This window comes from Kitasatospora xanthocidica (assembly GCF_014656195.1).
Taxonomy (GTDB): domain Bacteria; phylum Actinomycetota; class Actinomycetes; order Streptomycetales; family Streptomycetaceae; genus Kitasatospora; species Kitasatospora xanthocidica.
Map to the genome: position 1 here is coordinate 145,862 of NZ_BNBY01000006.1, position 45,402 is coordinate 191,263.

Sequence of the window (45,402 nt, forward strand, 5' to 3'; positions counted from 1 at the left end):
GGTCGGGGGTCGGATCGACGCTGAGCGCGTCCACCCCGACCGTCCGCACCCCGGCGGCCACGATCGCCTCGGCGGCCTCCGGGGTCAGGCTGGGGTGGGCGAGGTAGGCGTCGGTGCCCCAGTGCCTGGCCCAGCCGGTGGCCAGCAGCAGGACGGTGCCCTCGCCGGTGTCCGCGACCCGCTCCAGCGCGGGCGCCAGCAGGTCGGGGGTGACGGCCGCCCTGGGCTCCAGCCCGCGCAGGTCGGCGAGCACGGCCGGCCCGGTGAACCGCTCCAGCGGCAGCCCGTCCAGGGTCGGCCAGGTGACGTCCACGTGGTACGGCGCGTCCACGTGCGTCCCGGACTGCGAGCCGAGGTGCAGGGCCAGCACGTTCACCCCGGCGGTGGCGGTGGTGAGCGCGGGCTCCAGCAGGACGGCCGGATCGCCGGGGTAGACCGGCATCGCGGTGGTCACCTGATGGGTGAGGTCGACGAGGGTCGCTGCCATGCCCCCATCCTTCCAGGGGTGACCGCGGATGCGGCTCCGCCGGGGGAAGCCGGATAGAAATGCCCCATGGGAACAGCGAAGCGTCAGCCGTGGGTGGTCGGGGTCTCGGGCGCGTCGGGGACGCCGTACGCGGCCTCGGTGATCCGGGGGCTGCTGGCCGCCGGTGAGGCGGTGGACCTGATCGTCAGCCGGGCCGCCCGGCTCACCATCCTGGACGAGACCGGGATCTCCTTCCGGGACGCCCACTGGCGCGCGGACCTGGCCGCCTGGCTGGGCTTCGAGGCCGCCGGGGCCTCCGGGGACACCGAGGACACCGAGGCCTCCGGGGGCGCCCTGGGCGACGTCCGCTACTGGCCCGCCGGGGACTTCGCGGCCGGCCCGTCCAGCGGCTCCTACCCGGCCAAGGGCATGCTGGTGGTGCCCGCGACCACCGGCGCGGTGGCCGGGATCGCGCTCGGCCTGAGCAAGGACCTGCTGCAGCGGGTCGCCAGTGTCACCCTGAAAGAGCGCCGCCCCCTGGTCGTGTGCGTGCGCGAGACGCCACTCAACGGGGTGACGTTGAAGCACCTGGTGGAACTCGACGCGCAGGGCGCGGTGGTCCTGCCCGCTTCGCCCGGCTTCTACGCCGGCGGCTCCACCGTGCGCGAACTCGTGGATTTCGTCGCGGGACGGGTGCTGGACGCCGTCGACGTGCCGCATTCCCTGTACCTGCGCTGGGAGGGGGAGTTGGGGGCCGCCGCCCGCCGGACCGACGCGAATGCGGCCGTACCACCTGAGGGGGAGTAAGGAGGCCGAGGGCGGGAGAGTATCTTCTCTGCGATATCCGGGTCGGTCGGCGCACGGCGCCTTTGAATCCGGATAATGATCTGTGGGTCTGGAGAGGTTCGGAAGGACGCGGACGGTATATGGACACGGTGGACAGACAGCTCATCCAGGCGCTCCGGGAGAACGGCCGTGCGTCCTACGCCGAGCTGGGCCGGTTGGTCGGACTCTCCGGCCCGAGCGTCACGGACCGCATCAACCGCCTGGAGCAGGCCGGGGTCATCACGGGCTACCGCGCGACGGTCAACCCGGCCTCGCTCGGCTTCGGCGTCACGGCCCTGATCGGCCTCCAGCTGACGGACGCGGCCGACCACGAGGACGTCGCGTTCCGGCTGAAGGACCTCAACGAGGTCGAGGACTGCTGGTTCATCGCCGGCGACGACTCGTACATGCTCAAGGTCCGGGTGGCCGACGTGGCCGGCCTGGAGTCGGTGGTGAAGAGGATCTCGGGCACCAAGGGCGTAGCCCGGACCCGCACCACCGTCGTACTCTCCACGAAGTGGGAGAACCGGGTGAGCGAACTGCCTCCTGAAGGGGAATGACGCATGGCACTGGTCGGCCTGGAGGAACTGAACGCCGCTCGGCAGCGGATCGCGGGGGTCGCCGTGCGCACCCCGCTGGTCCCCGCGCCCTGGGCGGCCGACGGGGACCGGCGGCTCTGGCTGAAGCCCGAGAACCTCCAGCCGACCGGGGCCTTCAAGACCCGCGGCGCCTACAACCGGCTGGCCGCGCTCACCGCGGACGAACGGGCCCGCGGCGTGGTCGCCCAGTCCAGCGGCAACCACGCCCAGGCGGTGGCGTACGCGGCGGAGCTGCTCGGCATCAAGGCCGTCATCGTGATGCCGGACACCTCGCCGCGGGTCAAGGTCGAGAACACCCGGGCGTTCGGCGCCGAGGTGATCCTGGTCGGCCCGGACGAGCGGGACACCGTGCCCGGCGAGCTCGCCGAGAAGCACGGCTACGTCTGGGTGCCGCCGTACGACGACCCGTTCATCATCGCGGGCCAGGGCACGGTGGGCCTGGAGATCGCCGAGGACGCCCCGGCCGGGCTGGACACCGTCCTGGTGCCGGTCAGCGGCGGCGGGCTGATCGGCGGCACGGCCGCCGCGCTCAAGCTCACCCGCCCCGGCATCCGGGTGATCGGCGTCGAGCCCGAGCTGGCCGCCGACGCCCGGGACAGCCTGCGGGCCGGCCGCCGGCTCGCCTGGCCGGTCGCCGACACCTACCGCACCATCGCGGACGGCCTGCGCACCCCGTCCGTCGGCGTGCTGCCGTACGAGCACATCACCGCCTACGTGGACGACATCGTCACCGTCACCGAGGACGAGATCCGCGCCACCGTCGCCCTGCTGGCCCGCCGCGGCCGGCTGGTCGCCGAGCCCTCCGGGGCGGTCGCCCCGGCCGCCTACTTCCACCGCGCCGCCGAAACCGGGGGCCAGGAGGTGGCGGCCGTGGTCAGCGGCGGGAACATCGAACCCACACTGCTCGCGGAGCTGCTGACCACATAGGCGTACGCTCGTTCCGGCAAGGAATCGAATGTCGGAGGAGGCGGGGCACCGCATGGACGCAGGACTCAAGCGCGAGCTGGAGGCGAAGGTCTACGCGGGTGAGCGGCTGACCCGCGAGGACGGGATCGCGCTCTACGAGAGCGACGACCTGGCCTGGCTGGGCGGACTGGCCCACCACGTGCGGACCAGGAAGAACGGCGACGTCGTCCACTTCAACGTCAACCGTCACCTCAACATGACCAACGTGTGCAACGCGTCCTGCGCGTACTGCTCGTTCCAGCGCAAGCCGGGCGAGAAGGACGCCTACACGATGCGCATCGAGGAGGCCGTCCGCCTCGCCAAGGCGATGGAGGTCGACTCCCTCACCGAGCTGCACATCGTCAACGGTCTGCACCCGACCCTGCCGTGGCGCTACTACCCGCGCTCGCTGCGGGAGCTCAAGGCGGCGCTGCCGAACGTCTCGCTGAAGGCCTTCACCGCCACCGAGATCCACTGGTTCGAGAAGATCAGCGGGCTGCCCGCCGACGAGATCCTGGACGAGCTGATCGACGCCGGCCTGGAGTCGCTGACCGGCGGTGGCGCGGAGATCTTCGACTGGGAGGTCCGCCAGCACATCGTCGACCACGACACCCACTGGGAGGACTGGTCGCGGATCCACCGCCTCGCGCACGCCAAGGGCCTCAAGACGCCCGCCACCATGCTGTACGGCCACATCGAGGAGCCCCGCCACCGGGTGGACCACGTGCTGCGGCTGCGCGAGCTGCAGGACGAGACCGGCGGCTTCCAGGTCTTCATCCCGCTGCGCTACCAGCACGACTTCCACGACTCCAAGGACGGCGTCGTGCGCAACAAGCTGATGGCCCGCACGGAGATGGCCACCGGCGCCGAGGCGCTGAAGACCTTCGCGGTCTCCCGGCTGCTCTTCGACAACGTCCCGCACGTCAAGGTCTTCTGGGTGATGCACGGCGTCACCACCGCGCAGCTGGCGCTCAGCCACGGCGCGGACGACATGGACGGCTCGGTGGTCGAGTACAAGATCACCCACGACGCGGACAACTTCGGCACCCCGAACAAGCTCGGCCGCGACGACCTGCTCGGCCTGATCCGCGACGCCGGCTTCCGCCCGGTCGAGCGCAACACCCGCTACGAGATCATCCGCGAGTACGAGGGCCCGGACCCGATGCGCCGCGAGTCCCCGCAGGCCATGCGCCTCTGACCGAGGCTACGGCCAGCGCACTTCCCCGCCGCCCGGCCGCTCGCCGGCCCGGGCGGCGGTTGCCTTCACGGCCTCCGCACGTGACCCGGGTTTACCAACGGGTACGGCGTTTGGCAGGATCGACGGCATGTCCGGTTCTCATCGCGCCACCGAGTACCCGCCGTACGAGCCGACGCGGGAGCCGGTGTACGGGGTGCCGCAGCAGTCGCCCGGGGCGCCGTACGGCACGTACGAGCCGTACCCGCAGCCGGCCGGGCAGGCGTACGCGCAGCCGGGCGGGCAGGAGTACGACCAGGGCGTGTACCAGTCGTACGAGCCGTACGGGCAGGGCTACGAACAGGGCTACGGGCAGCCCCACGAGCAGGCGTACGAGCAGTCGTACGGTCAGCCGCACGGGTCGTCGTACGAGCAGGCCCCGGCCGGGCCGGCGTACCAGCAGCCGGCCGGGCAGTCGTACGAGCAGGCCCCTGACGGGTACTTCGAGGTGTACGACCAGCCGTTCGGGGCGTACGAGGCCGTGCCGGAGCCCGTCGGCCAGGAGCCGGCGCCCGAGCCGCTCGACCCCGAGGTGTTCGCCCCCGAGCCGCTCGCCCCCGTGGTGCCCCTCGCCGCCCCCGTCGAGGGCGGCCGGGCCGCCGCCCGGGGCCGGCGGCGCAAGGTGAAGCAGAAACGTCACGGCAAGGCCGTGATGGCCGGAACCGCCCTGCTGGTCGCGGCCACCGCCGGCTGGTACGCCGTCGGCCAGGACGGCGCCAAGCCCGGACTCACCGCCGCTGACGGCCCCGGCCCGGAAGGCGTCAGCAAGCCCGACCAGCCCACCCCGGTCCCCGCCGCCGTCCAGGCCGCCGCCGACCGGCAGGCCGCGCCCCAGACCGCCGCCCGCGGCGAGGCCCGCCCGGACGCCTCGGTGGCCGCGATACCCGGCCTCGGCGCCGCCTTCACCGCCAAGATCCCCACCGAGACCACCCAGGTTGTGGTCGCCTCCGGCGCGGACAAGAACACCGACAAGAACACCGTCGTGCTCTGGACCCGCACCCCCGAGGGCCGCTGGCTGGCCGGCGAGACCTGGCAGGGCCACAACGGCAAGAACGGCTGGACCGCCGACCACAACGAGGGCGACCTGCGCAGCCCGATCGGCGTCTTCAGCCTCACCGACGCGGGCGGCCGCAAGGCCGACCCCGGCAGCAAGCTCCCGTACGACAAGGACCCGAGCTTCGTGGTCTCCGGCACCGGCTTCTTCGGCGACCAGCTGGCCGGCTCCTTCGACTACGTGGTCGCGATCAACTACAACCGGGTCGCCGGGAACTCCCCGCTCGACGCGCGCCGCCCGATGGGCTCCAAGAAGGGCGGCGGCATCTGGCTCCACGTGGACCACGACGGCCCCACCCACGGCTGCGTGTCGATCCCCGAGGACAAGATGGCCCAGCTGATCCGTACCCTGGACCCGGCGGCCCACCCCGTCATCGTGATGGGCGACACGGCCACCCTCGCCGCCTGACCCGGGAACGACCCGGGCCCCCCAAGGCCCCTTGTCGACCCCCTACAGATCATGAGCACGGATCCTGTCGCCGGTCGTGCCCGGCTGACCAGCGGGTAACCCGGTTCCATGGCAACATGAGCGGTTCGCGCATTGTGGCACTCGGGCACTACCAGCCCCCCAAGGTCCTCAGCAACGACGACCTGGCGGCGCTCGTCGACACCGACGACGAGTGGATCCGTACCCGGGTGGGCATCCGGACCCGGCACATCGCCGAGGGCGAGACCCTCGTCGACCTCGCGGCCGAGGCCGCGCAGAAGGCGCTCGCCAACAGCGGCCGGACGGCGGAGGAGATCGACCTCGTCGTGGTCGCCACCTGCACCGCGATCGAGCGCAGCCCCAACACGGCCGCCGCCGTGGCCGCCCGGCTCGGCGTGCGCTCGCCCGCCGCGTACGACATCAACACGGTCTGCTCCGGCTTCTCGTACGCCCTGGCCACCGCCGACCACGCGATCCGGGCCGGCGCGGCCCGCCGCGCGCTGGTGATCGGCGCCGAGCGGATGTCCGACACGCTCGACTGGACCGACCGCTCCACCTGCGTGATCTTCGGCGACGGCGCGGGCGCCGCAGTGGTCGAGGCCCAGGAGGACGATGCCGAGCCCGGCATCGGGCCGGTGGTCTGGGGCTCCGAGCCGGAGAAGGGCGACGCCGTGGTGATCACCGGCTGGGACCCGGTGATCAGCCAGAAGGGCCAGTCGGTGTTCCGCTGGGCCACCACCCAGCTCGCCCCGCTGGCCCGTGAGGCCTGCGAGCGGGCCGGGATCGACCCGGCCGAGCTGAAGGGCTTCGTCCCGCACCAGGCCAATCTGCGGATCATCGACGCGATCGCCAAGAAGCTGGGCCTCGCCGACGCGGTGGTGGCCCGGGACGTGGTCGACTCCGGCAACACCTCGGCCGCCTCGATCCCGCTGGCCTTCTCCAAGCTCGTCGAACGCGGCGAGCTCTCGCCCGGCGACCCGGTCCTCCTCTTCGGCTTCGGCGGCGGCCTGGCCTACGCCGGCCAGGTCGTGCGCTGTCCCTGATTCGCCCACTCGCCTCCGGGCCGCTCAGACCCGGCGCCGACGGTCGGCGCTCCAAGGCCCTCGTCCCTCGGACCTCCTCGCTTCTCCCTTTCGGCACCGGCGCGGCCCTTCGGCTCGGGGCGGGTCGCCCACTCGCCCCGAGCCGAAGAGCCGGGGCGGGGCGCCCGCTCGCCTGACAAACGAACGCCGGTGGGCGGGCACCCTCGTGGGGTGCCCGCCCACCGGCATGTCTGGCGCGCGTGCGGTACGTCGGCGGACCTCCCCCGAGGACACGGCCGCCGTCCGTCGTTCCCCCGGACAGGAGGCCGGGGTCGCGCGCGGAGCGGATGGTGGGTCGTGGCGGGTCCGGTCTACTTGGGCGGCTTCTTGCCGGTGACGCCCAGGTACACCAGGGGAGCGAGGTTGGGCTTGAGGTCCTTGACCTTGACGCCCCAGGAGGTGAAGGCCTTCTGGTGCTCGGCCGCCGAGGCGAGCAGCGAGACCAGGGCCCCGGAGACGGCGTTCGGGTCGAGCGACTTGTCGGCCTGACCCTTCGCCTGGAGTTCCTTGACGGCTTCCGCGAGTGGCTTGGCGACCGCGTTGAGGACCGTCATGCGGATCTTGAAGAACCGCTTGTCCCCTTCGGCGGCACCGAGCGTGACCACTCGGAGAATGGCGTCGTTCTTGCGCCAGAAGGCGAGGAATCCGTCGACCAGTTCTTCCGAAGTGGTCGGTCCGGACTTCCCTGCCCAGGACTTTCCCGCCACCAGCTCTTTGAGGGTGTCGGCGTCCTTGGCCATTTCCTCGGCGATTTCGAGGACTGCGCCCTCGACATCCGGGAAGTACTGGTAGAAGGTCGCGGGGGAGGTACCCGCCATACGGGCGACGTCGATGACCTTGACGTCCCGATAGGGCGACGTGCTGAGCATCTCGCGGAGGCAGTCGAGCAGCTTCTGCCGCGTCTCCTGTCCGCGTCGCCCGGCGACGCGACCGTCGACGGTGCGAACTTGTCCTGTCATGCCGTCAGCTTACCGTGGCACGATCTTGGCGCGATTCGGTGATGCGACTATTACTCCGCACGGGGGTTGGTATAGCGGCATGAACCGCTTCGGACGGATATTCACCGGGCCCCGAAGCCCCTGTTGAAGCCCCCCCGTGTGCCTTTGATCTCACAGCGTGACGGCGAGTCCGCTGAGGGGTGGTCCGGTGACAGATCGTGACCATGGAGGGTGGTCGGCGAACCGTCCGGAAGTGGACGGTCCGGAGCCCCGGGCGCAAGCCGCGGCCGGAGCGGGCGTCAGAATCCGGCCGTTCCGTCCCGGCCTGCCGGGGGGCGCTCCGCGGTGCTCTCCGGGCGGGGGATGTTGGAGATGCGCCGGGCGGCATTGGAGAATCGGGTCCGGCACCACGCGGCGGGTGCGGACAACGGGGAGGTGGCAGCGGAGTGGACCAGCTGACGGCGCACGATCCGAGGCGGATCGGGCCCTTCGAGGTGCTGGGGCGGCTCGGCGCGGGTGGGATGGGGCTGGTCTACCTGGCGCGGTCCGCGTCCGGGCGACGAGTGGCCATCAAGACCGTCCGGGGGGAGCTGGCCGAGGACGAGCTGTTCCGCGTCCGCTTCGCACGGGAGATCGCGGCCGCCAAGACGGTCGGCGGCTTCTACACGGCGGCCGTGGTGGACGCCGACGCGGACGCCCGGGTGCCCTGGCTGGCCACCGCGTACATCCCGGCGCCCTCCCTGGAGGACCTGGTCGAGGACTGCGGCCCGCTGCCGGTGGAGGCCACCCGCTGGCTGGTCGCGGGCATCGCCGAGGCCCTGCAGTCGATCCACGCGGCCGGGCTGATCCACCGGGACCTCAAGCCCTCCAACGTCCTGGTGGTCGAGGACGGCCCGAAGGTGATCGACTTCGGCATCGCGTCCGGGGTCTCCAGCACCCGGCTCACCATGACCAATGTCGCGGTCGGCACCCCGGCCTACATGTCCCCCGAGCAGGCCCGGGACAGCCGGACCGTCCGGGGCGCCAGCGACGTCTTCTCGCTCGGCTCGCTGATGGTCTTCTGCGCCACCGGGCACCCGCCGTACCGCGGGTCCAACCCGGTCGAGACGGTGTTCCAGCTGCTGCGCGAGGAGCCGGACCTGACCGGCATGCCGCCGGAGCTGATGGACCTGGTCCGGGCCTGCATGCAGCAGGCGCCCGAGCGGCGGCCCACCCCGGCGCAGATCCAGGCCGAGCTGGCCCCGCACCTGTTCTCCCGGGACGACGCGGGCGGAGAGGTCGGGGACTGGCTGCCGCCGAACGCGCTCGAACTGATCGAGCGCAAGCGCGGCCGCCGTCCGGCCGCGGCGCCGCCCCGCCCGCCCCAGGGCCCGGTCGAGCCGCCGCAGCCGCCCCCGCACGCGCCGCCGCACCCGCAGGTCCCGCCGCAGCCCCACGGGCCGGCCGACCCGCGCACCGATCCGGGCGGCCGGCACGCCCAGCCCCCGGCCGGGCCGGTGCACACCGCGCCGCGGCCCGCCCAGGGCTCCGACGCCGAGATCCCGACCGCGAAGATCGCCTCGCCGAACCGGCACCGGGCGCCGACCGGCGGCGGCGCCGTCGAGGTGCAGCTGTCCGGTGCCTCGGTGCGGATAGGCCCGGGGCCGCGGGCCGAGCACGAGCAGCCCGGTCCGAACACCGCCCCGGCCGCGACCGGCTGGGTCCGCCGGGCGGCCCCCACCCCGCCGCCCCCGACGGTCCCGGCCGCCCGCTGGCGCCCCTGGCGGTTCCGGATGTCCAACGACGTCTGGGGCACCCCGGTGGTCGCCGACGGCACGCTCTTCGTCTCCAGCTTCGAGGTGCACGCGCTGGACATCGGCTCCGGAGAGCGCCGCTACAAGACCCGGGACGTCGCCTGGGCGCTCGCGGTGGACGCCGGCCGGGTGCACGCCGCGGACGGCCCGCACCTGTACACCGTGGACGCCGCCGACGGTGCCGAGCGCTGGCGCACCTCGCTGGACGGCTGGGTCTACTCGCTCTCCGCCGCCGACGGCGTGCTCTGCTGCGGCATCAGGGGCGGCGGCGTCCAGCTCCGCTCGGCGGCCAACGGCGCCGAGCTGTGGCGCGCCGACGACGCCCAGCAGGACTACGAGAACCCGCAGTCCGGCCCGGTCCTGGTGGCCGGTGCCGCGTACTACTACGGCGCCGGACGGCTGCGCTGCGTGGACCCGCGCGGCGCGGGCCTGCGCTGGTCCTTCCCGGTCGGCGAGGACGTGCCCTCGCACCCGGTCGAGCGCGGCGGCGTGCTGTACGTCACGGCCGGCACCCGGGTGTACGCGCTGGACGCGGCCAGCGGGGCGGAGCGCTGGCGCTTCGAGGCCCCGGTGGTGCTGTTCACCCCGCCCGCCCTGGACGCCGACGCGGTCTACGTGGCCGACTACCTGGGCACGGTCTACGCGCTGGACGCGGCCACCGGGCTGGACCGCTGGCGCGGGGTCACCGGCAGCCGCCAGGGCGCCGAGCCGGTGGTGGTCGGGGACGGCATGGTGCTGGTCGGCAGCGGCGAGGTGCTGTACGCCTTCGAGGCGGCGACCGGGCGGGAGCGCTGGCGCTACACCGCGCGCGGCGAGATCGTCGGCTCCCCGGCGCTGGCCGACGGGCTGGTGCACCTGGGCAGCCGGGACCACTCGCTGCACACCCTGGACCTGGCGAGCGGTCAGCTGCGCTGGGAGCTCGGCACCAAGGGCGAGCTCACCGGTTCGCCGGTGGCGGTGGGCGGGCGGGTCTTCGTGGGCTCCAAGGACCGCTGCGTGTACGCGCTGGACGCCTTCTACGGCACGGCGGTGCCGGCCCGCTGAGCCGCCGCCGAGCCGACGTCGAGCAGCCGAGGGCGGCGGGGCACCGGCCCCGCCGCCCTCGGCGCGTCGGTCCCGGGGGGCCGTCAGCCCTTGCGGGCCTCCGGGTGGCGGACGCACCAGCCGTCCCACGCGGAGGCGACCATCTCCTTCACGCCGTGGCGGGCCGTCCAGCCCAGCTCGCGGTGGATCAGGTCGGCGGAGGCCACCACCCGGGCCGGGTCGCCGGCGCGGCGCGGCGTCACCTCGGCGGTGGTGTCGTGGCCGGTGACCTCGCCGATCACCGCCAGCATCTCCCGGACGCTGACGCCCTCGCCGCGGCCGATGTTGAGCACCAGCGTGGTCTCCCCGGCCGGGTCGGCGGCCAGCCGCTTCGCGGCCGCCACGTGCGCCGAGGCGATGTCGGAGACGTGGATGAAGTCGCGGACGCAGGTGCCGTCCGGCGTCGGGTAGTCGTCGCCGAAGACCCGCGGCGCCTGACCGGCGGTGAGCCGCTCGAAGACCATCGGGATCAGGTTGAACACCCCGGCGTCGGAGAGCTCGGGGGAGGCGGCGCCGGCCACGTTGAAGTAGCGCAGGGCCACGGTGGACATGCCGTGGGCCTTCCCGGCCGCGGCGACCAGCCACTCGCCGGCCAGCTTGGTCTCGCCGTACGGGCTCATCGGGTCGCACGGGGTGGTCTCGGTGACCAGGTCGACGTCCGGCATGCCGTAGACGGCGGCGGAGGAGGAGAACAGGAAGCGCTTGACCCCGCCCTCGGCGGCGGCCTCCAGCACGGTCTGCAGGCCGATCATGTTCTCGCGGTAGTACAGGAAGGGCTGCTCGACCGACTCGCCGACCTGCTTCTTGGCGGCGAAGTGCAGGACGCCCTCGACGCCGTGCTCGCGGATCGCCGCGTCCAGGACGGCGCGGTCCAGGGTGGAGCCCTCGACCAGCGGGACCCCGGCCGGGAGCCGGGACGCGTCCCCGGTGCTCAGGTCGTCCAGGACGACGACGCGCTCACCGGCGTCGAGCAGCCGGCGGACGACGTGTCCGCCGATGTACCCAGCACCGCCGGTGATCAACCAAGTCATGCCGCGAATCCTAGGGCTCGTCCTCGGACCCCCGCCTGCGGGCCGACACCGGGACCCGGGGTGTTCCGCTTCCGTGGGCCTTTCGGGCGAGTCAGGCCAGCGAACCGGACAAAACGGTGAAATGCTGACAAAGATTTCCGTGCTCTCATGCCCGCGCCCTCGGCGTGGTGACGAATCGGAGGCAGCCAGGTGAGCCGTAAGAAGGAACACACCCGCCCGGTGCCGGCCGGGCCCCGGCCGACCGGGCCGAAGGCGGCCCAGGTGCGGCTGCCCGCGGCGGGTGCGGTCGCCGTGGCCGCCGCGCTGGCCCTGACCGGGTGCAGCAGCGGCGGCTCGTCCTCCTCGGCGTCCTCCCCGGCCCCGACCGCGTCCTCCTCCGGCTCGCCCTCCGGCTCCGGCATCAAGCCGGCCTCCTCGGCCCCCGCGCAGAGCGGGAACCAGCTGCAGGACGCCTACCAGAAGGTGATCGCCGACGTGCTGCCCTCGGTGGTGCAGATCACCACCGGCGACAGCCTGGGCTCCGGGATCGTCTACGACGACAAGGGCGACATCGTCACCAACGCCCACGTCGTCGGCACCGCGACCACCTTCACCGTGACCCTCGCCAACAGCACCACCTCGCTGGCCGCGAGCCTGGTCGCCAGCTACCCCGACTCCGACCTCGCGGTGATCCGGCTGAGCAGCCCGCCGAGCGGCCTCAAGCCCGCGGTCTTCGGCGACTCCGGCAAGGTCGAGCTCGGCCAGATCACCCTCGCCATGGGCAGCCCGCTCGGGCTCTCCAGCAGCGTCACCCAGGGCATCGTCTCGGCCACCGGGCGGACGGTCTCCGAGCCCCGGGGCGGCGGCTCTCCGGGCGCCACCATCGGCAACATGGTGCAGACCTCGGCCGCGATCAACCCGGGCAACAGCGGCGGCGCGCTGGTCAACCTGAACAGCCAGGTGATCGGCATCAACACGCTCGCCGCCACCGAGCCCGAGGCCAACGGCGCGGCCGCCCCCGGCATCGGCTTCGCCATCCCGGCGTCCACCATCACCAGCATCGCCGACCAGCTGATCAAACAGGGCAAGGTCACCAACTCGGGCCGGGCCGCGCTCGGCATCACCGCCCGGACCGGCTTCAACCAGCAGTTCCAGCCGGCCGGCGCGGTGATCGTGGCGGTCAGCCCGGGCGGCGCGGCCGCCTCGGCGGGGCTGCAGGCCGGGGACGTCATCACCAGGATCGGCGACACCCAGGTCGACTCGCTGAACGCGCTCACCACCACGCTCGCCGCGCTCACCCCGGGCAGCAAGGTCACCGTGACCTACACCCGGGACGGCGCCTCCAAGACCGCCGACGTCACGCTCGGCACGCTGGAAACCCCGTAACCCCGGTACGGCGCCGCCGGGCCGCACGCCGCGCAAGGGTTCCGCGGACCGGCCGCCGTACCGGACCGGAGCCGGGCCCCCGTCACTGCCTCGACGGGGGCCCGGCTCCGTTGCGACGCCCCGCGGGTCAGCGGCGGGCCGTGCGGGTGCGCCAGGGCAGCTCGATCGTGACGGTGGTCGGGCCGCCCTCCGGGCTCTCCACCAGGAAGACCCCGTCCACCGCGCGGATCCGCTCGGCCAGCCCGGCCAGGCCGCTGCCCGGGTAGGGGGCCGCGCCGCCCTTGCCGTCGTCCTGGACCAGCACCATCAGCTGGTCGTCGGAGCGCCAGACGTCGACGGACGCGGTCCGGGCGCCGGCGTGCTTGGAGACGTTGGTCAGCAGCTCGCTGACGGTGAAGTAGGCGATGCCCTCGACCGCCGAGTCCGGACGCTCGGGCTCGCCGTCCCGGCCGGCCAGGTCCACGTTCACCTTGACCCCGCCGGGGACGGTGCAGCGGGCCGCGACCGAGGACAGCGCGGCGTCCAGGCCGCGGTCGGTGAGCACCGCCGGGTGGATGCCCCGGGCCAGGTCGCGCAGCTCCTGCAGGGCCAGCTTCACCTCGCCGTGCGCGTTGTCGACCATCTTCGCGGCGACCGCCACGTCGTCCTCGCTCTCGACCTCGCGCAGCCGCTCCTTGGCCATGCCGAGGTCCATCGCCAGCGCCACCAGCCGGGCCTGGGCGCCGTCGTGCAGGTCGCGCTCGATCCGGCGCAGGTCGGCGGCGGCGGTGTCGACGACCGTGCCGCGGTCCTCCTCCAGCTCGCGCACCCGCTCGGCCAGGGCCCCGGGGAAGAGCAGCGACTCGATCAGGATCCGGTCGACCGCGGCCAGACCGCGGATCACCCAGGGCAGCACCGGCCACAGCACCACGATCGAGACCAGGGTCAGGGTGAAGCTGATGATGCCCCAGGGCAGCATCAGCACGTTGTAGAGCGCCGTGCGCCAGTTCAGCAGGTCGGTCAGGTGGGCGATGGTGAAGCCGACCGCCCCCGGGCGGCGCGGGCGCACCGGCTCCGGCTCGTCGATCGCGGAGCCGTACGCCGACCGGGCCCGGCGGCGGCCCAGCGCACCCAGGACCCGCTGGGTGGACAGCCCGGCGGCCAGCATCGGCAGGCCGACCACGGTGACGGCCAGGCCCAGGCCGACCGAGAGCGTGACCACCGCCAGGACGAAGCCGGCGATGCCCAGTGGCAGGTTCAGCAGCAGCTGCCCGGCCTGGCGCCACATCCGGGCGCCGTACAGCGGCGGGCGCTCCATCCGGGCGTCCTGCTCCTTGATGGCGTCCACGGCGCGGCGGTGCAGCGGCTTCATCCGGATCTACCGTCCCTCTTGATCGTGTGACTGGACCAAGCTTCCCGAACCGGGGGCGGTGGATGCCATGGGGGTGATACATCTTCCCGGCCGGGGGTTATCCCCACCCCGGTCCGGGCCGCCGGGTGCTCACCGGGGTGTCCACGGGTCGTCTTGTGGAGTGGGCAGGGTTCGGGTGGCGCCGAGCCGTCCCCTTAGACTCACGCATTGGCCATGGTTGTGATCGTGATCGTGATCGCGATTGTGACCGTGGTTGTGACCGTGCGAGGAAACGTCGTAGAACTGCCTTGAGGGGCGGATCCACGGCCGAGGTGGAGGCGGAAGGCATGGAGGGGCAGCACACGGCTGCCGTCGCGGCCGACCCGGCGGCCGGCGGCGGCTACTTCGACGCGTACGCCGCGATGGGCCTGCTGGCCGTCGTCGGGGTGCTCTTCGTGACCGTGGCGTTCACCGCCAACCGGCTGCTGCGGCCGGTGGTCCACTCGCCCGAGAAGCTCCTCGCCTACGAGTGCGGCGTGGACCCGGTGGGCGAGGACTGGGCGCACACCCAGATCCGCTACTACGTGTACGCGTTCCTGTACGTGATCTTCGCGGTCGACGCGATCTACCTGTTCCCGTGGGCGACCGTCTTCGCCACCGCCGGGTACGGCGCCGGAACGCTGATCGAGATGTTCCTCTTCATCGGCTTCCTCGCGGTCGGGCTGCTCTACGCCTGGAAGAAGGGCGTTCTGGAATGGACGTGACGCACTCCCACTCGCACGGCGCGCAGGGCGGCCCGGTCCCGCTCGGCCTGCCGGACCCCGCGCGCCCCGGCGCCGTCGAGCGCCGCGGCCTCGGCCCGCTGGCCCGGCTCGCGCCGGACCCGGTCAAGGTGGTGCTCAACTGGGGGCGTCGCTACAGCCTCTGGTGCTTCAACTTCGGCCTGGCCTGCTGCGCGATCGAGTTCATCGCCGCGTCCATGGCCAAGCACGACTTCATCCGGATGGGCGTCATCCCGTTCGCGCCCGGCCCCCGTCAGGCGGACCTGATGATCGTTTCGGGGACCGTCACCGACAAGATGGCGCCCGCCGTCAAGCGCCTCTACGAGCAGATGCCCGAGCCGAAGTACGTCATCTCCTTCGGCGCCTGCTCCAACTCCGGCGGCCCCTACTGGGACTCGTACTCGGTCACCAAGGGCGTGGACCAGATCATCCCGGTCGACGTCTACGTGCCCGGCTGCCCGCCCCGGCCCGAGGCACTGCTCCAGGGCATCCTCAAGCTGCAGGAGAAGATCGCCGAGGAGTCCCTGCCCGCGCGCTACGCCGCGCCCGCGGCGGCGCTGCGCCGTCCGCTGGTGGCGGGGCCCCAGGGGGGACCCGCGGCCGGTTCTTCGCACGAGGGAGGGGTCTCATGAGCGAGCGCAGCGAGCGAACTGCCGAGAGGCTCACGGCCGAGCAGTGCGCGGCGTCGGTCGGGGAGTGGGCGACCGGCGCCGAGGCGTACGGGCTGATCACCGTCGACGTCCCGGCCGAGAACTGGACCGAGGCGCTCACCAACGCCCGGGACGTCCTGGGCCTGGGCTTCTTCGACTGGCTGAGCGCCGTCGACGAGCTCGCCGACGGCTTCTCCGTGGTCGCGCACCTGGCCGCCGTCGAGGCGCCGGGCGTGCGGCACCTCGCGCTGCGCACCCGGGTGCCGCGCGACGGGGCGGCACTGCCGACCGCCGTCGCCGTCTACGCCGGTGCCGGCTGGCACGAGCGCGAGACCCACGAGATGTTCGGCATCGACTTCCCCGGGCACCCCCACCTGGTCACCCTGCTGCTGCCGGACGGCTTCGAGGGGTACCCGCTGCGCAAGGAGTTCGTGCTCGCGGCCCGGGTCGCCAAGGACTGGCCGGGCGCCAAGGAGCCGGGCGAGTCGGACCACGGTGGCGGGCCGGCCCGGCGCAAGATGCAGCCGGCCGGCGTGCCGGACCCGAACGAGTGGGGGCCGCTCAAGGGCACCCTGCCGCCGGTCGCCGAGCGGCCCGCGCGCGGTGCGCGGGCGGCGGGCGCGGCGGCGCGCACGCCCCGGGCGGCGGCTGCCGCCGGTGCGGCTGCTGGTGCCGCTGGTGCCGGCGCTGCTGGTGCCGGTGCCGCCGAGGGCGCGCCGGTGCGGGCGGACCGGCCGCGGCGGACCCGCACGGTGGCGGAGGGGTCGGCCAGCCAGGCTGCTCCTGATACCGCTGCTGCGCCGGCTTCCGCTGCTGGGGACGCTGCTGCCGCCGCCCCCGCCGAGGAGACGCCCGCGGTGCGGGCGGACCGGCCTCGGCGGACCCGGTCGGTCTCCGCCGGCTCGGTCAGCCAGACCGGCGACGAGCCGGCGCCGGTGCGTCCGGCTCCCGCGCGGCCCTCGTCCGCCGACGCGCCCTGGCACAACCCGGTGCCGGCCCACGACGAGGAGCCGTCGGGCCGCGCGCCCGCGGCGCCCAAGGGCGACGAGCCCGCGGCGGGGCCGGGCGGGCCGGAGCAGAAGGACGAGACGGCGGCCGATCCGGCCGACCGGGACGGAGACGGCACGTGAACCTGCTCGACACGGTGCTGCGCTGCCTCGCCACCCTCGTCGTCTTCCTCACCTTCCCGCTGGTCATCGGCCAGACCGAGCACAAGGTCATGGCGCACATGCAGGGCCGGCTCGGCCCGATGTACGCGGGCGGCTTCCACGGCTGGGCGCAGCTCGTCGCGGACGGCGTGAAGTTCGCGCAGAAGGAGGACATCGTCCCGGCCGGGGCGGACCGCCGGATCTTCCAGCTGGCGCCCGCCGTCTCGCTGCTGCCGTACCTCTTCGTACTGCTGGCGATCCCGGTCGGCCCGAACGGCTTCGTCGGCCAGGCGGTCGACGCCGGGCTGTTCTTCGTGCTGGCCGTGATGGGCGTCGGCGTGATCGGCAAGCTGATGGCCGGCTGGGCCTCGGCGAACAAGTTCTCGCTGCTCGGCGGTCTGCGGACGGCCGCGCAGCTGATGTCGTACGAGCTGCCGATGGTGCTGGCGGCGGCCTCGGTGGCGATGGCCGCCGGCACGCTCTCGCTGCCCGGGATCGTGGACTCCTGGCAGTGGTACTGGCTGCCCTGGCAGATCATCGGCGCGTTCGTGTTCTTCACGGCGGGCCTGGCCGAGCTGCAGCGGCCGCCGTTCGACATGCCGGTGGCCGACTCGGAGATCATCTTCGGCGCGTACACCGAGTACACCGGTCTGCGGTTCGCGCTGTTCCTGCTGTCCGAGTACGTGGGCATCCTCGTGGTGTCCGCGCTGACCGCGGTGCTCTTCCTGGGCGGCTGGCACGGGCCGATGTCCGACCAGCTCGGCTGGCTCTGGATGATCCTCAAGACCTTCGCGCTGGCCTTCGTGGTCATCTGGTTGCGGGTCACCTACCCGCGGCTGCGCGAGGACCAGCTGATGCGCTTCGCGTGGGCGGTGCTGATCCCGCTCGCCCTCGTCCAGCTGGCCCTCACCGGCATCATCAAGGTGGCGATCTCATGAGCGAGCGAAGCGAGCGAATCATCGTTAGGTGCGTACGGGCGAATGCCCCTGTTGAGCGAAGCGAGGCGGGCGCATGAGTTTCCCCGGTGCCGGGCTCGCCAAGGGCCTGGCCGTGACGCTGCGGACGATGACGAAGAAGACCGTCACCGCGCAGTACCCCGACGTGCAGCCGGTGCTGCCGCCGCGTTCGCGCGGCGTCATCGCGCTGCTGGAGGAGAACTGCACGGTGTGCATGCTCTGCGCACGCGAGTGCCCGGACTGGTGCATCTACATCGACTCCCACAAGGAGACGCTGCCGGCCGCCGAGCCGAACGCCCGGGCCCGCACCCGCAACGTGCTGGACCGGTTCGCCATCGACTTCTCGCTCTGCATGTACTGCGGGATCTGCATCGAGGTCTGCCCCTTCGACGCGCTGTTCTGGTCGCCGGAGTTCGAGTACGCGGAGACCGACATCCTTGAGCTGACCCACGAGCGGGAGAAGCTCCGCGAGTGGATGTGGACCGTCCCGGCGCCGCCGGCGCTGGACCCGGCGGCCGAGGAGCCCAAGGAGATCGCCACCGCGCGCAAGGCCGCGGACAAGCTGGCCGCGGCCGCCGCCGCGGCACTCGAGGAGAAGGGTGACGACGCATGAGTCCCGCCGCCACGCTCCTCGCGGCGACCGGCTCGCTGGAGCCGGCCGCCCGCTCGTTCCTGTCCCCGACCGGCCAGGAGATCGTCTTCCTGCTGGTCGGCATCGCCGTGCTCGGCTCGGCCGTGGTCGCCGTCACCACCAAGCAGCTGGTGCACGCCGCGCTCTGGCTGATCGTCGCGCTCGGCGGGCTGGCGGTGGAGTTCCTGCTGCTCACGGCCGAGTTCATCGCCTGGGTGCAGGTGCTGATCTACCTCGGCTCGGTCGTCGTCCTGGTGCTGTTCGGGCTGATGCTCACCAAGGCGCCGATCGGCCGCTCGCCGGACGCCGACTCCAAGAACCGCTGGGTGGCCCTGGCCGTGGCGCTGGCCTCGGCCGGGACGCTGGTCACGCTGGTCGTCGACGCCTTCCGGACCTCCTGGATCGACCTCGGCGCGGGCGGTGGCTCCGCCGCCGTCACCGGGGCGAGCCTGTTCCGGAACTGGGTGCTGCCCTTCGAGGCGCTGTCCGTCCTGCTGCTGGCGGCGCTGGTCGGCGCGATCGTGCTGTCGCGCGGGGACAAGCGCCGGGTGCCGGCGCCCCGGGCGGGCAAGCTGCGCGCCGGGCGGCCGGTCGGGTCGAACGGGACCGTCGCCGCGACCGCGCCGCGCACCGCCCCGGAGGCCGCCGGTTCGGCCGCCGGTTCGTCCGACGCCCCGTCCGCCGGTTCGTCCGACGCACCGTCCGCGCCCGCCGCGTCGGAGGAGAGCTGATGCACCTCGCCTACCCGGCCGTCCTCGCCGCGCTGCTGTTCAGCGTCGGCGTGTACGGCGTACTCGCCCGGCGCAACGCCGTCCTGGTCCTGATGTCCGTCGAGCTGATGCTCAACGCCGTCAACCTCAACCTGGTCGCCTTCGACGTCTGGCTGCGCGACTCGCTGCACGCCGGGCAGGCGCTCACCCTGTTCACCATCACCGTCGCCGCCGCCGAGATCGGGCTGGGACTCGCCATCGTCCTGCTGCTGTTCCGGGCCCGGGGCACCGCGGACATCGACCGGGCCACCGCGCTCGGCGACCCGGCCGAGGCGCTCGCCACCGAGGAGGCGCCGGCCGGAGCCGAGGCGCTGAAGGGCCAGGCCACCGCATGAACCTCGCCCTGCCCGTACTCGTCCCCGCGCTGCCCGTGCTCGGCGCGGCCGCGACCCTGGCCGTCGGGAGGAAGGCGCCCGGGCTGGCCCGGCCGCTGGCGATCGTCCCGGTCGCCGTCTCGGCCGTGCTCGCCCTGGTGGTCGCCCTCCAGCTCGGCACCGGCCGGACCCTCGACGCGGCCACCCGGCTCACCCCGACCGGCGGCCCGGACATCGCGCTCGCCCTCCACCTGGACGGCTTCGCCTCGCTGATCTCGGTGCTGGTCGGCCTGGTCGCCACCTGCGTCCAGGTCTACTCGACCGCGTACCTGAAGAAGGACCCGCGCTACCCCTCGTACGCGGCGCTGGTCTCGCTGTTCACCGCGGCGATGTTCCTGGTGGTCTACTCGGGCGACCTGATCGTGCTGCTGGTCGGCTGGGAGGTCATGGGCCTCTGTTCGTACTTCCTGATCGGCCACCACTGGGAGACCGCCGACGCCCGCTCGGCCTCGCTCAAGGCCTTCCTGGTCACCAAGCTCGGCGACGTGCCGTTCCTGTTCGGGATCTTCCTGCTGGCCGCGGACGCCGGCAGCTTCCGGATCCCGGACGTGCTGGCCGCCGCGGGCGAGGGCCGGCTCGGCCACCCGACGCTGATCGCGCTGCTGCTGCTCGCCGGGGTCGCCGGCAAGAGCGCGCAGTTCCCGCTGCACACCTGGCTCCCGGACGCGATGGCCGGCCCGACGCCGGTCTCCGCGCTGATCCACGCCGCCACCATGGTCGCGGCCGGCATCTACCTGGTCGCCCGGCTGCTGCCGGTGTTCCTGCTCTCGGGCGCGGCACTGGTCGTGCTCGCGGTGATGGCCGCCGTGACGATGATCGGCTCGGCGCTGTGCGCGCTCGCCCAGGACGACCTCAAGCGGGTGCTCGCCTACTCCACCGTCGGCCAGCTCGGCTACATGGCCGGCGCCCTGGCCAGCGGCGACCGCGAGGCCTCCGTCTTCCACCTGGTCAGCCACGGCGCGTTCAAGGCGCTGCTGTTCCTGGCCGCCGGCGTGGTCATCCACGCCGCGCACACCAACTCGATCTCCGTGATGTCCCGGATCCCCGGGCTGCGCAAGCGCGTCCCGGACGCCTACTGGACGATGGGCATCGCCCTGGTCGCCCTCGCCGGGCTGCCGCCGTTCTCCGGCTTCTTCAGCAAGGAGGCGGTGCTGACCGCCGCCGAGCACGCCGCCAACGGCGAGGCGCTCACCAACGGGCTCGGCCCCGCCTCGGCGGTGCCGCAGGCCGCCGGGTGGATCGTGCTGATCTCCGCCGCGCTCACCGCGCTGCTCACCGGCGCCTACGCGACCCGGCTCTTCCTGGTGGCCTTCCACAGCCCGACCGGTGCCGCCGCCGCGCCGCGGGTGCTGCCAGCCGCCGACCCGGCCACCGCCGCGGCCGACCACGAAGCGGGCGCGCCGTACTCGCCCGAGCCGGACGAGGCCGACCCGGCCACCGCCGAGCCGCCCGCGATGCGCTGGCCGCTCTGGGTGCTGGCCGTCCCGACCATGGGCTTCGGCATCGCCGGCCTGCGCTCGGACTGGCTGCCCGCCCTGCTGGACGGCGGCCCGCTGCGGCCCTCCGGGGTCACCGCCGTCACCGGCACCGGGCTCGCCCTGGTCGGCGTGCTCGCCGCGTACGGCGCCTGGCGCTCGGCCACCGCCCGACTGGGCACCGGCGGCCCGGCCCCGGCCGCCGAGGTGGTCGTCGCCGACCCCGGGCGCACCCTGCTCGGCCCGCTGTTCGGCCCGGCCCGGCACGGCTTCGGCGTCGACCGGCTCTACGACGCGCTGTTCGTCCGCCCGGTGGCGGCCGCCGCCCGGCTGGTCCGCTTCCTCGACCGCGAGGTCGTCGAGACCTACGTGCGCGGCAGCGGCGCGGGCGCCGACCTGCTCGGCCGGGCCGTCCGGCTCGCGCAGACCGGCAACGCGCAGACCTACCTCAGCGCCCTGCTGGCCGCCGTGGTCCTGCTGGCCGTCCTGGTGGCGGTGTAGCCGGTGCAGTCCTCCACCTCCGCCCCCTCGACCACCGCACCAAGGAGCCCCCGATGAACGCGGTCCTCATCGCCCTCCTGGTGCTGCCGCTGCTCGGCGCCGCGCTCACCCTGGCGCCGGTGTTCGGGCCGGACCGGGCCACCGCCGACCGGCGGGCGCTGCGGCTGAACACCGTCGTCACCGGCGCGGTGCTGCTGCTCGCCGTCGCCCTCGCGGCCGGCTTCGACCACGACGAACCCGCCCGGATGCAGGCCACCACCGACGTGTCCTGGATCCCGGCCCTGCACGTGCGCCTCCACCTCGGCGTGGACGGCATCTCGCTGCCGCTGGTCGTGCTGACCGCACTGCTCACCTTCCTCTGCGCGCTGTACTCGGAGAAGCGGCTGCCGAACGGGGACACCGTCCCGTCCGCACAGGCCTTCGTCGGGCTGTTCCTCCTCCTCGAAGTCGGCATGCTCGCCACCTTCGCTGTGCTGGACCTCCTGCTCTTCTTCCTGGCCTTCGAGATCGTGCTGATTCCGATGTACTTCCTGATCGCCCGCTGGGGGAGCGGCGCCAAGGTCCCGGCCGCCAACCGGTTCATCCTCTACACGCTGCTCGGCTCGGCCGTGATGCTGCTCGGCTTCCTGCTGATCGGCAGCAAGGCCGGCACCTTCGACATGCAGGCCCTGGCCACCGCGCACGGCAGCGGCCTGAGCCACACCACCCAGGTGATCGCCGCGCTGGCGATCCTGGTCGGGCTCGCGGTCAAGGCCCCCGCCTGGCCGCTGCACAGCTGGCTCCCCGACGCCCACACCGCCGCCCCGACGGTGGGCTCGGTGCTGCTCGCCGGCGTGCTGCTGAAGATGGGCACGTACGGTCTGGTCCGCGTCCTCCTCCCGGTCGTGCCGGACGGCACCACCACGCTCGCCCCCTACCTGGGCGCCTTCGCGGCCGTCGGCATCGTCTACGGATCGCTGGCCTGCCTGGCGCTCGCCCGCCCCGGATCCAAGGGCGACCTCAAGCGCCTGATCGCGTACTCCTCCGTCGGCCACATGGGCTTCGTGCTGCTCGGCATCGCCTCCCTCACCCCGGTGGGCGTCAACGGCGCGCTGTTCGCCAACATCGCCCACGGTCTGATCACCGGTCTGCTGTTCTTCGTCGTCGGCGCGCTCAAGGACCGCTACGGCACGGCGGACCTCGACACCCTCGCCGGCGCCACCGGCGCCGCCCTGTACGGCCGGGCACCACGACTCGGCGCACTGCTCGCCTTCGCCGCCGTCGCCAGCCTCGGCCTGCCCGGTCTGGCCGGCTTCTGGGGCGAGCTGCTCGCCATGTTCGGCGCGTTCGACCCCGCCCAGGGCCTGTCACGCCCCGCCTTCGTCACCTACATGGTCCTGGCCGGCCTCGGCACCCTCCTCACCGCCGCGTACCTGCTGATCGTGGTCAAGCGCGTCTGCATGGGCGACCCCGAGCAGCCCGCGCCGGTGGCCGAGGTGGCCGACCTGCGCCGCTACGAGGCGGTCAGCTGGACGCCACTGGCCGCGCTCACCCTGCTCGCCGGCCTCTGGCCCGCGCTGCTGCTCTCCCTCTCGAACCCCGCCGTCAAGCACCTCCTCGGGGGTGGCTGACCGTGCTCGCCGCCCAGACCGCCGCACTCGGACCTCACTCCACGGGGCAGCACACTGTGACCTCCCTCGCCGTAGCCAACCCGGGCAGCCTGATCCAGTCCGTGGACTGGGTGGCGATCGCGCCGCCGCTGATCGCCGCCGTGGCCGCCCTTGCCGTGCTGATCACGGACCTGTTCCTGCCCGAGCGGCACAAGAAGTGGCTCGGCCGCCTCACCGTGGCCGGACTCGCCCTCGCCCTCATCGCACTCCTCCCCCTCGCCGGACGCTCACCCCGAGCGACCTTCTGTGTGCAGAACGTAGCAGGGGGCACTGACAACGGCGGCTGCTCCTACGTCGCCGACCACTTCGCCCTGGTGTTCCAGCTGCTCGCCCTCGGCGGCGCGCTGATCGCGGCACTGCTGTCGGCCCACACGGTCGAGGACGAGAAGCTGCCCCGCGGCGAGTACTGGTTCCTGCTGCTCTCCAGCGCCACCGGCGCCGCCCTGCTGCCCGCCTCCCGCGACCTCGCCACCCTGGTGATCGCCCTGGAGGTCGCCTCGCTGCCGGCCTTCGCCCTCGTCGCGCTGCGCCGGGACGGCCGGGGCGCCGAGGCCGCGCTCAAGTTCTTCGTCTCCTCGGTGACCGCGACCGCCGTCATGCTGCTCGGCATCGGCTTCGTCTACGCCGCGAGCGGCAGCCTGCACCTCGCCGCCGTCGCCCAGGGCCTGGAGCACGCCCCCGGACAGCTCAAGCCGCTGGCCGAGGCCGGCGCGGTGCTGACCCTGGTCGGCTTCGCCTTCAAGGTCGCCGCCGTCCCGTTCCACTTCTGGGTGCCCGACACCTACACCGGCGCGCCGCTGCCGGTGGCCGGCTACCTCTCGGTGGTGGGAAAGGCGGCCGGCCTCTCCGGGCTCGCGCTCGCCACCACCATCGCCTTCCGCCCGTACGCGCACACCTGGGGCCTGGCGCTCGCGGTACTGGCCGCCGTCACCATGACCGTCGGCAACGTCGGCGCGCTGCGGCAGCGCTTCGACACCCGGTACAGCGCGGTGCGGCTGCTCGCCTGGTCCTCGGTCGGCCAGGCCGGGTACCTGCTGGTGCCGCTCGCCGCCGCCGGCTACGCGCCCACCGGGGCCGACCCCCTCGGCGCCACCGCCGCGTACGCGCTGATCTACGGCGTGGTCAACCTCGGCGCCTTCGGCGTCGTCGCGGCGGTCGGCCGCCGCGCCGGAACCAGCGTGGACGACTTCCGCGGACTGTTCGCCCGCCGCCGCTGGACGGCGCTGGCACTGGCCTTCTTCCTGCTCTGCCTGGCCGGGCTGCCGCCGGGCGTGATCGGCCTGTTCGGCAAGGTCGTGGTGTTCCGCGCGGCCGTCGACGCCGGACTGGGCTGGCTGGCCGTCGTGATGGCCGCCAACGTGGTCGTCGCCCTGTACTACTACCTGCTCTGGACGGCGCGGCTGTTCGCCCCGGCGGCCGACGGGGCGGCGACCGGGGAACCGGTGGGCACCGGGGCCGGGGCCGAGCGCAGGCTGCCGGCCAGCCTGACCGCGACCCTCGGGCTCACCGCCTGCGTCGCGGTGGTCCTCTCGGTGGCGCCGCAGCTGGTCCTGCAGGTCGCGGGCGGCTCCCTGTTCTGAGCCGGGGCCGCCCGGCGGGGCGGCCTTCCCGGGTGCGGGGCGGTGCGGCGGCGTCACGCCCCGGGGTGTCGCGTCGGTCACAAGGGAACAAGGGTCCCGGCCCCACCCGTTGACCGGGCAAGAGGGACGAGGCAGAAAGGGCTTCCCCACCGCACCATTGGAGGGCCTGACGTGCACCGCCGGCACAACGGACTGAGGACCGCCGTCCTGCTCGGCGGCCTCTCGGCGCTGATCCTGGTCATCGGAAGCTTCTTCGGCCGCGGCGGGCTCGTGATCGCCCTGCTGATCGCCCTCGGGACCAACGCCTACGCCTACTGGAACAGCGACAGGATCGCGCTGCGGGCCATGCGGGCCCGGCCCGTCAGCGAGTTCGAGGCGCCGCAGCTGTACCGGATCGTCCGCGAGCTCTCCACGGCCGCCCGCCAGCCGATGCCCCGCCTCTACATCTCCCCGACCCCGGCCCCGAACGCCTTCGCCACCGGCCGCAACCCGCGCAACGCGGCGGTCTGCTGCACGGAGGGCATCCTGCGGATCCTCGACGAGCGCGAGCTGCGGGGCGTGCTCGGACACGAGCTGAGCCACGTCTACAACCGGGACATCCTGATCTCCTCGGTCGCCGGGGCACTCGCCTCGGTGGTGATGTTCCTGGTCAACTTCGCCTGGCTGGTCCCCTTCGGCCGCTCCGACGACGACGACGGCCCGGGGCTGTTCGGGGTGCTCGCCATCATGATCCTCGGGCCGCTGGCGGCCGGACTGATCCAGATGGCGGTCAGCCGCTCCCGCGAGTACCAGGCCGACGCCGACGGCGCCCGGATCACCGGCGACCCGCTCGCCCTCGCCGGCGCCCTCCGGAAGCTCGACGCCGGCACCCGTCAGCTGCCCCTCCCGCCCGAGCCGCAGCTCCAGACGGCCAGCCACATGATGATCGCCAGCCCGTTCCGCCCGGGCGAGGCCGGCGCCAGGCTGTTCTCCACCCACCCGCCGATGGCGGAGCGGATCGCCCGCCTGGAGCGGATGGCGGGGTACGGGCGGTAGGTCGTCGGACGGGAGCTGGGCGCGGGCACTGGGTGGGGCTGTTCAGGCGGTGGCTTCCTCGTACGCCAGGCGGAGGCGGTGGATGCCGTCGACCACCTGGGCGGGGCTTTCGGCGGCGGCGTAGCTGAGCCGGAGGTGCGGGGCCGGGGGTTCGGCGGCGTGGTAGGGGCGGCCGGGGGTGACCTGGACGCCGTTGCGCAGGGCGGCGGCGGTGACGGCGCCGTCGTCGGTGCCGTCGGGCAGGCGCAGCCAGAGGTGGTAGCCGCCGGGGCGGTGGATGGTGAGGAAGCCGGGCAGTTCGCGGTGGAGGGCGGCGACGGCGGCGGTGCGGCGGTCGCGCAGTTCGGCGCCGAGGGTGCGCAGGTGACGGGCCCAGGCGGGGTCGGAGACCAGTTCCAGCGTCGCCTCCTGGAGCGGCCGGGGCACGAAGAAGCTGTCCACCACCTGGGTGGACCGCAGCCGGGCGAGGGCCGGGCCGCGGGCGGTGAGGGCGCCGACCCGCAGGTTGGGGGAGGCGGCCTTGGTGAGCGAGCGCAGGTGCACGACGACGCCGTCCCGGTCGTCGGCGGCGAGCGGGCGGGGGAGCGCCGGGGCGTCCGCGTGGAGCAGCAGCCGGGCGAAGTCGTCCTCGACCACGAAGGCCCCGGCCGCGCGGGCGATCCGCAGGACCTCCTCCCGCCGGGCGGGGGAGAGCACCGCGCCGGTGGGGTTCTGGAACAGCGGCTGGCAGACGAAGACCCGCGCCCGGGTGGCCGCGAAGGCGTCGGCGAGCAGGTCGGTGCGGACGCCGTCGGCGTCGACCGGGACGGGGACGGGCCGCAGCCCGGCGGCCCGGACGACGGCCAGGATGCCGGAGTACGTCGGCGACTCGACCAGGACCGGCGAGCCGGGGGAGGCCAGCGAGCGCATGGCGACGGTGAGACCGCCCTGCCCGCCGGAGGTGATCAGGACGTCCCCGACCCCGATCGGCCCGCCGTGGCCGCCGATGTCGCGGGCGAACCAGCCGCGCAGTTCGGTGAGGCCGTCGACGGGCGGGCGGTCCCAGGCGCCGGGGCGTCGGCCGGCCCGGGCGAGGGAGGTGGCGAGCAGGCGTTCGGGCAGCAGTGAGGCGTGCGGGTAGCCGCTGTTGAGGTCGATGACGTCGGGCGGCGGCACCCGGAGGGTGGCGAGGACCGGGGCGGCGAACAGGTCGCGGGGGCCGGTGTCGGCGCTGAGCGCGACCTCCTGCCAGGAGAGGTCGCCGCTGCGGCCGGACGGTGCGGCGGGGGCGGCCGGGGCCGCGGCGAAGGCGGCCGCCCGGAAGACCCCGGCGCCGGGCCGGGAGACCACCAGTCCTTCGGCGACGAGCACCGCGATGGCCCGGGAGACCGTGACCGGGCTGACCTGGTGGCGTTCCATCAGGACCCGGCTGGCGGGCAGCTTTCGTCCTTCGGGGTAGCGCTCGACCTCCCGCCGCAGGGTATCGGCGAGTTCGGTCACACTGCTACGCTCGTTCATGACGACACAAGATAGCGCTACCCTCCCCTCGGCGATAGCACCGCAGCGCGGTACGGCCTCCGGGCGCGGTACGGCCTCCGGTACCGTCCTCGCGGCCCTCGGGGTGGCGTCCTTCTCGCTCAGCTTCCCGGCCACCGCGTGGTCCCTGGAAGGCTTCGGCCCGTGGTCCTCGACCGGGCTGCGCGGTGTCCTGGCCGGGGTGCTGGCCGCGCTCTACCTGCTGGCCTCCGGCGCCACGCCGCCGACGCGGCGGCACTGGCCCGCCCTGCTGATGGTCTCCGGCGGCTGCGTGCTCGGCTTCCCGCTGCTGACCACGCTCGCCCTGCGGACCTCCTCGACCGCGCACTCGGCGGTGGTGATCGGCGTGCTGCCGCTGGCCACCGCGGTGTTCTCGGCGGTGCGTACGGGCCGTCGGCCGTCCCGGGCGTTCTGGACGGCGGCGCTGGCGGGGGCGGCGGCCGTCCTCGCCTTCACCCTGCTGCAGAGCCACGGCCGGCCGAGCGCCGCCGACCTCTTCCTGTTCGTCGGGGTGGTGGTCTGCGCGGCCGGGTACGCGGAGGGCGGCCGGCTCTCCCGGGACCTCCCGGGCGCCCAGGTGATCGCCTGGGCGGTGGTGGTCGCGCTGCCCGTGATGCTGGTGACCGCCGGGTGCGGGCTGGCGGCCGAGCCGGTGCGGATCGGGCCGAAGGCGCTGGCCGGACTGGCGTACATCGCGGCGGTCTCGCAGTTCGGCGGCTTCGTGCTCTGGTACCGGGGGATGGCCGCGATCGGCGTGCCGAGGGCGAGTCAGCTGCAGCTCGGGCAGCCGCTGCTGACGCTGGTGTGGTCGGTGCTGCTGCTCGGTGAGGAGCTGCCGGCCGCCGCGCCGGTCACCGCGGTGGTGGTGCTGGTCTGCATCGCGGTGACCCAGCGGGCCCGGACCTGAATCCCGGCGCGGGCGGGTCAGGACGGGGCGGGCCGGGTAACGCTGGGGCGGGTCAGGGCGGTCTGGGTAAGGCCGGGTCAGGCCGGGTCAGGCCGGCTCGGGCCGGTAGACGCAGAGCGCCCAGATGACGAAGACGTCCAGCGCGATCACGACGATGCCCCACAGCGGGTAGTACGGGAGCGCCAGGAAGCTCTCCACCGCGCTCAGCACGGCGAGGCCGACGCCCACGCCCCGGGCCCAGGCCGCGCCCGAGGCCACGAACCAGCCGGTCACGGCGAGCAGCAGACCGATGATCAGGTGGATCCAGCCCCAGCCGGTCAGGCTGAACCGGAAGACGTACTGCGGGGTGCTGACGAAGACGTCGTCCTTGGCGATGGCCATGATGCCCCGGAAGACGTCGAGGACGCCGTTGAGCATCATCACCACGCCGGCGAACATCACGCCGCCGGTCACCCACCCGGAGTTGGCGGGGCTGGTAGGCCTGCTCATGGGCTCCTCCGGAGGTCGGCCGCACTCGAACGGGTCGTACGTCTCCGACCGTCCGTCGGGCGGTGCGGCCGGGCAACCGGTCCGCGCCCGTCCGGGTGACGGGCGCGGGCACCGCCGGAGGCGGCCGGGCGGCGGTTCCGGGTGCGCCCCGAACCCTTGCGCCGGGCGGGTCCGGCGCGGAGCCCCGCTCGTTAGGATGAAGGCGCGCCCGGCGGTCCGGGCGCGGCATCCGGAGGGAGTGGGCCGCCATGGCAGACGAGGGGCACGCCCCTACGACCGGGGACGCGCCGGCCCGCCGACGCGGCCAGGGCGAACTGGAGGCGCAGGTGCTGGCGGTGCTCCAGCGGGCGCCCGGCCCGGCCACCGCGGGGTGGGTCCAGGAACGCCTGGAGGGCGACCTGGCGTACACCACGGTGATGACCATCCTGAGCCGGCTGCACGCCAAGAACGCCGTCTCCCGGAGCCGCTCAGGCCGCTCCTACCTGTGGCAGGCCTCCTCCGACGCCGCCGGGCTGGCGGCGCTGCGGATGCGCCGGATGCTCGACGGCGAGGCGGACCGGGACGCCGTCCTGGCCAGCTTCGTCACCGCGCTGCTGCCGCACGACGAGGAACTGCTGCGGACACTGCTCGACGCCGCGTCCGCCGATCCGGCAGCGACCGACCGTGAGAGCTGACCCGTGGGCCTCTTCGTCTTCCTCCCGCTCGTCCTGCCGCTCACCGCGGTCCCGATCGCGCGCCTGACCGAGCAGCACCTGCACCCGCGCGGCGCCGCCCGGCTGATGACGGTGATCAGCGCGGTGCTGGCCGTCTGCAGCGTGCTCTGCCTCGGGCTGATCGGCGTGGTCGGCACCGCGCAGATCCCCGGCAACCCGCTGCCGGACAGCTGGTCCGACCCGGAGGTGCGGGCCGCGCTGCCGTACCACGAGACGGTCGGCACGGCCGCGATGTGGCTGCTGGCCCTGGTCGGCACCGCCTGCGCCCGGACCGTCGTCCGGCACCTGCGGGTGCGGGCCCGGGCCCGGCGGGCGCTGTCCGGACTGCCCGCGGGGCAGGGGTCGGCCGGCGACCTCGCGGTGCTGCCGGACAGCAGCCCGTACGCCTACGCGCTGCCCGGCTCGCCCGGGCGGGTGGTGGTCTCCACCGGGATGCTGGACGGCCTGGCGGCGGACGAACGGGAGGCGCTGCTCGCGCACGAGCGGGCGCACCTGCGCCACCGCCACCACCGGTACCTGCTGACCACCCAGCTCGCCGCCTGCGTCAACCCCTTCCTGCGGCCGCTGCAGAACGCGGTGGCCTACAGCGCGGAGCGGTGGGCGGACGAGGACTCGGCGCAGGCCGTCGGGGACCGCCGGATCACCGCGCGGGCGGTGGCCCGGGCAGCCCTGGTCTCGCACGCCGCCCCGGCGCCGGGCTTCGCGGCCTTCGCCGCCCCGACCGCCGCCGCCGGGCCGGTGCCGCGCCGGGTCGCCGCGCTGCTCGGGCCGGTGCCGACCTCCCGCAACTGGCCGCCGGCCACGACACCGGCGGGCCTGGCGGCGATGGTCGCCGCGATCGGCACGGCGGCGTCGGCGCTGTGCGCGCTCAACGCCGCCGTGGCGCTGCTGGTGGTGCTGAAGGCCGTCACCCCGTTGTAGGGCCGCAGGGTCTCTCCGTCGGGTGTCACACGGCCTGTCGTCCGTTCCGCCGTCGGGTGTCACACCGCCGCGGCCAAGGCGTCCAACCGGGCCTCGGCCGCCGCCAGGGACTCGGCGGCGAGCGGTTCCAGGCCGTTCAGCGCCGGGACGTCCGCGGCCCGGGTGAGCTCGGCGGTGACCACGTGCAGGTGCTCCGCCGTGACCCCGAGGGTGCCGAAGTACGCCCGCAGGTAGGGAAGTTGGAAGTCGAAGTGCTCGCGCGGGGTGCCCGGCCCGTAGCCGCCGCCGCGGACGGCGACGACCACGACGCGGGTGTCGCGCAGCAGCCGGTCGCCGGTGTCCGGGTCGAGGTAGGCGCCGGGGAAGGAGACCCGGTCGATCCACGCCTTGAGGCCGGTCGAGACGGTGAAGTTGTACATCGGGCTGCCGAGCAGCACGGTGTCGGCGGCCCGCAGCTCCTCGATCAGCGGGCGGCTGAGCGCCCACTCGCGGGCCTCGTCCGGGTTCTCGGCCAGGGCGGCGACGTCTGCCGGCGGCAGCGGGCCCTTGCGTTCGCTCCGCCGGCCGAGGGCGTCGTAGCCGGCGCGGATCGCGGGCACCGGGTCGGCGGCGAGGTCGCGGTACCGGTGTTCGGCGGCGGCGCCGTGCCGGGCGCGCCAGGCGGCGGCGAAGCGGCCGGTCAGCGCGCGGCTGACCGAGCCGGCCGGGCTGATGCTGGAGTCCAGGTGGAGCAGCGTGGCTGAGGTCATTTCGGTCTCCTGGTCACCTCGGGGGAGGACGGATCGTCATAGCGGTGACGAGCCGGGCCGAGGAAAGGTGACCGATGGACCGGGACGGGATTTCGGGAACGACCACTGGTGATGCGATCACCGGTGGCGCGACGTTCGGTCGAGCGGCGTCCGGGCCGGGTTCGGCGGAGGCGTCGGCGGTGCGCTTCGAGGCCGAGCGCGGGCGGCTGCGCGCCGTCGCCCGGCGGATGCTCGGGTCGACGGGCGAGGCCGAGGACGCGGTGCAGGAGGCCTGGCTGCGGCTGGTCCGGACCGACCCGGCGGAGATCGACAACCTGCCCGGCTGGCTGACCACGGTGGTCTCCCGGATCTGCCTGGACCTGCTGCGGGCCCGTGCCGCGCGTCGGGAGGAGCCGACCGACGAGCCGCTCCCGGACGCGGCGGGCGGCGGTGCGGACCCGGAGCGGGAGGCGCTGCTGGTCGAGTCGGTGGGCCGGGCGCTGCTCGTGGTGCTGGACCGGCTGGGCCCGGCCGAGCGGGTCGCCTTCGTGCTGCACGACGGCTTCGCGGTGCCCTTCGAGCAGATCGCGCCGATCGTCGGGCGGACCCCGGTGGCCGCCAAGAAGCTGGCCAGCCGCGCCCGGCGGCGGGTGCGGGGCACGGCCGCGCTGCCCCCGGAGCCGCTGACCGGGCACCGGCGGGTGGTGGAGGCCTTCCTGGCCGCCGCCCGGGACGGTGACCTGGCCGGGCTGCTGGCGGTCCTCGCCCCGGACGTGGTGCGCCGGGCCGACCCGGCCGCACTGCCGCCCGGCCGTTCCCCGGTGGCCCGGGGCGCGGCGACGGTCGCCCGGGAGACCACGGTCTTCGGCCGCCGGGCCCGGTTCGGCGCGGTGGCGCTGGTGGACGGGGTGCCCGGCATCCTGATCGCCCCGGGCGGGCGGCTGCGGCTGGTGCTGCGGGTGGCGGTCGCGGACGGCCGGGTGGCCGGCTACGAGGTGGTCGCCGACCCGGCCCGGCTCGCCGCCCTCGACCTGGCCGTGCTGCCGGGGTGATCCTTCAGCACGGCCAGGTCCCGCCGTCGGACGGCTCAGTCGGCGATCTTGACCAGCATCTTGCCGGTGTTGGCGCCGCGCAGCATGCCCAGGAACGCGTCCACCACGTGGTCGAAGCCGTCCACGACGGTCTCGTCCGGGACGACGGCGCCCGAGCGCAGATGCGGGACGAGGAAGTCGTACAACTCGGGCCGGGCGTCGATGTGGTTGCGGACCAGGAAGCCCTCCAGTCGCACGCTCTTGCCGACCACGTCGAAGAGGTTGCGCGGCGCGGGCGGCGGGTCCTGCGGGCGGTTGTACTGGGCGACGGCGCCGCACCAGGCGATCCGGCCGTGGTCGCGCAGGACGTCGATGGCCGCCTCCAGGTGGTCACCGCCGACGTTGTCGAGGTAGACGTGCAGCCCGTCGGGGGCGGCCTCGCGCAGGCGGTCCGCGATCGGGCCGTCGTGGTAGTCGAAGGCGGCGTCGAAGCCGAGGTGCTCGGTCAGGCGGGCGGCCTTGGCGGCGGTGCCGGTGCTGCCGATGATCCGTCCGGCGCCGAGCAGCCGGGCGAGCTGTCCGGCGGCGGTGCCGACGCCGCCGGCGGCCGCCGAGACGAACAGCGTCTCGCCGGGCTGGAGCCGGGCGATCCTGGTCAGGCCGACCCAGGCGGACAGGCCGGTGCCGCCGAGCACCGACAGGTGGGCGCTGAGCGGGACCCCGGCGAACTCGGGCAGCAGGAAGGCGCCCTCGGCGGTGACCACCGAGTGGGTGCGCCAGGCCTGGCGGTGGAGGATGACCGCTCCGACCGGCAGGGCGTCGGCCCGGGACTCCACCACCCGGCCGAGGGTGCGGCCCTCCAGCGGGGCGTGCAGCTCCCAGCCGCCCTCGTCCATCTCCTCGCGCATGTACGGGTCGACGGACTGGTAGAGGTTCTCGACCAGGACCTCGCCCGCCGCGAGCGCCGGGAGGGACTCCTCGACGAAGGCGAAGTTCTCGGCGGTCGGCGCGCCGGCGGGGCGGGAGACCAGGTGGACGGCGCGGGCGGTGGGGCGGGACATCGGGCGCTCCGGACGGTTGAGGACGGGCGGGACGTGATCACCGTAGGAAGCGGGGGAGCGTCCGGGCAGGGGCCGCGGTCGATGGAACGGCGGCTTCCATGAGCAGGATCGATGGATCGACGTGCCAGGGGCTAGATTCGGCGCATGACCGATCTCGCCCCGCACGAGCTGCGGATCCTGGTCGCCGTCGACGAGGAGCAGAGCTTCACGGCGGCCGCCACGCGCCTGGGCACCAGCCAGTCCGCCGTCTCGCACGCCGTGCGCGCCTGCGAGGGGAAGCTCGGAGCGGTGCTCTTCGCCCGCGGGCGCCACGGCGCACGCCCCACCGAGGCCGGCGCCCGCGCGGTGGCGTACGCCCGCCGGATCCTACGGCTGCTGGACGCCATGGGCCCCGAGGTGCGCGGCGCCGGGACGAACGGGCCGCTCACCGGCACCCTGCGGATCGCCGCCTTCCGCAGCGCCGCTGCCCACCTGCTGCCGCCCGTCCTGGCCGGGCTCGCCGAGCGCCACCCCGGGCTCGCCACCCGCGTCCGGATCGTCCGGGAGATCGGCCGCGGCACCGCCGGGGAGGTCGCCGACGGCCGCGCCGACCTCGGGCTGGCCACCCTGGACGCCGACGGCCCGCCGCCCGTCCCCGGCCTGGTCGCGGTGCGGCTGTACGAGGAGTCGTACGCGCTCGCGCACCCGCAGGGCCACCCGGCGCCGCGCGAGCTCCCGCTGGTCGACTGGGACGAGAACTGCGGCTCGTACACCCGGGACTGGTGGCAGCGGCAGGACTGGATCCCGCCCGCGACCGTGGACGTGGAGGACGACACGGTGGCCCTCTCGCTGGTCGCCCAGGGCCTCGGCATGGCGATCATGCCCCGGACGGCCCTGCTCGGCGCCCCGACCGGGCTCGCCGTCACCGACCTCGGGCCGCGCCCGCCCAGCCGCCTCGTCGGGTACGTCACCACGCCCGAGCTGGCAGGGACGGCCGCGGTGCGGGCGCTGATCCGCGAGCTGCGCGAGGTCCGGCTGCCGGCGGGGCTGGCACCCGCCGCGCGGCCGGCGGCGCGGCCGGTGGCGGGTCAGCTCTCGTCCGCGTCCTCGCCGTCGCCCGCGCCCGCGCCCTCGCCGTCCGCCACGGCTTCCCGGAGCGTGCGGAACTCCCCGGCGAGCGCGTCCAGGGTGTAGTGCGCGTTGAGGCCGCTGGGGTTGGGCAGCACCCACACCTCGGTGTCGCCGATGCCCTCCGGCTGGCGCCCGACCACGGCCCGCCGCTGCCCGAAGGCCGTCCGGTAGGCGCCGATGCCGAGCACGGCCAGGACCCGCGGACGCAGCCGCAGCACCCGGTCGCGGAGCGCGGCGCCGCCCTCGCGCAGCTCCTCGGCGGTCAGCTCGTCCGCCTTGGCGGTGGTGCGCGGGGCGACGTTGGTGATGCCGAGACCGAGCGCGGGCAGCAGGTCCTGCTCGTCCGGGCGGTACTGGCGCTCGGTGAAGCCGGAGCGGTGCAGCGCGGGCCAGAAGCGGTTGCCGGGGCGGGCGAAGTGGTGCCCGGTGGCGCCGGACCACAGGCCCGGGTTGATGCCGCAGAACAGCACCCGCAGCCCGGGCCCGGTGACGTCCGGGATGGTGGTGTCCTTGGCGGCCAGCAGCTGTTCGGCGGTGGGCTTCAGAGGCGTCGGCGACTTCACCGGGCCAAGTCTGCCGTGCCCCTCGCCGGCGCCGTACGGCGGCCGCGCAGCCACCGCAGGCCGAACACCACGACGGCCGCGTACGCCCAGCCGACGAAGACGTCGATGATGAAGTGCTCCGCGCCGTAGACCAGGGTGAACGTCATCGCGAGCGGATAGGCGACCAGCACCGCGCGCAGCCAGGGCCGGGCGGTGGGCCAGAAGAAGAACAGCAGCATCGCCGGGTAGGCGGAGTGCAGCGAGGGCATCGCGGCGACGTCGTTGGCGAACTGGCTGCCGTTCTCCAGCAGCGAGTCGGCCTGCGGCAGTCCGCTCGCCGAGATCACCTCCCAGACCACCCGGGACAGGTGCGGCAGGTTGCCCTCCTGGGCGACCAGCCAGGGCGGGTCGGCCGGGTAGAGCAGGTAGGTGGCGAAGCCCGCGAAGGTGAGCGTCAGGTAGCAGGCGAGCAGCTGCCGGAACCGGTGGTGCGCGCGCCGCCAGAGCACGGCGAGCAGCAGGAAGACCACGAAGAAGTGCGACAGGTAGACCCCCACCGCCGTGTAGTCGTACCAGTGCGGCGAGCCGGGGGTGTAGAGGGCGTGCTGGAGCCGGACGGTCCACGTCTCGCCGAAGCCGAGCGCCTCGTCGAAGCGCAGCTGCGGCAGCCAGTGCGGGGCCCACGGGGTGTGCGCGCCGTAGCCGCGCAGCAGCGAGTACGACCACACCACGGCCATCACCGGCACCCAGTCGCGCAGCACCAGGAGGAAGCCGCGGGGGCCGTGCCCGCTGTGCACGGCGGCGGTGAGCAGCGCGCCGATCAGCCAGAGGAACAGCACGTCGTTGGCCGAGGGGAGGCCCTCGGTGCGCAGGAACCAGAGGAGGCCGGACACGTAGCACGGCCAGGCCAGGTACCGGAGTCTCGACCAGCCCGTCACGCGGGGGCGGGGCGGGGGCACCGGGCGCGGTTGTCCGGCTCGCACGGGGGGCGCGGCCGGAGGGAGGGTCTTGGTCATGTGCACCGAAAATAGCAAGTCAAACTTGGAGGACTCTGGGTGAAGTATGACCGGATGGTAAGAACGTCGGAATCGGCCGGCGAGGCCGTCGTACCGCCCGTCCGGCCGTGACCCGGCCGGGTCGTACCGGGGCCTTCCGGGTTGTACCGGGGTCTTCTGGGTCGTACCGGGCCAGTCCACCCGGATGCCGGGGCCTCCGCACTCGGCCCGCGCCCGAGCGGGTGACCGGCCCCGCGGCCGGACCTTCGCGGCCGCGATTGGCGGGCATTCCCGGCCGCGGTGCGGCATTTGACGGTGGTCAGCCTGCTCTACGGTCTCCGGCCGGGCACGGAATCATAAATTTCGGGCCGTGTGTCGGTGCGGTGGGACACCATGTCCGGCATGTCCTACGAACTCCAGGCGCTGATAGGAACATTGGAGCTGCTGCGGGTGGCGGCGGCGGAGGTTCCGGCGGCCCGGGTGGTGCCGTTGGCACAGGGGCTGGCGCTGATCCCGGTCACCTCCGGGGTCCTCGCCGCGCTCCAGGGCGACGGCAGCGTGCGAAAACCGGCGGGCGGGGCCGGGTTCGGCTGGCACTCGGACGGCTTCGAACTCCGGCTGGCCGCCTGGTCGAAGGCGGGGCCGATCGCCTGTGTGGAGGCCGAGTACTTCGGCGGCAGCGGCACCCAGCGGGCCGCGGTCTGGGAGGACGGCCGGGTCGTCCTCGGGCCGCTCACCATCGGCGAGTTCGAGCCCGCGCCCGCCGAGGGCGCCCCGATCTCCCGCGCCCTGCGCCGGATCGGCGCGCACACCGCGGAGGGCCGGGCCGACGAGTTCGACTCGGTCGGCCTGGGCGCCCGCCGCGGCACCGGGGACTGGGTCGCCGACGACTGAGCCCGCGCACGTTCGGCGTACGTGCGGTGGCTGCGTCCGGGCGCCTGGCCGACGGTGTGAGTCAGGCGATCTCGCCTGATCCACAGTGAGAGGAAGCAGTACCCATGCGTGCCACCCGGATGGTCGTCGTGCTGACCGCAGCCTTCGCGCTGACCACGGTCGCCACGGCGTCCGCCACTGCCGCCGGCCATGGAGCCGCGGCCGCCCGTACCACCGTGTCCGTCCCCGGTCTCCCGGGCCTCCCCGCAGCCCTGTCCGCCCTGCCAGCCCTCCCTGCCCTGCCCGCCCGGCCCGCGGACCCCACCGCCGCGGCGCCGTCGACCCTCCCGGCCGTCACCGACCCGGCTGTCACCGATCCGACCGTCGCCGACCCGGCGGTGCCCGCCCTGCCGGCCACGCCCTCCGTACCGGATCCGGGCGCCGCGCTCGGGGCGGTCGGCGACATCGTCAAGCTGGTCACCGGCCTGCTGTCGACGGTGACCTCCGCCGTCCCCGACCTCGGCGTGGTCCAGCAACTGGTCGCCACCCTGCAGGCCGTCCTGCAAGGACTGATCGGCCAGCTCCCGGCCCCGCCGGCGGTGGCGCCGACCCCGCCCAAGCTGCCCGGTCCGGCCGCGAGCCTGCAGGAGCGGCTCGACGCCCTCCGCGCCCAGGCCCAAGTCCTCACCGCGGCGGCCCGGGCCCACCCCGCCGCCGGCTGACCCCGTCGACACGGACAGCCCGTCGACACGGACGGTCCGTGGACACGAACTGTCCGTCGACACGGACGGTCCGTCGACACGAACTGTCCGTCGACACGAACGGTCCGTGGACGCGAACGGCCCCGCTCCCGAAACCGGGAGCGGGGCCGTGCCGTTCGTCCCGCCGACCGAGGGAGCCGGCGGCGGGTCACGGTCCGGGGCGGTCCGTGATCAGCGGTAGTTCACGAACTGGAGCGCGAAGTCCAGGTCCTTGCCCTTGAGCAGGGCCTGCACGGCCTGGAGGTCGTCGCGGCTCTTCGAGCTGACGCGCAGCTCGTCGCCCTGGACCTGGGCCTTGACGCCCTTGGGGCCCTCGTCACGGATGATCTTCGCGACCTTCTTCGCGTCCTCCGTGGTGATGCCCTCCTTGACGTCGGCGAAGATCTTGTACTCCTTGCCGGAGAGCTGCGGCTCGGCGGCGTCCAGAGCCTTCAGCGACAGGCCGCGCTTGACGAACTTCGTCTGCAGCACGTCGAGGATGGCGCGCACGCGCTCCTCGCCGTTGGCCTTCATCTCGATCTTCTCGCCGGAGCGGCTGATCTCGCCGCCGACGCCCTTGAAGTCGAAGCGCGTGGCGATCTCGCGGGAGGTCTGGTTGATCGCGTTGTCGACCTCCTGCCACTCGACCTTCGAGACGATGTCGAAACTGGAGTCGGCCATGGGTGTTGGTCTCCTTGATGCTCTGGCTTCACTGGCACGGTCCGCCCCACCGGGGCGCCCGCCGCCCAAGCCTATCCAGCGCCACCCCGCCCCCGCCCGCGGCGACCACGCCGTTCTCCTTGATCATCGCGTGATCTACCGAGTGGCGAAGCACCCCCCGGCATCGGGTATGGTTTACCACGTCGAACGGGGCGAACACCCCGGTCGGCGAAGATCCTGGCTGGTTGTCGCGCAAGCTACGCAGGTTCGAACCCTGCACCAGCCACAGGGATACGAAAGAGCCCCTGATCTGCGGAAACGCAGATCAGGGGCTGTTTTGTTTTTCCCCGTCCCGGGCCGGTCGGGGGCGCGGCCGGGCACAGTTATTGCACATTGCTTGCAATTACCTTCTAGGGGCAGCAGAGTGGGTGGCCGGGGGTGGGAGTCCTTCGACTGAGCTGATCGTCTTCCCAACCGGCGACCGCCGGGACAACCGGCTCGCCCACCCCCGCCAACAGCCCCTCCCCGCGGGGCGGCGACGTGCGTCAAGGGCCCGTCAAAGCCGCTCGTGGCCGCGTCAGGAACGCGTAGGGGCCGGGGGAGCGACAGGAGCGCGGACCGCAGGATCGGAGCAACTACCGACCGCGGAGGTTCCGTCCGATGTCCAGCGCCATCACCACCCCGGCCGTCACGGCCGAACCCGAGCCGCCGGATACCGGTACGGGCGACGAGCGGCACCGGCTCAGCGCGCTCGGCGGACTGGCGGCGCTCTCGCTGGACGCCATGGCCTCGGTCGCGTACGGGCCGGAGTCGATCGTCCTGGTGCTGGCCGCCGCCGGGGCGTACGGGCTGGGCTTCACGCTGCCGGTCACCGCGGCGATCGCGGTGCTGCTGGCGGTGCTGGTCGCCTCCTACCGGCAGGTGATCGCGGCCTTCCCGGACGGCGGCGGCGCCTACGCGGTCGCCAAGGCGCACCTGGGCCGCCGGACGGCGCTGACCGCGGCCGCCTCCCTGGTGATCGACTACATCCTGAACGTCGCGGTCTCGGTCACCGCCGGCGTGGCCGCGCTGACCTCGGCCGCACCGGGTCTGTACGGCCAGAGGGTCTGGCTCTGCCTGGGCGTGCTGGCCCTGGTCACCGCGGTGAACCTGCGGGGGATAGCCGAGTCGGCGCGCTGGTTCATGGTGCCGACGGCCGTGTTCGTCCTCGCCGTCATGGCGATCATCGTGGTCGGCCTGTTCCGGTCCGCCCCGGCCAGCACCGCGGCCGCCGCCGGGCACGCCTCGGTGCTCGCCGAGAACGCCACCGCCGTCGGGGCGCTGCTGCTGCTCAAGGCCTTCGCGGCCGGCTGCTCCGCGCTGACCGGCGTGGAGGCGGTGGCCAACGCCGTCCCCTCCTTCCGCACCCCGCGGGTCAGGCGGGCGCAGCACACCGAGGTCGCGCTGGGCGCCCTGCTCGGCGTGATGCTGATCGGGCTGGCCGTGCTGATCGGGCGCTTCCACCTCCAGCCGGTGGAGGGCGTCACCGTGCTCGCCCAGCTCGCCGACGCCTCGCTCGGCCACGGCGCCGGCTTCTACGTCGTCCAGTTCGCCACCGTGGTGCTGCTCGGCCTGGCCGCCAACACCTCCTTCGGCGGGCTGCCGGTGCTGCTCGACCTGCTCGCCCGGGACAACCACCTCCCGCACGTCTTCGCGCTGCGCGCCGACCGCCAGGTGTACCGGTACGGCGTGCTGTTCCTGGCCGCGGTGTCGGCGGTGCTGCTGGCCGGCTCCGGCGGCGACGTCAACAGCCTGGTGCCGCTGTTCTCGATCGGCGTGTTCGTCGGCTTCACGATCTGCCAGGTCGGCATGGTCCGGCACTGGCGGCTGCACCGCCCGGACGGCTGGCGGTGGAAGGCCGCGCTGAACGGCTTCGGCGCGCTGCTCACCGGTGTCGCCGCGCTGGTCGTCACCGGTACCAAGTTCACCGAGGGCGCCTGGGGCATCGTGGTGGCCCTGCCGCTGCTGGTGGTGCTGTTCGAGGCGGTCCACCGCAGCTACCGGCGGATCGGCGAGCGGCTGGAGCTGGGCCGGGTGCCCGGCCCGGTGACCAGGCAGCGCAGCCTGGTCGTCGTCCCGGTGACGGCGATCACCCGGCTCACCCGGGACGGCCTGTCGGCGGCGCTCTCGCTCGGCGACGAGGTCATGGCGGTGACGGTGGTGCACGAGCCGACCGCGGCCGAGGCGCTGCGCAGGGACTGGGAACTCTGGCAGCCGGGCGTGCCGCTGGTGGAGATCCCGGACGACCACCGGCGGCTGGGGCGGCCGATCGCCGCCTTCGTCAACGAGCTCGGGGCGGAGCACGCCTACGACCGGCTGACCGTGCTGATCCCCGAGGTGGAGCCCGCGCGCTGGTGGCAGCGGGCGCTGCAGAACCGGCGCGGCGCCGTGATCGACCGCGCCCTGCGCCGGCACACCGACGCGGTGGTCTGCCGGCTCCGGATGCGGATGTGACCAGCGGATGTGACCAGCGGGGGAGCCCCGTGAACGGCCCCGGACGGCAGCTGCCGTCCGGGGCCGTTCGCCGTCCCACCACCCGTTCGCGTCAAGGTCCCGTCAACGCGGCGCCGTCACCCGTATGGAGGGCGTCAGGGCCCGATAACGCGCCTCTGACGGCTGGTTTGCTGCATCTGCCGGTCGTCCGCCGGCGCCGCGCGAGCCCTTCGGCCCGCCCGCGGCATCTTCCGAACCACGCTGGTGGAGCCCATGTCCGATCTCATCTACGTCGGTGTCACGGTCGCCGTGTTCGCCGTCATCGCCCTGATCGCGCGGGGGGTGGAGAAGCTGTGAGTGCGGAGAACATCGCAGGCCTGATCGTGGCCGTCGCCCTCGTCGGCTATCTCGTCGTCGCGCTGATCTACCCGGAGAAGTTCTGACATGAGCTCCACTCTCGCGGGCTGGATGCAGGCCCTCGCCCTCGTCGGCGCGCTGGCCCTCTGCTACCGCCCCCTCGGCGACTACATCGCCAGGATCCTCACCACCCCGAGGCACCTCAGAGCCGAGCGCGGCATCTACAAGGTGATCGGCGTCGACGGTGACGCCGATCAGCGCTGGCCGGTGTACCTGCGCTCGGTGCTGGCCTTCTCGGCGGTCTCCGTCCTCTTCCTGTACGGCCTGATCCGGCTCCAGGGCTACCTGCTGCTGAACCTGGGTGTCCCGCAGATGGCGGGTCACCAGGCCTGGAACACCGCGATCTCCTTCGTCGCCAACACCAACTGGCAGTCCTACGGCGGCGAGTCCGCGATGGGCCACCTGGTGCAGATGGCGGGCCTGGCGGTGCAGAACTTCGTCTCCGCGGCCGTCGGCATCGCCGTCGTGGCGGCGCTGATCCGAGGCTTCACCCGGAACCGGACGGACCGGCTGGGCAACTTCTGGGTGGACCTGGTCCGGATCAACCTGCGGCTGCTGCTGCCGATCTCGATCGTCTTCGCCCTGGTCCTGGCCGCCTCCGGTGTGATCCAGAACTTCCACGGCTTCCACGAGGTGACCAATCTCGCGGGTGACGTGCAGAAGATCCCGGGCGGGCCGGTGGCCTCGCAGGAGGTCATCAAGCTGCTGGGCACCAACGGCGGCGGCTTCTTCAACGCCAACTCGGCCCACCCCTTCGAGAACCCGAACGGCTTCTCGAACCTGGTCGAGGTCTTCCTGCTGCTGGTGATCCCGTTCGCGCTGCCCCGGACCTTCGGCCGGATGGTCGGCGACAACCGCCAGGGCTACGCGATCGTCGCCGTGATGGGCCTGTTCTGGGTCGCCTCGACCGCCCTGCTCACCTTCGCCGAGTCGCAGCACTCGGGCAGTGCCTTGCAGGCCGCGGGTGCGGCGATGGAGGGCAAGGAGCAGCGGTTCGGCATCGCCGCCTCCGGTCTGTTCGCGGCGTCGACGACGCTGACCTCGACGGGCGCGGTGAATTCCTTCCACGACTCGTTCACGCCGTTCGGCGGCGGCATCACGGTCTTCAACATGATGCTGGGCGAGATCGCGCCGGGCGGTACCGGTTCCGGTCTGTACGGGATGCTGGTGCTGGCGATCGTCGCGGTGTTCGTCGCGGGCCTGATGGTCGGCCGCACCCCCGAGTACCTGGGCAAGAAGCTCGGCGGCCGGGAGATGAAGTTCGCCTCGCTGTACATCCTCACCACCCCGACGATCGTGCTGGTCGGCACGGGTGTGGCGATGGCGCTGCCGGGTGAGCGGGCCGGGATGCTCAACTCGGGTGCCCACGGCTTCTCCGAGGTGCTGTACGCGTTCACCTCCGCCGCGAACAACAACGGCTCGGCGTTCGGCGGCATCACCGTCAACACCGACTGGTACGACACGGCGCTGGGCCTGGCGATGATCTTCGGTCGCCTGCTGCCGATCGTGTTCGTGCTGGCGCTGGCCGGCTCGCTCGCCCAGCAGCAGCCGGTCCCGGCCACCCCGGGCACCCTGCCCACCCACAAGCCGCTGTTCGTGGGCCTGCTGTCGGGCGTGATCCTGATCGTCGTCGGCCTCACCTACTTCCCGGCCCTGGCTCTCGGGCCGATCGCGGAAGGTCTCACCTCCTGATGTCCACCTCCACGCTCAACCCCGCGCCGGCCGACACCGAGGCCGAGCCCACCGCGCCGCACAGAGTGGCCAGCGGCCTCCTCGACCCGAAGCTGATCGTCGCGTCCCTGCCGGACGCGGTGAAGAAGCTCGATCCCCGGGTGATGGTCAAGAACCCGGTGATGTTCGTGGTCGAGGTGGGCTCGGTGGTCACCACGATCGCCGCGATAGCCGACCCGTCCGTGTTCGCCTGGTGCATCACGGTGTGGCTCTGGCTGACCACGGTCTTCGCCAACCTGGCCGAGGCCGTCGCCGAGGGGCGCGGCAAGGCCCAGGCCGACACCCTGCGCAAGACCAAGACCGAGAGCGTCGCCCGCCGGCTCACCGACTGGCCCGCCACGCAGCACGAGGAGGAGGTGCCGGGCACGGCCCTGCGGCTCGGCGACCACGTCGTCGTGGAGGCCGGCCAGGTCATCCCCGGTGACGGCGACGTCGTCGAGGGTGTCGCCTCGGTGGACGAGTCGGCGATCACCGGCGAGTCCGCGCCGGTGATCCGCGAGTCCGGCGGCGACCGGTCCGCGGTGACCGGCGGCACCAAGGTGCTGTCCGACCGGATCGTGGTGAAGATCGCCTCGGAGCCCGGCAAGTCCTTCATCGACCGGATGATCGCCCTGGTCGAGGGCGCCGCCCGGCAGAAGACGCCGAACGAGATCGCGCTCAACATCCTGCTGGCCTCGCTGACCATCGTCTTCCTGGTCGCGGTCGTCACGCTCCAGCCGATGGCCACCTACGCGGGCGCCCCGCAGTCGATGATCGTGCTGGTCGCCCTGATCGTGGCGCTCATCCCGACCACCATCGGCGCGCTGCTCTCCGCGATCGGCATCGCCGGCATGGACCGGCTGGTGCAGCGCAACGTGCTGGCGATGTCCGGGCGGGCCGTCGAGGCCGCCGGTGACGTCAACACCCTGCTGCTCGACAAGACCGGCACCATCACCCTGGGCAACCGCCAGGCCGCCGAGTTCCTGCCCGCCCCGGGCGTGGCCACCGACGAACTGGCCGGTGCCGCGCAGCTCTCCTCCCTCGCCGACGAGACGCCGGAGGGCCGCTCGATCGTGGTCCTCGCCAAGACCGAGTACGGTCTGCGGGCCCGAGCCCAGGGCGAGTTGACCCACGCCACCTGGGTGCCGTTCACCGCCCAGACCCGGATGTCGGGCGTCGACCTCGACGAGGCCGGGGGAGTGCACCAGGTTCGCAAGGGCGCGGCCGGCGCGGTCACCAACTGGGTGACCGAGAACGGCGGTTCGGTCGGCGACGAGGTCTCCGCCCTGGTCGACGGCATCTCCGCGGCCGGCGGCACCCCGCTGGTCGTCGCCACCAAGACCGGCTCCGCCCCCGCCAAGGTCCTGGGTGTCATCCACCTCAAGGACGTGGTCAAGGAGGGCATGCGGGAGCGGTTCGACGAGCTGCGCCGGATGGGCATCAAGACCATCATGATCACGGGCGACAACCCGCTGACCGCCAAGGCGATCGCGGAGGAGGCCGGTGTCGACGACTTCCTCGCCGAGGCCACGCCCGAGGACAAGATGGCCCTGATCAAGAAGGAGCAGGAGGGCGGCAAGCTGGTCGCGATGACCGGCGACGGCACCAACGACGCCCCCGCCCTCGCCCAGGCCGACGTCGGCGTCGCGATGAACACCGGGACCATGGCGGCCAAGGAGGCCGGCAACATGGTCGACCTGGACTCCAACCCCACCAAGCTGATCGAGATCGTCGAGATCGGCAAGCAGCTGCTCATCACCCGCGGCGCGCTGACCACCTTCTCCATCGCCAACGACGTGGCCAAGTACTTCGCGATCATCCCCGCGATGTTCGCCGGCGTGTACCCGGGCCTGAGCCACCTCAACATCATGGGCCTGCACAGCCCCCAGTCCGCGATCACCTCGGCGATCGTCTTCAACGCCCTGGTCATCGTCGGCCTCATCCCGCTCGCCCTGCGCGGCGTCAAGTACCGTCCCTCCGACGCCAGTTCCCTGCTGCGCCGCAACATCGGGATCTACGGCTTCGGCGGTCTGGTGGTGCCGTTCGTCGGCATCAAACTGATCGACCTGATCGTCCAGTTCATCCCCGGCCTCAGCTGAGAGAGGAGTCCACCACCATGTCCAAGCCCCTGCCCGCCGCCGTGCGGACCCACTTCACCGCGCTGCGTGCGCTGCTGGTCCTGACCGTGATCCTCGGGGTCGCCTATCCGCTGCTGGTCACCGGGATATCCCAGGTCGCGTTCAGCGAGAAGGCCAACGGCTCGATCGTGAAGGCCGACGGCAAGGAGGTCGGGTCGAGCCTGATCGGCCAGAACTTCAACCTCCCGAAGAAGAACCCGGACGACCCGAAGGAGGAGGCCCAGCCGGACCCGAAGTGGTTCCAGCCCCGCCCCTCCGCGGCCGGGACCGGCTACGACGCCTCCTCGTCCGGCGCCTCCAACCAGGGGCCGAACAGCGAGGACCTGCTGAAGGCCGTCAACGACCGCCGTGCCGCCGTCGCCGCGTTCGACGGCGTCGACCCGGCGAGCGTGCCGGCCGACGCGCTGACCGCCTCCGGCTCCGGCCTCGACCCGGACATCTCGCCGGCCTACGCCAAGGAGCAGGTCAACCGGGTCGCCAAGGAGCGCGGGCTGCCGGCCGACATGCTGAACCAGCTGGTCGACCGGTACACCGAGAGCCGCCCGCTCGGCTTCCTCGGCAACGAGGCCGTCAACGTCGTGCTGCTCAACAAGGCGCTCAGCGAGCAGAAGTGACGCCGCATCAGAAGCGAGAGTGACCGGGCCGGCCCGGGCGCGGG

General features: G+C 73.4%; 42 protein-coding genes (1 of these 42 running past the window's edge). 31 read left to right on the forward strand and 11 right to left on the reverse strand.

Translation table 11 applies throughout. From position 1 onward, the window contains the following. A protein-coding gene (locus IE332_RS13030; RefSeq protein ID WP_189915984.1) for a cyclase family protein crosses the window boundary here: on the reverse strand, positions 1-487 show its 5' portion. Its footprint begins 266 nt before the window's first position; the window shows 487 of its 753 coding nt (coding positions 1-487); its start codon is at positions 485-487; the stop codon falls past the left edge of the window. Positions 488-553: 66 nt separating this feature from the next. Between IE332_RS13030 and IE332_RS13035 the strand changes: the two genes are divergently transcribed. From IE332_RS13035 to IE332_RS13060, 6 genes are all read left to right on the forward strand, one after another. Next, the gene (locus IE332_RS13035) at positions 554-1,273 is read left to right on the forward strand and encodes a UbiX family flavin prenyltransferase (RefSeq protein WP_189915985.1); all 720 of its coding nucleotides are present in this window, start codon (positions 554-556) and stop codon (positions 1,271-1,273) included. A gap of 119 nt (positions 1,274-1,392) precedes the next feature. Continuing rightward, positions 1,393-1,851 carry an Lrp/AsnC family transcriptional regulator gene (locus tag IE332_RS13040; RefSeq protein ID WP_030232219.1) on the forward strand — a complete coding sequence of 153 codons (459 nt, stop codon included), beginning with the start codon at positions 1,393-1,395 and terminating at the stop codon, positions 1,849-1,851. A 3-nt stretch (positions 1,852-1,854) separates the two neighbouring features. After that, on the forward strand, positions 1,855-2,817 hold the full coding sequence (locus IE332_RS13045; protein ID WP_189915986.1) for a threonine ammonia-lyase: 963 nt from the start codon (positions 1,855-1,857) through the stop codon (positions 2,815-2,817). 52 nt (positions 2,818-2,869) lie between these two features. Beyond that, complete coding sequence (gene mqnE, locus IE332_RS13050) at positions 2,870-4,033, forward strand: aminofutalosine synthase MqnE (protein WP_189915987.1); 1,164 nt, start codon at positions 2,870-2,872, stop codon at positions 4,031-4,033. Positions 4,034-4,160: 127 nt separating this feature from the next. Further along, complete coding sequence (locus IE332_RS42215; RefSeq protein ID WP_308437561.1) at positions 4,161-5,531, forward strand: L,D-transpeptidase family protein; 1,371 nt, start codon at positions 4,161-4,163, stop codon at positions 5,529-5,531. 116 nt (positions 5,532-5,647) lie between these two features. Then, positions 5,648-6,592, forward strand: a complete 945-nt coding sequence (locus IE332_RS13060; RefSeq protein ID WP_189915988.1) for a beta-ketoacyl-ACP synthase III — start codon at positions 5,648-5,650, stop codon at positions 6,590-6,592. Between the two features lie 350 nt (positions 6,593-6,942). Here IE332_RS13060 and IE332_RS13065 read toward each other — a convergent pair whose 3' ends face one another. Then, the gene (locus IE332_RS13065; RefSeq protein ID WP_189915989.1) at positions 6,943-7,590 is read right to left on the reverse strand and encodes a TetR family transcriptional regulator; all 648 of its coding nucleotides are present in this window, start codon (positions 7,588-7,590) and stop codon (positions 6,943-6,945) included. Positions 7,591-8,015: 425 nt separating this feature from the next. On the opposite strand from IE332_RS13065, the gene IE332_RS13070 reads away from it, so the two are divergent. Continuing rightward, the gene (locus IE332_RS13070) at positions 8,016-10,406 is read left to right on the forward strand and encodes an outer membrane protein assembly factor BamB family protein (RefSeq protein ID WP_189915990.1); all 2,391 of its coding nucleotides are present in this window, start codon (positions 8,016-8,018) and stop codon (positions 10,404-10,406) included. Positions 10,407-10,489: 83 nt separating this feature from the next. On the opposite strand, the gene galE is transcribed toward IE332_RS13070, so the two are convergent. Then, positions 10,490-11,476: a UDP-glucose 4-epimerase GalE gene (galE, locus tag IE332_RS13075; protein WP_189915991.1), complete on the reverse strand. Its 987-nt coding sequence runs from the start codon at positions 11,474-11,476 to the stop codon at positions 10,490-10,492. 189 nt (positions 11,477-11,665) lie between these two features. Here galE and IE332_RS13080 point away from each other — a divergent pair, with 189 nt between their 5' ends. Further along, complete coding sequence (locus tag IE332_RS13080) at positions 11,666-12,841, forward strand: S1C family serine protease (RefSeq protein WP_229928564.1); 1,176 nt, start codon at positions 11,666-11,668, stop codon at positions 12,839-12,841. 127 nt (positions 12,842-12,968) lie between these two features. On the opposite strand, the gene IE332_RS13085 is transcribed toward IE332_RS13080, so the two are convergent. Continuing rightward, on the reverse strand, positions 12,969-14,192 hold the full coding sequence (locus IE332_RS13085; protein WP_189915992.1) for a sensor histidine kinase: 1,224 nt from the start codon (positions 14,190-14,192) through the stop codon (positions 12,969-12,971). A 326-nt stretch (positions 14,193-14,518) separates the two neighbouring features. Here IE332_RS13085 and IE332_RS13090 point away from each other — a divergent pair, with 326 nt between their 5' ends. The 11 genes from IE332_RS13090 (at position 14,519) to htpX (ending at position 25,722) form a co-directional block, all read left to right on the forward strand. Next, a complete protein-coding gene (locus IE332_RS13090; RefSeq protein ID WP_229928565.1) occupies positions 14,519-14,935 on the forward strand; it encodes an NADH-quinone oxidoreductase subunit A in 417 nt (138 codons plus the stop codon). Beyond that, positions 14,926-15,585, forward strand: coding sequence for an NADH-quinone oxidoreductase subunit B (locus tag IE332_RS13095; protein ID WP_229928566.1), 660 nt, complete (start codon positions 14,926-14,928; stop codon positions 15,583-15,585). Before IE332_RS13090 ends, IE332_RS13095 begins: the two co-directional genes overlap by 10 nt. Further along, positions 15,582-16,733 (forward strand): NADH-quinone oxidoreductase subunit C, encoded by a 1,152-nt coding sequence (locus tag IE332_RS13100; RefSeq protein ID WP_189915994.1) that lies wholly within the window; start codon positions 15,582-15,584, stop codon positions 16,731-16,733. Before IE332_RS13095 ends, IE332_RS13100 begins: the two co-directional genes overlap by 4 nt. Then, entirely contained in the window at positions 16,730-17,689 is a 960-nt protein-coding gene (gene nuoH, locus IE332_RS13105; RefSeq protein WP_373313718.1) for an NADH-quinone oxidoreductase subunit NuoH, read from the forward strand. The genes IE332_RS13100 and nuoH overlap by 4 nt, the downstream gene beginning before the upstream one ends. Before the next feature lie 73 nt (positions 17,690-17,762). Continuing rightward, positions 17,763-18,320, forward strand: coding sequence for a NuoI/complex I 23 kDa subunit family protein (locus IE332_RS13110; RefSeq protein ID WP_189915995.1), 558 nt, complete (start codon positions 17,763-17,765; stop codon positions 18,318-18,320). Continuing rightward, positions 18,317-19,069, forward strand: coding sequence for an NADH-quinone oxidoreductase subunit J family protein (locus IE332_RS13115; RefSeq protein ID WP_189915996.1), 753 nt, complete (start codon positions 18,317-18,319; stop codon positions 19,067-19,069). Before IE332_RS13110 ends, IE332_RS13115 begins: the two co-directional genes overlap by 4 nt. Beyond that, entirely contained in the window at positions 19,069-19,443 is a 375-nt protein-coding gene (gene nuoK, locus IE332_RS42355) for an NADH-quinone oxidoreductase subunit NuoK (protein ID WP_189915997.1), read from the forward strand. Before IE332_RS13115 ends, nuoK begins: the two co-directional genes overlap by 1 nt. Further along, on the forward strand, positions 19,440-21,458 hold the full coding sequence (locus IE332_RS13125) for an NADH-quinone oxidoreductase subunit 5 family protein (RefSeq protein WP_189915998.1): 2,019 nt from the start codon (positions 19,440-19,442) through the stop codon (positions 21,456-21,458). Before nuoK ends, IE332_RS13125 begins: the two co-directional genes overlap by 4 nt. 53 nt (positions 21,459-21,511) lie before the next feature. Beyond that, positions 21,512-23,068: a complex I subunit 4 family protein gene (locus IE332_RS13130; RefSeq protein ID WP_189915999.1), complete on the forward strand. Its 1,557-nt coding sequence runs from the start codon at positions 21,512-21,514 to the stop codon at positions 23,066-23,068. A 56-nt stretch (positions 23,069-23,124) separates the two neighbouring features. Continuing rightward, positions 23,125-24,687 carry an NADH-quinone oxidoreductase subunit N gene (locus tag IE332_RS13135; RefSeq protein WP_189916000.1) on the forward strand — a complete coding sequence of 521 codons (1,563 nt, stop codon included), beginning with the start codon at positions 23,125-23,127 and terminating at the stop codon, positions 24,685-24,687. A 171-nt stretch (positions 24,688-24,858) separates the two neighbouring features. Beyond that, complete coding sequence (gene htpX / locus IE332_RS13140; RefSeq protein ID WP_189916001.1) at positions 24,859-25,722, forward strand: zinc metalloprotease HtpX; 864 nt, start codon at positions 24,859-24,861, stop codon at positions 25,720-25,722. 42 nt (positions 25,723-25,764) lie between these two features. Here htpX and IE332_RS13145 read toward each other — a convergent pair whose 3' ends face one another. Continuing rightward, a complete protein-coding gene (locus IE332_RS13145) occupies positions 25,765-27,219 on the reverse strand; it encodes an aminotransferase-like domain-containing protein (RefSeq protein WP_189916002.1) in 1,455 nt (484 codons plus the stop codon). On the opposite strand from IE332_RS13145, the gene IE332_RS13150 reads away from it, so the two are divergent. Next, on the forward strand, positions 27,218-28,144 hold the full coding sequence (locus IE332_RS13150) for a DMT family transporter (protein ID WP_189916003.1): 927 nt from the start codon (positions 27,218-27,220) through the stop codon (positions 28,142-28,144). The genes IE332_RS13145 and IE332_RS13150 overlap by 2 nt on opposite strands. Before the next feature lie 87 nt (positions 28,145-28,231). On the opposite strand, the gene IE332_RS13155 is transcribed toward IE332_RS13150, so the two are convergent. Continuing rightward, complete coding sequence (locus tag IE332_RS13155; RefSeq protein ID WP_189916004.1) at positions 28,232-28,633, reverse strand: DUF7144 family membrane protein; 402 nt, start codon at positions 28,631-28,633, stop codon at positions 28,232-28,234. A 248-nt stretch (positions 28,634-28,881) separates the two neighbouring features. Here IE332_RS13155 and IE332_RS13160 point away from each other — a divergent pair, with 248 nt between their 5' ends. Continuing rightward, the gene (locus tag IE332_RS13160; protein WP_189916005.1) at positions 28,882-29,307 is read left to right on the forward strand and encodes a BlaI/MecI/CopY family transcriptional regulator; all 426 of its coding nucleotides are present in this window, start codon (positions 28,882-28,884) and stop codon (positions 29,305-29,307) included. Positions 29,308-29,310: 3 nt separating this feature from the next. Then, on the forward strand, positions 29,311-30,267 hold the full coding sequence (locus IE332_RS13165) for a M48 family metalloprotease (RefSeq protein WP_189916006.1): 957 nt from the start codon (positions 29,311-29,313) through the stop codon (positions 30,265-30,267). Positions 30,268-30,326: 59 nt separating this feature from the next. On the opposite strand, the gene IE332_RS13170 is transcribed toward IE332_RS13165, so the two are convergent. After that, a complete protein-coding gene (locus IE332_RS13170) occupies positions 30,327-31,016 on the reverse strand; it encodes an FMN-dependent NADH-azoreductase (protein WP_189916007.1) in 690 nt (229 codons plus the stop codon). Positions 31,017-31,195: 179 nt separating this feature from the next. Here IE332_RS13170 and IE332_RS13175 point away from each other — a divergent pair, with 179 nt between their 5' ends. After that, positions 31,196-32,047, forward strand: a complete 852-nt coding sequence (locus IE332_RS13175) for a sigma-70 family RNA polymerase sigma factor (RefSeq protein ID WP_268256561.1) — start codon at positions 31,196-31,198, stop codon at positions 32,045-32,047. A 35-nt stretch (positions 32,048-32,082) separates the two neighbouring features. Here the strand turns inward: IE332_RS13175 and IE332_RS13180 are convergent, their stop codons facing one another. Further along, on the reverse strand, positions 32,083-33,087 hold the full coding sequence (locus IE332_RS13180; RefSeq protein WP_189916009.1) for an NADP-dependent oxidoreductase: 1,005 nt from the start codon (positions 33,085-33,087) through the stop codon (positions 32,083-32,085). 144 nt (positions 33,088-33,231) lie between these two features. Between IE332_RS13180 and IE332_RS13185 the strand changes: the two genes are divergently transcribed. Further along, positions 33,232-34,260: a LysR family transcriptional regulator gene (locus tag IE332_RS13185; RefSeq protein WP_189916010.1), complete on the forward strand. Its 1,029-nt coding sequence runs from the start codon at positions 33,232-33,234 to the stop codon at positions 34,258-34,260. On the opposite strand, the gene mug is transcribed toward IE332_RS13185, so the two are convergent. Both mug and IE332_RS13195 read right to left on the reverse strand, forming a co-directional pair. Then, a complete protein-coding gene (gene mug, locus IE332_RS13190; RefSeq protein WP_189916011.1) occupies positions 34,155-34,760 on the reverse strand; it encodes a G/U mismatch-specific DNA glycosylase in 606 nt (201 codons plus the stop codon). The genes IE332_RS13185 and mug overlap by 106 nt on opposite strands. Then, positions 34,757-35,632, reverse strand: a complete 876-nt coding sequence (locus IE332_RS13195) for a phosphatase PAP2 family protein (RefSeq protein ID WP_189916012.1) — start codon at positions 35,630-35,632, stop codon at positions 34,757-34,759. The genes mug and IE332_RS13195 overlap by 4 nt, the downstream gene beginning before the upstream one ends. A 504-nt stretch (positions 35,633-36,136) precedes the next feature. Here IE332_RS13195 and IE332_RS13200 point away from each other — a divergent pair. Beyond that, positions 36,137-36,628 carry a hypothetical protein gene (locus tag IE332_RS13200; RefSeq protein ID WP_189916013.1) on the forward strand — a complete coding sequence of 164 codons (492 nt, stop codon included), beginning with the start codon at positions 36,137-36,139 and terminating at the stop codon, positions 36,626-36,628. Between the two features lie 104 nt (positions 36,629-36,732). Next, positions 36,733-37,329, forward strand: a complete 597-nt coding sequence (locus IE332_RS13205; RefSeq protein ID WP_189916014.1) for a hypothetical protein — start codon at positions 36,733-36,735, stop codon at positions 37,327-37,329. A gap of 210 nt (positions 37,330-37,539) precedes the next feature. On the opposite strand, the gene IE332_RS13210 is transcribed toward IE332_RS13205, so the two are convergent. Next, a complete protein-coding gene (locus tag IE332_RS13210; protein WP_189916015.1) occupies positions 37,540-38,028 on the reverse strand; it encodes a YajQ family cyclic di-GMP-binding protein in 489 nt (162 codons plus the stop codon). A gap of 639 nt (positions 38,029-38,667) precedes the next feature. Here IE332_RS13210 and IE332_RS13215 point away from each other — a divergent pair. The 5 genes from IE332_RS13215 (at position 38,668) to kdpC (ending at position 45,358) form a co-directional block, all read left to right on the forward strand. Next, positions 38,668-40,500, forward strand: a complete 1,833-nt coding sequence (locus tag IE332_RS13215) for an APC family permease (protein ID WP_189916016.1) — start codon at positions 38,668-38,670, stop codon at positions 40,498-40,500. A 332-nt stretch (positions 40,501-40,832) separates the two neighbouring features. Further along, complete coding sequence (gene kdpF, locus IE332_RS13220) at positions 40,833-40,922, forward strand: K(+)-transporting ATPase subunit F (RefSeq protein WP_097237446.1); 90 nt, start codon at positions 40,833-40,835, stop codon at positions 40,920-40,922. 1 nt (position 40,923) lies between these two features. After that, positions 40,924-42,588, forward strand: a complete 1,665-nt coding sequence (gene kdpA, locus IE332_RS13225; protein WP_189916017.1) for a potassium-transporting ATPase subunit KdpA — start codon at positions 40,924-40,926, stop codon at positions 42,586-42,588. Next, complete coding sequence (gene kdpB / locus IE332_RS13230; protein WP_189916018.1) at positions 42,588-44,705, forward strand: potassium-transporting ATPase subunit KdpB; 2,118 nt, start codon at positions 42,588-42,590, stop codon at positions 44,703-44,705. Before kdpA ends, kdpB begins: the two co-directional genes overlap by 1 nt. 17 nt (positions 44,706-44,722) lie before the next feature. After that, on the forward strand, positions 44,723-45,358 hold the full coding sequence (gene kdpC, locus IE332_RS13235; RefSeq protein WP_189916019.1) for a potassium-transporting ATPase subunit KdpC: 636 nt from the start codon (positions 44,723-44,725) through the stop codon (positions 45,356-45,358). Positions 45,359-45,402 lie beyond the last annotated feature (44 nt).

Bases quoted from the DNA above. Each gene is read 5' to 3' on its own strand.
- IE332_RS13035 (WP_189915985.1), top strand. From the start codon at position 554: ATGGGAACAGCGAAGCGTCAGCCGTGGGTGGTCGGGGTCTCGGGCGCG.
- IE332_RS13040 (WP_030232219.1), top strand. From the start codon at position 1,393: ATGGACACGGTGGACAGACAGCTCATCCAGGCGCTCCGGGAGAACGGC.
- IE332_RS13045 (WP_189915986.1), top strand. From the start codon at position 1,855: ATGGCACTGGTCGGCCTGGAGGAACTGAACGCCGCTCGGCAGCGGATC.
- mqnE (WP_189915987.1), top strand. From the start codon at position 2,870: ATGGACGCAGGACTCAAGCGCGAGCTGGAGGCGAAGGTCTACGCGGGT.
- IE332_RS42215 (WP_308437561.1), top strand. From the start codon at position 4,161: ATGTCCGGTTCTCATCGCGCCACCGAGTACCCGCCGTACGAGCCGACG.
- IE332_RS13060 (WP_189915988.1), top strand. From the start codon at position 5,648: ATGAGCGGTTCGCGCATTGTGGCACTCGGGCACTACCAGCCCCCCAAG.
- IE332_RS13065 (WP_189915989.1), bottom strand. From the start codon at position 7,590: ATGACAGGACAAGTTCGCACCGTCGACGGTCGCGTCGCCGGGCGACGC.
- galE (WP_189915991.1), bottom strand. From the start codon at position 11,476: ATGACTTGGTTGATCACCGGCGGTGCTGGGTACATCGGCGGACACGTC.
- IE332_RS13085 (WP_189915992.1), bottom strand. From the start codon at position 14,192: ATGAAGCCGCTGCACCGCCGCGCCGTGGACGCCATCAAGGAGCAGGAC.
- IE332_RS13090 (WP_229928565.1), top strand. From the start codon at position 14,519: ATGGAGGGGCAGCACACGGCTGCCGTCGCGGCCGACCCGGCGGCCGGC.
- IE332_RS13095 (WP_229928566.1), top strand. From the start codon at position 14,926: ATGGACGTGACGCACTCCCACTCGCACGGCGCGCAGGGCGGCCCGGTC.
- IE332_RS13100 (WP_189915994.1), top strand. From the start codon at position 15,582: ATGAGCGAGCGCAGCGAGCGAACTGCCGAGAGGCTCACGGCCGAGCAG.
- IE332_RS13110 (WP_189915995.1), top strand. From the start codon at position 17,763: ATGAGTTTCCCCGGTGCCGGGCTCGCCAAGGGCCTGGCCGTGACGCTG.
- IE332_RS13115 (WP_189915996.1), top strand. From the start codon at position 18,317: ATGAGTCCCGCCGCCACGCTCCTCGCGGCGACCGGCTCGCTGGAGCCG.
- nuoK (WP_189915997.1), top strand. From the start codon at position 19,069: ATGCACCTCGCCTACCCGGCCGTCCTCGCCGCGCTGCTGTTCAGCGTC.
- IE332_RS13125 (WP_189915998.1), top strand. From the start codon at position 19,440: ATGAACCTCGCCCTGCCCGTACTCGTCCCCGCGCTGCCCGTGCTCGGC.
- IE332_RS13130 (WP_189915999.1), top strand. From the start codon at position 21,512: ATGAACGCGGTCCTCATCGCCCTCCTGGTGCTGCCGCTGCTCGGCGCC.
- IE332_RS13150 (WP_189916003.1), top strand. From the start codon at position 27,218: ATGACGACACAAGATAGCGCTACCCTCCCCTCGGCGATAGCACCGCAG.
- IE332_RS13145 (WP_189916002.1), bottom strand. From the start codon at position 27,219: ATGAACGAGCGTAGCAGTGTGACCGAACTCGCCGATACCCTGCGGCGG.
- IE332_RS13155 (WP_189916004.1), bottom strand. From the start codon at position 28,633: ATGAGCAGGCCTACCAGCCCCGCCAACTCCGGGTGGGTGACCGGCGGC.
- IE332_RS13160 (WP_189916005.1), top strand. From the start codon at position 28,882: ATGGCAGACGAGGGGCACGCCCCTACGACCGGGGACGCGCCGGCCCGC.
- IE332_RS13170 (WP_189916007.1), bottom strand. From the start codon at position 31,016: ATGACCTCAGCCACGCTGCTCCACCTGGACTCCAGCATCAGCCCGGCC.
- IE332_RS13180 (WP_189916009.1), bottom strand. From the start codon at position 33,087: ATGTCCCGCCCCACCGCCCGCGCCGTCCACCTGGTCTCCCGCCCCGCC.
- IE332_RS13185 (WP_189916010.1), top strand. From the start codon at position 33,232: ATGACCGATCTCGCCCCGCACGAGCTGCGGATCCTGGTCGCCGTCGAC.
- IE332_RS13200 (WP_189916013.1), top strand. From the start codon at position 36,137: ATGTCCTACGAACTCCAGGCGCTGATAGGAACATTGGAGCTGCTGCGG.
- IE332_RS13205 (WP_189916014.1), top strand. From the start codon at position 36,733: ATGCGTGCCACCCGGATGGTCGTCGTGCTGACCGCAGCCTTCGCGCTG.
- IE332_RS13210 (WP_189916015.1), bottom strand. From the start codon at position 38,028: ATGGCCGACTCCAGTTTCGACATCGTCTCGAAGGTCGAGTGGCAGGAG.
- IE332_RS13215 (WP_189916016.1), top strand. From the start codon at position 38,668: ATGTCCAGCGCCATCACCACCCCGGCCGTCACGGCCGAACCCGAGCCG.
- kdpA (WP_189916017.1), top strand. From the start codon at position 40,924: ATGAGCTCCACTCTCGCGGGCTGGATGCAGGCCCTCGCCCTCGTCGGC.
- kdpB (WP_189916018.1), top strand. From the start codon at position 42,588: ATGTCCACCTCCACGCTCAACCCCGCGCCGGCCGACACCGAGGCCGAG.
- kdpC (WP_189916019.1), top strand. From the start codon at position 44,723: ATGTCCAAGCCCCTGCCCGCCGCCGTGCGGACCCACTTCACCGCGCTG.